The sequence below is a fragment of the Duganella sp. CY15W genome, assembly GCF_009857555.1.
Classification (GTDB): domain Bacteria; phylum Pseudomonadota; class Gammaproteobacteria; order Burkholderiales; family Burkholderiaceae_D; genus Rugamonas; species Rugamonas sacchari.
In genome coordinates, this window is record NZ_WWCQ01000001.1 from 112,886 (window position 1) to 167,545 (window position 54,660).

The 54,660-nt window shown below is 62.0% G+C and carries 61 protein-coding genes (2 of these 61 only partly in view); 38 read left to right on the forward strand and 23 right to left on the reverse strand.

The genetic code is table 11. The annotated features are described in order from the left end of the window. The 8 genes from GTP58_RS00530 to GTP58_RS00565 form a co-directional block, all read left to right on the forward strand. Positions 1–4 carry the final stretch of an amino acid ABC transporter substrate-binding protein gene (locus GTP58_RS00530; RefSeq protein ID WP_161075850.1) on the forward strand. 800 nt of this gene lie to the left of the window's left edge, so 4 of the gene's 804 nt are visible here — the last part of the coding sequence; its start codon lies beyond the left edge, outside the window; the stop codon is at positions 2–4. 3 nt (positions 5–7) lie between these two features. After that, on the forward strand, positions 8–388 hold the full coding sequence (locus GTP58_RS00535; protein WP_161075851.1) for a VOC family protein: 381 nt from the start codon (positions 8–10) through the stop codon (positions 386–388). Next, the gene (locus GTP58_RS00540; RefSeq protein WP_161075852.1) at positions 388–768 is read left to right on the forward strand and encodes a VOC family protein; all 381 of its coding nucleotides are present in this window, start codon (positions 388–390) and stop codon (positions 766–768) included. The genes GTP58_RS00535 and GTP58_RS00540 overlap by 1 nt, the downstream gene beginning before the upstream one ends. A gap of 31 nt (positions 769–799) precedes the next feature. Next, positions 800–1,765 (forward strand): L,D-transpeptidase, encoded by a 966-nt coding sequence (locus tag GTP58_RS00545; RefSeq protein ID WP_161075853.1) that lies wholly within the window; start codon positions 800–802, stop codon positions 1,763–1,765. 72 nt (positions 1,766–1,837) lie between these two features. Further along, positions 1,838–2,227, forward strand: a complete 390-nt coding sequence (locus tag GTP58_RS00550; protein ID WP_161075854.1) for a hypothetical protein — start codon at positions 1,838–1,840, stop codon at positions 2,225–2,227. After that, positions 2,224–2,532 carry a DUF4124 domain-containing protein gene (locus tag GTP58_RS00555; RefSeq protein ID WP_161075855.1) on the forward strand — a complete coding sequence of 103 codons (309 nt, stop codon included), beginning with the start codon at positions 2,224–2,226 and terminating at the stop codon, positions 2,530–2,532. The genes GTP58_RS00550 and GTP58_RS00555 overlap by 4 nt, the downstream gene beginning before the upstream one ends. A gap of 42 nt (positions 2,533–2,574) precedes the next feature. Beyond that, positions 2,575–3,267 (forward strand): aspartate/glutamate racemase family protein, encoded by a 693-nt coding sequence (locus GTP58_RS00560; protein ID WP_161075856.1) that lies wholly within the window; start codon positions 2,575–2,577, stop codon positions 3,265–3,267. Continuing rightward, complete coding sequence (locus GTP58_RS00565; protein WP_161075857.1) at positions 3,264–3,767, forward strand: hypothetical protein; 504 nt, start codon at positions 3,264–3,266, stop codon at positions 3,765–3,767. Before GTP58_RS00560 ends, GTP58_RS00565 begins: the two co-directional genes overlap by 4 nt. A 769-nt stretch (positions 3,768–4,536) precedes the next feature. Here the strand turns inward: GTP58_RS00565 and GTP58_RS31855 are convergent. Beyond that, positions 4,537–4,587, reverse strand: a complete 51-nt coding sequence (locus tag GTP58_RS31855) for a hypothetical protein (protein ID WP_373924720.1) — start codon at positions 4,585–4,587, stop codon at positions 4,537–4,539. A 65-nt stretch (positions 4,588–4,652) separates the two neighbouring features. Here GTP58_RS31855 and GTP58_RS00575 point away from each other — a divergent pair, with 65 nt between their 5' ends. Beyond that, positions 4,653–5,189 (forward strand): gamma carbonic anhydrase family protein, encoded by a 537-nt coding sequence (locus GTP58_RS00575; RefSeq protein ID WP_161075859.1) that lies wholly within the window; start codon positions 4,653–4,655, stop codon positions 5,187–5,189. Here the strand turns inward: GTP58_RS00575 and GTP58_RS00580 are convergent. Further along, a complete protein-coding gene (locus tag GTP58_RS00580; RefSeq protein ID WP_161075860.1) occupies positions 5,172–5,627 on the reverse strand; it encodes a hypothetical protein in 456 nt (151 codons plus the stop codon). The two genes, GTP58_RS00575 and GTP58_RS00580, sit on opposite strands and share 18 nt — an antisense overlap. A gap of 180 nt (positions 5,628–5,807) precedes the next feature. On the opposite strand from GTP58_RS00580, the gene GTP58_RS00585 reads away from it, so the two are divergent. After that, positions 5,808–8,072, forward strand: coding sequence for a TonB-dependent receptor domain-containing protein (locus GTP58_RS00585; RefSeq protein ID WP_229215388.1), 2,265 nt, complete (start codon positions 5,808–5,810; stop codon positions 8,070–8,072). A gap of 10 nt (positions 8,073–8,082) precedes the next feature. Then, the gene (locus GTP58_RS00590; protein WP_161075862.1) at positions 8,083–9,267 is read left to right on the forward strand and encodes a hemin-degrading factor; all 1,185 of its coding nucleotides are present in this window, start codon (positions 8,083–8,085) and stop codon (positions 9,265–9,267) included. 4 nt (positions 9,268–9,271) lie between these two features. Here the strand turns inward: GTP58_RS00590 and GTP58_RS00595 are convergent, their stop codons facing one another. After that, entirely contained in the window at positions 9,272–10,228 is a 957-nt protein-coding gene (locus GTP58_RS00595; protein WP_161075863.1) for a DUF535 family protein, read from the reverse strand. Continuing rightward, the gene (locus tag GTP58_RS00600; protein ID WP_161075864.1) at positions 10,209–10,994 is read right to left on the reverse strand and encodes a MipA/OmpV family protein; all 786 of its coding nucleotides are present in this window, start codon (positions 10,992–10,994) and stop codon (positions 10,209–10,211) included. Before GTP58_RS00600 ends, GTP58_RS00595 begins: the two co-directional genes overlap by 20 nt. 156 nt (positions 10,995–11,150) lie before the next feature. On the opposite strand from GTP58_RS00600, the gene GTP58_RS00605 reads away from it, so the two are divergent. Genes GTP58_RS00605 through GTP58_RS31860 form a run of 4 tightly spaced genes read left to right on the forward strand, consistent with a single transcriptional unit; the run spans position 11,151 to position 13,790 of the window. Continuing rightward, positions 11,151–11,846 carry a response regulator gene (locus GTP58_RS00605; protein WP_161075865.1) on the forward strand — a complete coding sequence of 232 codons (696 nt, stop codon included), beginning with the start codon at positions 11,151–11,153 and terminating at the stop codon, positions 11,844–11,846. Continuing rightward, positions 11,843–13,228: a HAMP domain-containing sensor histidine kinase gene (locus GTP58_RS00610; protein WP_161075866.1), complete on the forward strand. Its 1,386-nt coding sequence runs from the start codon at positions 11,843–11,845 to the stop codon at positions 13,226–13,228. The genes GTP58_RS00605 and GTP58_RS00610 overlap by 4 nt, the downstream gene beginning before the upstream one ends. A 38-nt stretch (positions 13,229–13,266) precedes the next feature. Further along, positions 13,267–13,488 carry a hypothetical protein gene (locus tag GTP58_RS00615; RefSeq protein WP_161075867.1) on the forward strand — a complete coding sequence of 74 codons (222 nt, stop codon included), beginning with the start codon at positions 13,267–13,269 and terminating at the stop codon, positions 13,486–13,488. Beyond that, positions 13,488–13,790 (forward strand): type II toxin-antitoxin system RelE/ParE family toxin, encoded by a 303-nt coding sequence (locus GTP58_RS31860; protein WP_161075868.1) that lies wholly within the window; start codon positions 13,488–13,490, stop codon positions 13,788–13,790. The genes GTP58_RS00615 and GTP58_RS31860 overlap by 1 nt, the downstream gene beginning before the upstream one ends. Positions 13,791–13,796: 6 nt before the next feature. On the opposite strand, the gene GTP58_RS00625 is transcribed toward GTP58_RS31860, so the two are convergent. Then, complete coding sequence (locus GTP58_RS00625; protein ID WP_161075869.1) at positions 13,797–14,987, reverse strand: glycerophosphodiester phosphodiesterase; 1,191 nt, start codon at positions 14,985–14,987, stop codon at positions 13,797–13,799. Further along, positions 14,987–17,374: a TonB-dependent receptor gene (locus GTP58_RS00630; RefSeq protein ID WP_161075870.1), complete on the reverse strand. Its 2,388-nt coding sequence runs from the start codon at positions 17,372–17,374 to the stop codon at positions 14,987–14,989. The genes GTP58_RS00625 and GTP58_RS00630 overlap by 1 nt, the downstream gene beginning before the upstream one ends. Before the next feature lie 113 nt (positions 17,375–17,487). On the opposite strand from GTP58_RS00630, the gene GTP58_RS00635 reads away from it, so the two are divergent. After that, complete coding sequence (locus tag GTP58_RS00635) at positions 17,488–17,802, forward strand: hypothetical protein (RefSeq protein ID WP_161075871.1); 315 nt, start codon at positions 17,488–17,490, stop codon at positions 17,800–17,802. Continuing rightward, complete coding sequence (locus GTP58_RS00640) at positions 17,802–18,767, forward strand: bile acid:sodium symporter family protein (protein WP_161077220.1); 966 nt, start codon at positions 17,802–17,804, stop codon at positions 18,765–18,767. The genes GTP58_RS00635 and GTP58_RS00640 overlap by 1 nt, the downstream gene beginning before the upstream one ends. Here GTP58_RS00640 and hslO read toward each other — a convergent pair. Together hslO and GTP58_RS00650 are read right to left on the reverse strand one after the other, a co-directional pair. Further along, positions 18,764–19,723: an Hsp33 family molecular chaperone HslO gene (hslO, locus tag GTP58_RS00645; protein WP_161075872.1), complete on the reverse strand. Its 960-nt coding sequence runs from the start codon at positions 19,721–19,723 to the stop codon at positions 18,764–18,766. The two genes, GTP58_RS00640 and hslO, sit on opposite strands and share 4 nt — an antisense overlap. Positions 19,724–19,726: 3 nt before the next feature. Beyond that, positions 19,727–20,251, reverse strand: coding sequence for a gamma carbonic anhydrase family protein (locus GTP58_RS00650; RefSeq protein ID WP_161075873.1), 525 nt, complete (start codon positions 20,249–20,251; stop codon positions 19,727–19,729). A gap of 136 nt (positions 20,252–20,387) precedes the next feature. Here GTP58_RS00650 and GTP58_RS00655 point away from each other — a divergent pair, with 136 nt between their 5' ends. The 9 genes from GTP58_RS00655 (at position 20,388) to bamC (ending at position 28,631) form a co-directional block, all read left to right on the forward strand. Next, on the forward strand, positions 20,388–21,275 hold the full coding sequence (locus GTP58_RS00655) for an alpha/beta fold hydrolase (RefSeq protein ID WP_161075874.1): 888 nt from the start codon (positions 20,388–20,390) through the stop codon (positions 21,273–21,275). Between the two features lie 116 nt (positions 21,276–21,391). Beyond that, positions 21,392–22,231 carry a 3',5'-nucleoside bisphosphate phosphatase gene (locus GTP58_RS00660; protein WP_161075875.1) on the forward strand — a complete coding sequence of 280 codons (840 nt, stop codon included), beginning with the start codon at positions 21,392–21,394 and terminating at the stop codon, positions 22,229–22,231. 117 nt (positions 22,232–22,348) lie between these two features. Beyond that, entirely contained in the window at positions 22,349–23,230 is an 882-nt protein-coding gene (gene htpX, locus GTP58_RS00665; RefSeq protein WP_161075876.1) for a protease HtpX, read from the forward strand. Positions 23,231–23,232: 2 nt separating this feature from the next. Then, on the forward strand, positions 23,233–23,856 hold the full coding sequence (locus tag GTP58_RS00670; protein ID WP_161075877.1) for an L-threonylcarbamoyladenylate synthase: 624 nt from the start codon (positions 23,233–23,235) through the stop codon (positions 23,854–23,856). Positions 23,857–23,939: 83 nt separating this feature from the next. Then, the gene (locus GTP58_RS00675) at positions 23,940–24,617 is read left to right on the forward strand and encodes a site-2 protease family protein (RefSeq protein ID WP_161075878.1); all 678 of its coding nucleotides are present in this window, start codon (positions 23,940–23,942) and stop codon (positions 24,615–24,617) included. Positions 24,618–24,619: 2 nt separating this feature from the next. Then, positions 24,620–25,822, forward strand: a complete 1,203-nt coding sequence (locus GTP58_RS00680) for a tryptophan--tRNA ligase (protein ID WP_161075879.1) — start codon at positions 24,620–24,622, stop codon at positions 25,820–25,822. Positions 25,823–25,841: 19 nt separating this feature from the next. Then, on the forward strand, positions 25,842–26,390 hold the full coding sequence (locus GTP58_RS00685) for a bifunctional 2-polyprenyl-6-hydroxyphenol methylase/3-demethylubiquinol 3-O-methyltransferase UbiG (RefSeq protein ID WP_161075880.1): 549 nt from the start codon (positions 25,842–25,844) through the stop codon (positions 26,388–26,390). Between the two features lie 84 nt (positions 26,391–26,474). Beyond that, the gene (gene dapA / locus GTP58_RS00690; protein ID WP_161075881.1) at positions 26,475–27,350 is read left to right on the forward strand and encodes a 4-hydroxy-tetrahydrodipicolinate synthase; all 876 of its coding nucleotides are present in this window, start codon (positions 26,475–26,477) and stop codon (positions 27,348–27,350) included. An 81-nt stretch (positions 27,351–27,431) separates the two neighbouring features. Then, on the forward strand, positions 27,432–28,631 hold the full coding sequence (gene bamC / locus GTP58_RS00695; RefSeq protein ID WP_167544245.1) for an outer membrane protein assembly factor BamC: 1,200 nt from the start codon (positions 27,432–27,434) through the stop codon (positions 28,629–28,631). Between the two features lie 168 nt (positions 28,632–28,799). Here bamC and GTP58_RS31190 read toward each other — a convergent pair whose 3' ends face one another. The 9 genes from GTP58_RS31190 to GTP58_RS00740 all read right to left on the reverse strand — a co-directional run bounded on the left by GTP58_RS31190 (position 28,800) and on the right by GTP58_RS00740 (position 36,391). Next, positions 28,800–29,039 (reverse strand): hypothetical protein, encoded by a 240-nt coding sequence (locus tag GTP58_RS31190; RefSeq protein WP_161075882.1) that lies wholly within the window; start codon positions 29,037–29,039, stop codon positions 28,800–28,802. A 277-nt stretch (positions 29,040–29,316) separates the two neighbouring features. After that, complete coding sequence (locus tag GTP58_RS00705; protein ID WP_161075883.1) at positions 29,317–29,802, reverse strand: hypothetical protein; 486 nt, start codon at positions 29,800–29,802, stop codon at positions 29,317–29,319. Positions 29,803–29,820: 18 nt separating this feature from the next. Further along, positions 29,821–30,942, reverse strand: coding sequence for a cupin domain-containing protein (locus GTP58_RS00710; RefSeq protein ID WP_161075884.1), 1,122 nt, complete (start codon positions 30,940–30,942; stop codon positions 29,821–29,823). A 28-nt stretch (positions 30,943–30,970) separates the two neighbouring features. Continuing rightward, positions 30,971–31,738: an ABC transporter permease gene (locus GTP58_RS00715; protein ID WP_161075885.1), complete on the reverse strand. Its 768-nt coding sequence runs from the start codon at positions 31,736–31,738 to the stop codon at positions 30,971–30,973. A gap of 3 nt (positions 31,739–31,741) precedes the next feature. Further along, a complete protein-coding gene (locus GTP58_RS00720) occupies positions 31,742–32,971 on the reverse strand; it encodes an ABC transporter substrate-binding protein (RefSeq protein ID WP_161075886.1) in 1,230 nt (409 codons plus the stop codon). Continuing rightward, a complete protein-coding gene (locus GTP58_RS00725; protein WP_161075887.1) occupies positions 32,968–33,762 on the reverse strand; it encodes an ABC transporter ATP-binding protein in 795 nt (264 codons plus the stop codon). Before GTP58_RS00725 ends, GTP58_RS00720 begins: the two co-directional genes overlap by 4 nt. Continuing rightward, on the reverse strand, positions 33,759–34,829 hold the full coding sequence (locus GTP58_RS00730; RefSeq protein ID WP_161075888.1) for an acyl-CoA dehydrogenase family protein: 1,071 nt from the start codon (positions 34,827–34,829) through the stop codon (positions 33,759–33,761). The genes GTP58_RS00725 and GTP58_RS00730 overlap by 4 nt, the downstream gene beginning before the upstream one ends. 2 nt (positions 34,830–34,831) lie before the next feature. Then, positions 34,832–35,386, reverse strand: coding sequence for a carboxymuconolactone decarboxylase family protein (locus GTP58_RS00735; protein WP_161075889.1), 555 nt, complete (start codon positions 35,384–35,386; stop codon positions 34,832–34,834). 93 nt (positions 35,387–35,479) lie between these two features. Further along, positions 35,480–36,391: an AraC family transcriptional regulator gene (locus GTP58_RS00740; protein WP_161075890.1), complete on the reverse strand. Its 912-nt coding sequence runs from the start codon at positions 36,389–36,391 to the stop codon at positions 35,480–35,482. A gap of 132 nt (positions 36,392–36,523) precedes the next feature. Between GTP58_RS00740 and GTP58_RS00745 the strand changes: the two genes are divergently transcribed. Further along, positions 36,524–37,069 (forward strand): peptidylprolyl isomerase, encoded by a 546-nt coding sequence (locus GTP58_RS00745; RefSeq protein WP_072781166.1) that lies wholly within the window; start codon positions 36,524–36,526, stop codon positions 37,067–37,069. Positions 37,070–37,072: 3 nt separating this feature from the next. Here GTP58_RS00745 and GTP58_RS00750 read toward each other — a convergent pair whose 3' ends face one another. From GTP58_RS00750 to GTP58_RS00770, 5 genes are all read right to left on the reverse strand, one after another. Beyond that, positions 37,073–38,017: a hypothetical protein gene (locus GTP58_RS00750; protein ID WP_161075891.1), complete on the reverse strand. Its 945-nt coding sequence runs from the start codon at positions 38,015–38,017 to the stop codon at positions 37,073–37,075. After that, the gene (gene mutS, locus GTP58_RS00755; RefSeq protein WP_161075892.1) at positions 38,014–40,692 is read right to left on the reverse strand and encodes a DNA mismatch repair protein MutS; all 2,679 of its coding nucleotides are present in this window, start codon (positions 40,690–40,692) and stop codon (positions 38,014–38,016) included. The genes GTP58_RS00750 and mutS overlap by 4 nt, the downstream gene beginning before the upstream one ends. Before the next feature lie 195 nt (positions 40,693–40,887). Then, positions 40,888–41,832, reverse strand: coding sequence for an alpha/beta fold hydrolase (locus GTP58_RS00760; protein WP_161075893.1), 945 nt, complete (start codon positions 41,830–41,832; stop codon positions 40,888–40,890). Positions 41,833–41,963: 131 nt separating this feature from the next. After that, the gene (locus GTP58_RS00765) at positions 41,964–42,713 is read right to left on the reverse strand and encodes an SDR family oxidoreductase (RefSeq protein ID WP_161075894.1); all 750 of its coding nucleotides are present in this window, start codon (positions 42,711–42,713) and stop codon (positions 41,964–41,966) included. 20 nt (positions 42,714–42,733) lie between these two features. Next, positions 42,734–43,081, reverse strand: coding sequence for a putative quinol monooxygenase (locus GTP58_RS00770; protein ID WP_161075895.1), 348 nt, complete (start codon positions 43,079–43,081; stop codon positions 42,734–42,736). 207 nt (positions 43,082–43,288) lie between these two features. On the opposite strand from GTP58_RS00770, the gene GTP58_RS00775 reads away from it, so the two are divergent. Further along, entirely contained in the window at positions 43,289–43,465 is a 177-nt protein-coding gene (locus GTP58_RS00775) for a hypothetical protein (RefSeq protein ID WP_161075896.1), read from the forward strand. A gap of 269 nt (positions 43,466–43,734) precedes the next feature. Next, complete coding sequence (locus GTP58_RS00780; RefSeq protein ID WP_161075897.1) at positions 43,735–44,529, forward strand: class I SAM-dependent methyltransferase; 795 nt, start codon at positions 43,735–43,737, stop codon at positions 44,527–44,529. Positions 44,530–44,533: 4 nt separating this feature from the next. Here GTP58_RS00780 and GTP58_RS00785 read toward each other — a convergent pair whose 3' ends face one another. Continuing rightward, a complete protein-coding gene (locus GTP58_RS00785) occupies positions 44,534–45,427 on the reverse strand; it encodes an ion transporter (RefSeq protein ID WP_161075898.1) in 894 nt (297 codons plus the stop codon). Positions 45,428–45,558: 131 nt separating this feature from the next. Between GTP58_RS00785 and GTP58_RS00790 the strand changes: the two genes are divergently transcribed. The 9 genes from GTP58_RS00790 to hutH form a co-directional block, all read left to right on the forward strand. Continuing rightward, on the forward strand, positions 45,559–46,083 hold the full coding sequence (locus GTP58_RS00790; RefSeq protein ID WP_161075899.1) for a lysozyme: 525 nt from the start codon (positions 45,559–45,561) through the stop codon (positions 46,081–46,083). 27 nt (positions 46,084–46,110) lie between these two features. After that, entirely contained in the window at positions 46,111–46,545 is a 435-nt protein-coding gene (locus tag GTP58_RS00795) for a hypothetical protein (protein ID WP_161075900.1), read from the forward strand. Positions 46,546–46,636: 91 nt separating this feature from the next. Further along, the gene (locus tag GTP58_RS00800) at positions 46,637–47,644 is read left to right on the forward strand and encodes a glycosyl hydrolase 53 family protein (RefSeq protein WP_161075901.1); all 1,008 of its coding nucleotides are present in this window, start codon (positions 46,637–46,639) and stop codon (positions 47,642–47,644) included. A gap of 98 nt (positions 47,645–47,742) precedes the next feature. Continuing rightward, positions 47,743–49,992, forward strand: coding sequence for a TonB-dependent receptor (locus GTP58_RS00805; protein WP_161075902.1), 2,250 nt, complete (start codon positions 47,743–47,745; stop codon positions 49,990–49,992). Further along, positions 49,992–50,918, forward strand: a complete 927-nt coding sequence (locus GTP58_RS00810; RefSeq protein ID WP_161075903.1) for a glycine betaine ABC transporter substrate-binding protein — start codon at positions 49,992–49,994, stop codon at positions 50,916–50,918. Before GTP58_RS00805 ends, GTP58_RS00810 begins: the two co-directional genes overlap by 1 nt. Beyond that, on the forward strand, positions 50,915–52,063 hold the full coding sequence (locus tag GTP58_RS00815) for an ABC transporter permease (protein WP_161075904.1): 1,149 nt from the start codon (positions 50,915–50,917) through the stop codon (positions 52,061–52,063). The genes GTP58_RS00810 and GTP58_RS00815 overlap by 4 nt, the downstream gene beginning before the upstream one ends. Further along, positions 52,060–53,055: an ABC transporter ATP-binding protein gene (locus tag GTP58_RS00820; protein ID WP_161075905.1), complete on the forward strand. Its 996-nt coding sequence runs from the start codon at positions 52,060–52,062 to the stop codon at positions 53,053–53,055. Before GTP58_RS00815 ends, GTP58_RS00820 begins: the two co-directional genes overlap by 4 nt. Beyond that, entirely contained in the window at positions 53,052–53,792 is a 741-nt protein-coding gene (locus GTP58_RS00825) for an ABC transporter permease (RefSeq protein WP_161075906.1), read from the forward strand. The genes GTP58_RS00820 and GTP58_RS00825 overlap by 4 nt, the downstream gene beginning before the upstream one ends. Beyond that, on the forward strand, positions 53,789–54,660 hold the 5' portion of the coding sequence (hutH, locus tag GTP58_RS00830) for a histidine ammonia-lyase (protein ID WP_161075907.1). The gene runs 667 nt beyond the window's last position; only the first 872 of its 1,539 coding nucleotides appear in the window; it begins with the start codon at positions 53,789–53,791; its stop codon lies beyond the right edge, outside the window. Before GTP58_RS00825 ends, hutH begins: the two co-directional genes overlap by 4 nt.

A 54,660-nucleotide genomic window follows, 5' to 3' on the forward strand; every position in this document is an offset into this window, starting at 1 on the left:
CTGAACCATGAAACACATCAGCGCCATCAGCCTGTTTGTTGAAGACCTGCCAGCGGCGAAGGCGTTTTATCTCGACGTGTTCGAGGTGCCGGTGGTCTACGAAGACGACAACTGCACGGTCGTCAAATTCGAGAACCTGCTCATCAACCTGCTGCAGATTGCCCATGCGCCGGAGATCATCGCGCCGGGTACGGTGGCGCCGCGTGACGCTGGCTCGCGCTTCCAGTTGAGCATCTGGGTGCCGGATGTGCAGGCAGTCTACGAACGCCTGACGCAGCGCGGCATTGCCATCAATGGCCCGCTGGACCGGCCATGGGGCCTGCGCACGATTAACTTTGTCGATCCGGCTGGCCACAGCTGGGAAGTCGGCCAACAACTGGAGTCCTGATGCTGCATCACATCTCTTTTGGCGTGCGTGACCTGGCGCTGTCCGGCGTCTTTTATGACGCCGTGCTGGGTGCGCTCGGCATGCGCCGCGTGTTTGAAGACGACACAGCGATTGGTTATGGCTACGAAGAAGACAAGGATCTGCTATGCCTGAAGCTGCGGCCTGACGCCACGCCGCCGGGGGCTGGCTTCCACATGGCGTTTGCCGCGCCAACCCGCGAGGCCGTGCAGGATTTCCATGCTGCCGGCCTGAGCACGGGCGGCGCCGATAATGGTGCGCCGGGCTTGCGTGAAGACTACGGCGACCATTACTACGCCGCCTTTCTGATCGATCCGGACGGTCATCGTATCGAAGCAGTCATCAACCGTCCGGTCAGCTAAAATAAGCTCCCTGGTTTTATCCGAGTCTGGTTTGAGAGCTTTATTCCTTGCCTTATCGCTGGCGGCGGGCAGCACGTACGCCGTGGAGCCGGCCCTGTCGGCAGCTGATACCTTGAGCGCGGTGCAGCGCGTGAAACCTGTCACGCCTCAGACGAGCGGCCCCAATGTCCTGCGCGCACAGGTGCTGCTGGACCGCGCGCACTTTTCCCCTGGCGAGATGGATGCAGCTTACGGCAGCAATATGCGCCAGGCCATACGCGGTTTCCAGAAGCTGCGCCAGTTGCCGGTAAGCGGGAACATCGATGCCGCCACGTGGACTGAACTTGAGCGCGACGATGCGCCCGTGCTGGCGGTCTATACGCTGACGGCGCAGGATATCGCCGGACCCTATGCGCCGGTGCCGCCGGATATGGCGGGCAAGGCCAAACTCGCCACGCTGGGCTATGCCAGCCTGGCCGAAGCCTTGGGCGAGCGCTTTCATTGCAGCCCGGAGCTGCTGCGCCGGCTCAATCCCGGCCGCACCATGAAGCGCGCAGGCGAGCAATTGCTGGTGCCGAATGTGGCCATCATCAAGCCGCTGCCGAAAGCCGCCTCGCTGCTGGTCGATGCGAAAGAGGGCACGCTGACCTTGCTGGATGCGGGCGGCATGCCGTTTGCCCAGTTCCCGGCCAGCACCGGCAGCCAGCACGACCCGCTGCCGCAAGGGCGCTGGCAGGTGCGCGGCGTCGCCACCAATCCCGAATACCGTTACAACCCCAAGCTGTTCTGGGACGCCAAGGCGGGCGACACCAAGGCCCGCATCGCCGCCGGTCCCAACAACCCGGTCGGCCTGGCGTGGATCGACCTCAGCATCGAGCACTACGGCATCCATGGCACGCCCGAGCCGGGCAAAATCGGCAAGACCCAGTCCCATGGCTGCGTACGCCTGACCAACTGGGATGTCATGCAGGTGGTGCGTGCGGTGAGCCGCGGCGCATCGGTTTTAATGCAAGCTTAGTGACATTTCAATAGATTTCCTTGTGGAAAAATTTCGTACAATGCGGCGAATATTTTTTACCAAGGAAGTATCGTGAAATCTACTGAGCAGGAGGCCAGCGCTGTCATCTCGACGCTGGATGAGCGTTCGCCGGAATACGGCTGGAATGTGGCCAAGGCGCAGAAGTGGCTGCTGCTGGCCGTACTGCTGGAACTGGCCAGCGTGGTGCCAGTGCTGGGATGGCCGTTTTATGTCGTTGGTGTCCTCATGTCCTACTGGGCTGTGTACAACATGGGGGATGCGCTGCAAGCCCATGAGGATGGTTTCGCCGTAAGTGGCGGCAGCAAGTGGCTGTTCTTCCTGTGGTTGCCCTACATCGGCTTCATCGCCCTGTTTGTACTCAACCACAAGGCCACCAAATTCCTCCGCGCGGCGGGATATTCGGTCGGTTTGTTTGGCGCGCGCCGCAAGCTAAACGCATGAAGCCAGCGCTACTCATCATATTGCTGCTGACCGCCACGGCGAGCCAGGCCCAGGTTTATAAATGGGTCGACGCCAAGGGCGTGGTGCACTACACCGATAACAAGTTTGAAGCGGGCGATGCGCCCATCACCACGCTCAAGCCGAACACGCCGCCCGCCAAACCGGTGCCTGAAGGCGTTACGTGGCAGGAGCGCGATGCGGAATTCAGCCGTCTGCAGCAGCACAAGCTGATGGCCCCTGCATACCGTCCTCGCCAGCTGCAAGCGTCCAACTGTCTGCCGGACGCGCGCACCGTTTGCCGCTAGAATGCGCCGATGGGCCTGATGGCCGCCAGTGAGGGAGCGGATGTGAAAACCATAGGATTGATAGGCGGCATGAGCTGGGAGTCCACCGTGCCTTACTACCGTGAGATCAACCAGACCATCAAGCGTGAGCTGGGTGGGCTGCATTCCGCGAAAGTGGTGCTGTACAGCGTCGACTTTCATGAGGTCGAGCGCCTGCAGCATGCCGGCGACTGGGACGCCGCTGGCGCCATGATGGCCGATGCGGCGCGCGCTTTGCAGGCGGCAGGTGCGGATTTCGTCGTGCTGTGCACGAACACCATGCACAAGGTGGCGCCAGCCATCGAAGCCGCCGTGCACATTCCACTGTTCCACATCGCCGATCCCACCGCGCAGGAAATCCAGCGTGCCGGCCTGAACAGGGTCGGCCTGCTGGGCACGCGTTTCACCATGGAACAGGCGTTCTATAAGGAGCGCTTGCGCGAGCAGCATGGCCTGGAAGTGGTGGTGCCGGAACAGGCCGACCGCGACATTGTCCACCGCATCATTTACGACGAACTGTGCCTGGGCCGCATTGTTGATGCCTCGCGTGATGAATACCGCCGCATCATCGCCAGCCTGGTTGCGCAGGGCGCGCAAGCCATCATCCTGGGCTGCACCGAAATCTCGTTGCTGGTCGCGCAGCACGATGCTGCCGTCCCGCTATTTGACACCACTTCCATCCACGCACGCAGTGCCGCTTTACAGGCCTTATTATGATCATCCCTTCCTTAATTGCCGCCGCCCTGACCTTTGCCGCGCCAGAGCAGATGGCGCAAGCCGGTCATGTCTACAAGCAGGCCTATCAGCAGAAGGCCAGCAACGGCCGCGCAATCTATGAATACACGGACAATAACGAAAGCGTGCAGAACTGGACTAGGCTGGTCACGCTGAACTACACGCCGCAATTGCGCGTCGACGCGCAGACGTGGGCGAACGCTACCATGAAAGCACTGCAAGCCAACCCGGCCAAGCCTGCTCATCAGCTTGATGTGAAAGGGGCAAACGCCTACGCGCAAATGGTGTTTGAACCGGATGCCGCCAATCCAGAGTACGAAGCCAATGTCCAAAAGAGTTTCCATGTGGCCGATTGCGGCACTGTCATTTTGCAGTACGCCGTCAAGTACCCTAAAGGCAGCGACCTGACGACGATTAAAGCCGAGAATGCCCGGATAGCTGTCCAGCTTGAACAAGACATGTGGCAGCCAGCCTGCCAATAACGGGCGGCAGCATGCGGGTGTGCCGCCTAAATTGTCATTCAGGCAGCTTATAATGATGGCTTCGCTTCTGCATCCGGCATGCCATGTTACGCTGCACCTTTCTTGTTTCTGCTTTGCTTGCTGCCGCCTGTGCCGAGGCGGCCTGCGTGCCGGTACGCATAGGCTATATGGATCAGGACCGTCCGCCTTACTGGCTGGGCAATGGCAACGAAGTGGCAGACCCGCCCGGCGCGGGCGTGGAGTATCTGCGCGCAGCAACCGCTGCTGTACTGCCGTGCCCGGTGCAATGGGTGCGTTTGCCGCTGGCGCGGATGCGCAGTGCGCTGCAAAGCGGCGAGATTGATTTCGCGCCACTGGGCGACCGCATGGACTATCCGCCCGAATACGCGCTGCCGCGCGACAAGAGCGGCGCGCCGGACCGCAGCCGTGCGCTGGCGACCAATGTCATCATGCTGGTGCGCAGCGCCGATCATCTGCCGGCCGATACCGATACGCCACGCTATTTCCAGGACCGCCTGATCGGCGTACCGACCGGTGCGCCCTATGCGCCATCGCTGCGCGCGGCGGGCTATAAAATTGACGAGGGCGGCCGCGACCTGGATCGCAATATCGGCAAGCTCAGACTCAAGCGTATCGATGGCGTGGCGCTCACGGTGGCCGCGCCCGGCGATATGGATTACGCTGTCGCCAGCCGCTACGGCAGCGAAGTGGTGCGCCTGCGCGTGCCGCTGGTGACGGCCCACATCTGGCTGGTGGCCAACCAGAATTACTATGTGGCGCACCGCGAGCAGGTCGAAGCCCTGTGGAACTGGATGGCCACGCACCAGGGCGAGTTGGGCGCGCTGCTCGGTAAATATTCCCGTAAATAACTGCATAGGAAAGTGTATGCCTGTTTCTTCCTACCTCAACACCACGCCGCAACTGGGCGAAGGCTTGTACCTGCATCCCTCGGCGCAGGTGATTGGCGATGTCACCGTCGGCACTGACTGCTCGATCTGGTGCAACACCGTGCTGCGTGGCGACGTTAACCGCATCGTCATCGGCAACTGCACCAATGTGCAGGACTTCGCCATGGGCCATGTCTCGCACAGGAATGCTGCCAAGCCGGATGGTTCGCCGCTCATCATTGGCGACTATGTGACCATCGGCCACCAGGCCATGCTGCACGGCTGTACCATCGGCAATGAGGTGCTGATCGGCATGGCGGCCATCATCATGGACGATGTGGTGGTGCAGGATCAGGTGATGGTGGGGGCGGGTAGCCTGGTACCGCCGGGCAAGGTGCTGGAGAGCGGCCACCTGTACGTGGGCCGTCCCGCCGCCAAGGTACGGGCGCTGACGCCGGAAGAAATCGCCTATCTGAAGTATTCGGCGGAACACTATGTCCGCGTCAAGAATAACTACCTACAGCCGGTAGGCTGACAGCCATTGCGTCGCCGCTGCGGCGGCGGCCTGGCAGTCCACCGCGGATGGCATGGGCAGGGCTACGGTAGCGCCCTGCAGGGCGCCGCGTCCGGTCTGCACGATCAGGCGCGGCGTGCCGGCGCCGGTTTCCGCCGTCACGCTGCGGAGCTCGGTCCATTTGTAGTGCGACACCTGGCCCTCCGGACCGGGCGCATGCACATAGCGCAAGCCATCTTCATCGGCGCAAAAATATTCCACATGCTGCACCAGCGGATGGGTATGCATCAGCCATGCAAACGCCAGCGCGGCGCAGGTGCTGACCGCCAGCGGCCACAGCGCCGGCAGCAGCAACGCCAGCAGCAGCCCGCCCAGCGAGCACAGGGCGGCCACATAGAACGCCAGCGTGCGCTGGCGGTCGCCGGTGGCGTAGGGCATGGTCAGGGACGTGGGTTCCATCCAAAGATTGTAGCGGATTGACCAATATTGATACCATTACCTCTTGTAAATGAGAATCATTATTGTTAAGATGCGCTTTTGCCAGCAATCGTCGTTTGTCCGAGAGCCAGCCGTTGAACTACTCTTTCTTGGATAACTATGGTCGCTACCCCTACGGGCGCACGGCACAAGGCCGCGCCTTTGTCTCTTCACGTCCAATCCGCGCTGCTGGTGATGCTGGGCGCAATTGCGCTGCCGGCCTTCGCTCAGGAAGCCAAAATCAGCAACGAGCTGTCGGAAATCCTGGTCCAGGCCAAGCGTGACGACGCCAGCACCAGCCGCAATGGCACCACCACCGTACTGAACAGCCGTCAGCTCGAGCGCAACAGCGCCATCGACCTGGCCAACATCGCGCGTTACTCGCCGCTGGTCAGCGTGCCAGCCGCAGCCAGTGGCGGCGCCAATATCTGGGACGGCTCGGGCAACACCGGCGTCAATGTACGCGGCGTCGAAGGCAACCGCGTCAGCATGGAACTGGACGGCATTTCGCTGCCGGACGCCGCCCCCAAACCGGACGGCACCACGCTGAACGGCTTCGGCATCGGCCGCGACTATTTTGACCCCGAGACGTTCCGCGAAGTGCGTATCGGTTCCGGCTCCAGCCCTGCCGGTGCGGGGACGCCAGGCCTGGGCGGCTCGGTGTCCTTCGTCACCAAAGCGCCGGAAGACTACCTGGACGGCAAGCGCAAGCTCTACGCCGACTACAAGTTCGGCTACACCTCGGACCACGCGATGCGGATGCATGCGGTGACCGCCGCCAGCGAACTGGGCGAGAACCTCAAAGGCTTGATCGTCGGCGTGCACCGCAGCGGCGAGAAAGCCAAAAGCCTGAGCAATGTGCCGCTGAATCCGGACGACTGGGATTCGGACGCCGTGCTGGCCAAGCTGAGCTGGACCATCGCCAAGGACCAGAAGCTGGGCTTCACCATCGACAGCTACAAGGCGCACCACGACCGCGTCTACAGCAACAAAACCGGCGTCTCCTATCCGGATGGCGCGGCCCAGAATTCCAACACCCAGCGTGACCGCTACAGCATCGAACACCAGTGGGCACCCACCGGCGTGGCGCTGTTCGACACGCTGGAAACCAAGTTCTACACGCAGAATTCCTCGGTGGTGGATCTGACCCACGCCAACTACGTCACCGGCGGCCAGCCCTATGTGCGCGACATCAGCACCGGCTACTACAACAGCAGCAAGGGTGTGGCGATGGACGCCAGCAAGCAGCTCAATCCGGGCAGCATGCTGAACTACGGCTTCACCTACGAGCAGCAGCAGAGCCGCCGCCCGTGGCGTGAAGACCGCACCGTGACCAAGACCGGCGCGCACCAGATCACCCAGAAGAACCGCATGGCGGACATGGACACCGACAAGTATGCGGCCTATGTGCGCGGCGAGTTCGGCTTCAACCTGGGCGGCTACCAGGCCACGCTGACGCCGGGCCTGCGCGCCGAGCAGCGCAAGCTGACGCCGCAGAACCTGCAGAACTACGTGATTGCCGTGCCGGCCGCCGCCAAGGAAATCAAGGCGGAAACCGATTCGTTCCTGACGCCGAGCCTGAACCTGTCGGTGGAACTGGCGCCCAACTTCAACGCCTATGCGCAGTACTCGCGCGGCACCCGCCTGCCAAGCGCGGCTGAACGCACCGGCACCTATGATTCGTTCAGCTACACCGCCGCCGGCAATGCCTACGCCGTGCTGGGCAATATGGGCCTGCAAAAGGAAACCAGCAACGCCTTCGAACTGGGCCTGAAAGGGGCGCCGACGCCGGGTGTGGAACTCAGCACGTCGGTGTTCCACACCAAGTACAGCAACTTCATCGAATATGTTGCGCAGCCGGCCGACCCGGTCAATTACCCGACCATCACCCAAGGCCTGTTCCGTCCCGAGAACGTGGGCCAGGCCAAGATCTACGGCCTGGAATTCGCCTCGCGCTTTGCGCTGGGCCAGTGGGTTCAGCCGCTCAAAGGCTATAGCATCAACCTGGCGGGCGGTGTCTCGAAAGGCACGGCCGACAATACCCAGACCGGCAAGCGCGCCGACCTGGCGTCGGTGCAGCCGTACAAGGCCAACGCCACCTTCGCCTATGACGATGAACGTGGCGGCGCGGCCTTCACCGCCAGCACCGTGCGCGGCAAACGCGCGGCGGGCGATGTCATCAGCGGCAGCACCACCACCATGTTCGCTGTACCGGGTTCCACCGTGTTCGATCTGACCGCGTACTGGAACATCAACCAACACGTCAGCCTGAGCGGCGGTGTGTATAACCTGAGCGACAAGAAGTACTGGGACTACGCCTCGTCGCGTAGCCTCGCCGCCGCCACCAGTGCCGCCTCGCTGGCGGACATTGAACGTCAAGCTCGCCCAGGCCGTAACTATGCCTTCAACCTCAAAGTGATTTACTAAGGAGCTAGCCATGAAACCCCACCATCGATTTGCCCTGGCGCTGACCGGCGCCTTGCTGATCTCCGCGCTGCCGGCGGGTGCAGCCAGTCTGGCGGAGCGCTACGACGCGCTGCGCACCGAGCAACCCAAGCTGGCGCTGCGCGACGCCGCTGCCAAGCTGAACGTGTCGGAAGCGGAACTGCTGGCATCCACCGGCATCGGCAAGACCGTGATCCGCCTGCAGGAAGGCGACAACGTGCCGCGCGAAATCATGCGCCGTGCGCTGGACCTGGGCAAGGTCATGGCGCTGACCCGCAACGAGAACGGCGTGATCGAACGCACCGGTGTGGCGATGCGCCTGAAACCGCAGGAAGAAATCACCGGCCTGGACGCGGACAAGGAAAAGGAGCGCGAAGCGCGCATGCGTAACATCGCCGGCGGCTACCTGGGCGGCGAGATCGACCTGCGCTTCACCTTCAAGAACTGGAAGTATGCGTTTGCGGTAGCCCAGCCAGGCAAGGACGGCGTCGTCTCGCGCAGCCTGCAATTCTTCGACCAGAGCGGCAATGCCGCGCACAAGCTGTACGTAAAGAGCGATGAAGGCGTGGCCGTGTTCGACAAGATCGTGGCCGACTTCCGCAACCCGGTGCAAAGCGCCGAGCTGAAAGTGGTGGCGGCGCCGGTCAAACCGGCGGAAAAGCCGGACAGCGCGATCGACGTCAAGGAATACCAGATGGCGTGGAATGAGCTCAACGATGTGCACCAGTTCAACCGCCTGGTGACGGAATTCGGCATGTCGCGCGAGCAGTCGCTGCGCCTGGGACCGCCGGACAAGGTCCAGCGCATCACGCCGCAAGCGGTGCGCCAGCTGCTGGAAGAGTCGGCCAAGCAGAAGCTCGACATCATGGCCTTCCTGGGCAATGACGCGACGATCCAGATCTACAGCGGCAAGGTCAGCAAGGTACAGGAAGCGGGCGGCTACTTCAACGTGCTGGACCCGGAGTTCAACCTGCACCTGCGCGACAAGGCCTTCCACAGCGGCTACGTCATCAAGCGCGCCGGTGTGACGTCGGTGGAGTTCTTCGACCACAACGGCGAACTGGTGGTGAGCTTCTTTGGCGTGCGCGAACGTAACAAGCCACAGCCGCAAAGCTGGAACGACATGACGGCAGCGCTGCCGAAAGCGGCAGACGCCAGCCGTCAAGCCAGCCGCTAAGTCCTCAGGCTCCTCTCTGCTGGCCGCCGACGGGATCGCACAAATCGTGGGTCCAGTCGGCGGCCAGTGTCATGATGGCGTGCAGGTGTTTCTGCCCTTGCAGACCGCTGCGCATGGTGTCGCAAAACGCCATGGCCATGGCATGACGCTGGCGGCCTTTGGCGGTAGCAGGCAAGTGGCCGTCACAAGGCAGCACGAAGTTGCCGTCGCTGCGGCGTTGGGCGCCAAGCTCACGCCATAAGGCATCGTAGTCCGCGTGCACCTTGCCTTGCCGGATGGCGCTATGCACGGGGCGATTGCCATTACCGACCAGCAGCATGCTGCGGCAGCCATGGTCGCGTCCCCATTGTTCCACCAGCTTGACCATCAGGCTCTTGGGCCGCAAACCGTCCAGGTCGCGCGTGGCTGCGCGTACCCGTGCCTGGCGGTCGCCATAGTTGGGGCCTTGTACGCAGGCCAGACCGACCTGCATCTGCATGCCGTCGCGCAGGAAGCAGAACGCGGCGGAGTACAGCAGGCCTTCGTTGTCCAGCAGTTGCAGCACCAGTTCGCCTTCACGTTCGAGTGCGCTGATGGCGCATAGCTGCATCACATAGGCGGTGCCGGACTTTCCCTTGACGCTGCCCAGGTGCAGCGGCCCTCTTGCGGCTCGCCGCACGATACTGCCCAGGCCTTGCGCGGCAACGAAACGGTAATGCGTCGCCAGCACATCGATGCGCTGCGCATGCGTCAGCGTGGTGCTGAAGTAGGGGCGGTAGATTTTGTGTACCAGCCTGGGCTGGGTGCGCAGCAGCTCCGTGAGCAGCGGCTGCGCCGACAGTTGCGTCAGCCACGCATGCGTGGCCGCGCGATGCCAGTGTGCGCGGGCGTAGAGTTTGACCCACTCGCGCAACCAGACCAGACCGCTGTAACCAGACAGTCCGGCGCTCAGTGCAATCGGCTCAATAGAGGTAACTGACATAGAAGCCGCCGGCGGGGCTGGTTTTGCGCTTGGTCAGCGGACTCTTGGAGGCGTCGCGCAGCAGGGTGTTGGCGCCGGCCAGCGCGGTCACACTCCACTTGTTGCTGAATTTGTGCTGCCAGGTCAGCATGAGGTTGGCTTCGTACAGGCCGGACTTGGGCGTGAAGGCCTTGAAATTGGAGGTGAGCGCCTGCTGGGCCGTGACACCGTGATAGGTTTGCGCGTATTTGCTGTCGGCAAAGCCGGCGCCGGCCGACAGCGACAGCGTGTCATTGCGGCCATCCAGCAACTGCGCGGTGATGCCGGTGTGGATGGTCTTGCCATTTTCGCGCTGCGACAGCGGAACGTCGGCGCTGACGTTGAATTCCAGGATAGGCAGCGGCTTGATGCCGATGCTGACGATGGCGCTGGCGTTGCCCTTGACGTCGCCCATGCCTTTCAGTTCTTCACTGCCATTGTTGCCGAACAGGGCTTTTTCATTCTTTTCCTTGCGTTCGCCGCGATAGCCCAGCGCCGTGCTATAGGTAAAAGGACCAGCCTGGTAACCGTAGCCGACACCGCGCAGCGAGCTGGCGAAAAATCCGCTGGCGTGGGTGTAGTCCAGCACGATCACGGGCGAGACCACATTGCGGTCGGAGCCGGCATAGCGCGGACCAGCGCCGATGCCGCCGCCGACGGCAAACTGGCCGTCCGGTTCGGCGGCGCAGGCGCTGGCGGCACTCAGCATGCAGACGGCGCCGAGCATCAGGGAAGTGTGCTTCTTCATAGTTCATCCATTTCAAGATAGAACCGGTGCCACATCGGCCCGGTTGACTGCGTGCAGTATTAACAACTGCCATGAAGACTCCCTGAGCTTTTGATGAAGAAAACATGAAGAGGGCGGCTTTAGCTGATCTTCAGATTGCCGTGCTTTAATAGCGCCATGAAAATTCTACTGATAGAAGACGACCTCGACCTGGGCAACGGCGTGCGGATCGCCTTGACCGAGCAGGGTATGGACGTGGTGTGGGTGCGGACGCTGGACGACGCCAGCCGTAGCCTGGACAGCGATGGCTGCGACCTGGTGCTGCTGGATCTGGGACTGCCGGACGGCGATGGCCTGCAACTGCTGGCCAAGCTGCGCCGCAACCGCGCGCAGGGCGACGCGGCGGTCGGGCTGCCGGTGCTGATCCTGAGCGCACGCGACTCCGTCAACGACCGCCTGAGCGGGCTCGATGGCGGCGCGGACGACTATCTGGTCAAGCCGTTTGTGCTGGCCGAGCTGCTGTCGCGCGTGCGGGCCCTGGCGCGGCGCAGCTATGGCTTCGATGGCGAGACCATCGAAATACGCGGCCTGAGCCTGCATGCGCCAACGCGGCGCGTCAGCGTCGGCGGCCGTGCCACCGATCTCACCGCCAGCGAATACGCGCTGCTGAAAATGCTGATGATGCGCGCCGACCGCGTACTGACGCGGCGCGTGCTGGAAGAGCAGACGCTGCCGGGCAGCCAGACCAACGCCTCCAATTCGCTGGACGTGCACATGGCCAATCTGCGGCGCAAGATCGGCGACGGCTATATCCGCACCGTGCGCGGCGTCGGTTATGTGATTGATCTGCACGTACCGGGCGGCGCGGCATGAATGCGTTAAAGCGCTGCTGGCGCGTGCTGGTCGAGCCGACGCTGGTGCGCCGCATGATGGTGGCCCAGGTGCTGCTGGTGCTGCTGATGTGGAGCGGCGTGATTGCCATCATCCTGCATCAGGGCAGCGATACCTCATCCTATCTGAACGCGCTAAAAACCGGCGAGACGGTGCTGGCCGTGGCGGATAACCTGGCGGACCGCCCCGAGCAGCAGCACGCGACACTGTCGCTCATCGACAGCGCCCTGCGCGAGCAGTTTGACGACAGTGGCTTGCCGGATCTTGGGCCGGTGCTGCTGGTCTGGGAAGGCGGGCGGCTGGTGTACGCGACACCGGGGGCGCCCACCAATTTGCAGCCCCATCCCGACCATGGCCTGGAAACCATGTATATCAAGGGCGAGCGGTTTCGCGGCCGGGCCTTTCGTGCGGCGAAGACCGGCACGGTGGTGATGTTTGCCGCGCCGGTGGCCTGGTTTAACTTATTCCTGACGATTAATTCACGGGGTTTTTTCCTGGCGCCGTTGCTGATCAGCTTGCCGCTACTGCCATTGCCGGCGTGGCTGTCGATCCGGCTGGCGATGCGGCCATGGCGGCAGGTGGCGCAGGAAGTCGCGGCGCGCGGGCCGGCGGACCTGACGCCGCTGACCTCCAAGACACCGCACCGCGAACTGGCGGCCATGGTGGACAGCATCAACGCCTTGCTGCAACGGGTCGGCCAGAGTGCGCAGCGCGAGCGCAGCTTCATTGCCGACGCCGCGCATGAATTGCGCACACCGCTGGCCGCGATGCGCGTGCATGCGGAAGCGCTGCAGGGGCAGACCGGCCATCCGGTGCAGCGCGAACTGTTAAAGGGCATCCTCAGCAGCGGCAACCGCGCCGGGCGCCTGGTCGGGCAATTACTGCAACTGATGCGCAGCGACGCCACCGACAGCGAGCCGCACGCCGACGTCGCACTGGACGCGCTGGTGCAGGACCGGCTGGCGATGCTGTCGATGCTGGCCTCGCGCAACAACGTCGAACTCGAGCTCACGGTGGCCGAGCCGGTGTGCATCATGGGACAGCGCGAAAGTCTGGTGTCACTGATCGACAACCTGGTCGAGAACGCCATCAAATACAGTCCGAAAGACGGCGTGGTACGCGTCAGCGTGACCGGCACTGCGGGCGCAGCGACATTATCGGTGGAAGACCAGGGACCTGGCATTGCGCCCGAACTGCGTGAACGCGTATTCGACCGCTTCTTCCGCGATCCCCAGCAAACCCAGAGCGGCAGCGGCCTGGGCCTGGCCATTGCCGCCGCTGTCGCCGCCAGCCACAACGGCCAGATCCACCTCGACGACGCCGAAGGCGGCGGCCTGCGCGCCACGGTTCGCTTGTCGAGCTAAGTTTTGACTTCCGCGCGATAAGGGACTACTATTTTTTCATGAAGATCACTAGTGGAAAAATCGTCGCCGGTCAGATTGTCGTTGAAGATATGCCCTTCGACGATGGCACTGCTGTGACCATATTTTCCCGTGATGAGACTGAGGCTTTTGATCTCACGCCCGAGCAGGAAGCAGAGCTGCTGCAAGCGCTGGAAGAAGCTGAACGCGGCGATACAGTAACGGCTCCTGATTTGCTCAGGAGCTTGCGTCCATCAGTCTGATGGGCGCCTATTCTGTTCAGGTTACACGTCATGCTGCTGCGCAGATACAACGCTTATCTGTGTGGTGGCAGCAGAACAGACAATCAGCCCCCGATGCTGTCGCGATTGAACTTGAGCGCGCTTTTGCACTACTTGCCGTGCGTCCGGAATTGGGCGCTGTGGCACGCAGCGCCAGGCTAGCCGGTGTACGCCGAATTCATCTGGTCAAAATCCATCATTATCTGTACTACCGCACCCGGGAGGGCGCGGTAGAGATTCTGGCCTTGTGGCATACCAGCAGAGCTGGCATGCCACCGCTGTGAAGCACTTCAGGCGAGGGCGGCGCGGCCCAGGGCAGGGTCGTCGGTGAAGAAGCCGTCGATGCCGGCGGCGATGTAGCGTTTGATTTCGGCGATGGAGCCCGCTTCGTTGCGGGCGGCGTCGCCTGCGCTGTTGCGGAAGTCGGCCGCCAGGAAGTGGTTCTCAGGACGGAAGGTCCACGGCTCGACGCGCAGGCCGGCTTGGTGGGCGTCTTGCACCAGCGACGACGGCTGGTCCAGCGTGCCGTCTTTTTTCAGCGGGATGATGCTGCGCGTTGGCGGTGCGACGACGTCAGCGTATTGGGCGATGTCGCGCAGGCCTGCTGGCGTGCACATCTGTGCAAACGTCAGTGTGCCGCCGGCGGCGACCACGTCCATCGGCCGCACGTTTTCACCGATCACCAGCTGCATCAGGCGCAGGTTGGCACGGCGGCCCAGCTTGCCGCGCAGGTATTTCAGGTTGGCGATTTCGAACGACTGGATTTCCACCGGGTTGCGGCGGGTGTAGTCGTGCGCGCCCAGGATGGACAGGAAGCGGTCTTCCAGCGGCAGGCCGACGCTGGCAAAGTAGGTCGAGTGCTTGAGCTCGGGCACGATGCCGATGATGCGGCCGCGCGCGGCCGATTCCGCCGCCACGAAGTCGATGATTTCTTCAAACGTCAGCACCTGGAACATGCCGTTGTACTGCGCGCTGCCAGGACGGTATTGCGGGATGCGCTCAATGGCGCGCAGGGTTTTCAGCTCGGCCAGCGTGAAGTCGTCCACGAACCAGCCTTCGTGCGTTTCGCCGTCGATGGTTTTGCGCGTCTTGCGGCTGGCAAATTCGGGATGACTGGCGATGTCGGTGGTTTCGCTCAGGAAGGCTTCGTGGCGCGCCACCAGCGCGCCATCCTTGGTGCTGACCAGGTCGGGTTCGATATAGTCGGCGCCATCGGCAATCGCTTTGGCGTAGGAGGCCAGTGTGTGCTCGGGACGCAGCGCGCTGGCGCCACGGTGACCGAACACCAGTGGACGGCCGTTGCCGGCGCCCACCGGCGCGACGCCCGGCAGGCCGGACAGGTCGGCGGGCGGCAGTGCTGGCGACAGGCCCGCTGCCAGCACCGACGATGCGGGCAGCAGCAGCGAGGCGCCGGCAGCCGCGGCTGCCGTCTGGATGAAGCCGCGGCGTGACAGCCGCGCAGGCAAGATCAGTTTGGTCATCAGAAGTCTGCCATCAAAGTCAGGAAGCCCTGGCGCGGTGCGATCGGGAAGGTGTTGTAGGTGCCGCTGGCAGCGCCTACCACCACGTTCAGGTCGCCCTTGCGGTCGGTCAGGTTGGTGATGTTCAGGCGGTAGCGTGCGTTCTTGAGCCAGCCACCGTTCAGGAACGGCAGTTTACCCGAAACGCTAAGGCTGGTCAGGAAGTAGCTCGATACTTCCAGGTCGTTGGTGTAAGTGGCGTAGCGCTTGCCGACGTAGTCGCCGATCAGCTGGAATTCGGTGTCGGCGACGTTGGCGGTGGCGACGAATTTGTCCATCCACTCCGGGCTGCCTGGCACTTTTTTGCCGGAGGTCAGCACGGTGTCCTTGCCGCTCACATAGTTGTCGTCGTACTTGGACTGGTTGTACGACAGCGCGTTGTACAGCGAGAAGTTGCGGCCGAAGTGCACGGTGCCGGACAGGTCGACGCCGTCGGTCTTGACGCTGCCGACGTTGGTCAGCACGGCCAGGTTGCCGCCGATAATCGACGAGATCACCGAGGTCGGGCTGATTTGCAGCAGGCGGTCTTTGAAGTCGACGTGGTAGACGTTGATCTGGCCGTCAATCGCGGTTACGCCGCCCAGGTCCAGCTTGTGGCTGGTGCGTACGCCGGCTTCGTAGGTGATCGAGGTTTCTGGTTTGGCGGTGCTCTTGAACAGGTCAAACGCGCCCTGGCTCGACAAGCTCCATGGCGACGCGCCGCCGCCACCGTAGGTGACGAACTGGCGCATGTTTTTCTGTACGTTGAAGAAGGCCTGGTCTTGCGCAGTGATGTCCCAGCGGCCGCCGATCTGCGGCAGGAACCATTTCTTGGTGATGATTTCACCGACCGGCAGCGCGGTCGAGTTGGCAATCGCGCCGTTCTTCGGCTGGACCGGGAACTGGCCATCGGCAAATTGCAGGCTGGATTTGAAGCCGGCCTGCAGCGCCAGGTCGGGACGCACGCGCCACTCATCCTGCAGGTGCAGCTGGGCGACCTTGTTGTCGATCTCGCTGCCGTACTGGGTGATCAGCGGATTGCCTGGACGGTCGTACGGCGAGCTTGGATTGTTGACGTCCAGCGCGTACCAGCGGCGGTAGGCCGACGAGCGGTTGTGCTCGAGCCACAGGCCGCCTTGCAGTTTATGATCGCCGATTTCGGTGGTCAGCGTCGACAGCCAGCCGTTGCGGTTGATCGCGTATTCGGTGGTGCGGGTGGCAAAGCCCGAGTTGCCGAATACCTGTTTCAGGTTCTGGCCCGGGAAGTAGACCGCGAACAGGGCCGGCAGGCCGGCCACGCCGATCGGACCGGCCACCACGCCGACGCCGTCATCGTTGTGGTAGTAGATCTGGTTGGACCAGGTGGTGTTTTCGCCGAGGTTCATGTCGAACTTGGCGTAGGTCAGGTAGTCGGTACGCTGGGCGTCGCTGTAGTAGTTGCGATAGTTGTTGCCGTCGGCCGCAGGCGTGCCGCCGGTCGCCGACAGGTAGGACAGCGCCTGCTGGAAGTTCGGGTACATGAACGGACGGGTGTACGGCTGGTATTTCTCGCTGGCCGAACGCACGGTGCTGTCTTCGTTCGGTTCGATCTTGTCCGAGTACGCGACGTACAGGGTCAGCTTGCCCAGGCTGCTGTTGTTGATGAACTTGGCGTTGATCTGGTCGCCGCCCTGGCGGCCGGCGAAGTCCCAGGCTTTCTGTTCGTGGTGCACGCCGGAGATGTAGGCGCTGTTGCCGTCGCCGAAGTTACCGGTATCAAAGCGGACAAAAGTACGCGAGGTCTTGTAGCTGCCCACGGTCTGCTGCACGGCCACGTTGCGGTTTGGCAGCGGGTTGCTGGAGAAGGTCTCGATGGTGCCGCCCAAGTTGCTGGTCGAAGCGGTCGACAGGTCGCCGGCGCCCGAGGACAGGATCACGCTGCCGACGTTTTCGCTGGTGATGGCGCGCTGTGGCGACAGGCCGTTGTAGTTGCCGTATTGCTGGTCGCCCAGTGGTACGCCGTCCATGGTGTAGCCCAGCTGCTGGCCGCTGAAGCCGTGGATGAACAGTGACAGGTTTTGCTCGTTATTGCCCCATGGGTCGGCGGTCTGGAAGCTCACGCCGGGCAGGGTTTGCAGCGCTTTGAGCGGGTTGATGCCCGGCAGGATCTTCTGCATTTCCAGCTTCCCCAGCTCTACAGAGGAACGGGTCTTGCGGGTGGCGACTTCAACGGTCGCGATGGGCGCCGCAGCCGCTGCCTCGATTTCCGGAGCGGTTTCAACGGCTGGGGCATCGGCCATGTCGGCGACGGCAGCAGCAACGTTGGCGGCCATGGCCAGCATGGGGAGGCTCAGCGCGGCGAAGCACACGGCGGATAATTTCTTGTTCATGTTTTGTCCAGATGGTGGGATGAATAACGCTGCGCATCATAGGTCTCAAGTGTTACCGGATCATGACGCGGACATGCGTTAAACTGCTGTCTGGAAATAAGGAGACCGCGACAATGCAGAGATTTTTATTGGCAGCCTTGCCACTGATGTTGGCAGCTTGCTCAACAATCGATCAGTCCACGCTGGGCCACTTCGTCAGTCAGACGGTGCAGCCCGGCATGCCGATGGAGCAGGCGCTGGTACGCATGCAGGCGGAGGGTTTCTATTGCAATACGGGTAGCGGCGGCGATGCCGTCATCAGCTGCACGCGCGCGTATGAGCGGCTGGTGCGCAAGGACTGTGTGGAACGGGTCGACCTGGTGCGCAGCGCCACGGCCGCGAAAACCCTGGGCGCGGTCGATGTGCTGGAAGTGAAGTGTCCGAAATGATGCAGCGTCCGCGTTTTTTGCCCGATAACTTCACGCTGGCCATGATCGTGACGGTGATCGCGGCCAGCTTCTTCCCTTGTCATGGCCAGGGCGCTGTGATTTTCAATGATGTGACGCATGTGGCGGTGTCGCTGCTGTTCTTCCTGCATGGCGCCAAGCTGTCGCGCGAGGCGGTGATTGCAGGCGTCACGCACTGGCGCCTGCACTTGCTGGTGCTGCTGTGCACGTTTGCCTTGTTCCCGCTGCTGGGCTTGCTGTTGAAGCCGGTACTGACGCCGCTGGTGACGCCGGACCTGTATCTCGGCATCCTGTTCCTGTGCATGCTGCCGTCAACGGTGCAGTCATCGATTGCGTTCACGGCGGCGGCGCGCGGCAATGTGCCGGCGGCGATCTGCAGTGCGTCGGCCTCCAACCTGCTGGGCATCTTTATCACGCCGGTGCTGGTCGGCCTGCTGACCTCGGCGCAGATGCAGGGCGGTTCGCCGATGGAGTCGGCCTTGCAGATTGCCTTGCAGCTGTTGCTGCCGTTTATTGCCGGCCAGGTGGCGCGGCGCTGGATCGGCGCCTGGGTGGAGCGGCACAAGCCGCTCACGCGCATGGTCGATCAGGGCTCGATTCTGCTGGTGGTGTACACGGCGTTTAGCGAAGCTGTGGGCGAAGGGCTGTGGCACCAGGTGTCATGGAGCACGCTGGCCGGCCTGATGCTGATTAACGTGCTGTTGCTGGCACTGGTGATGGGCGCGAGCGCGCAGCTGGCGCGGCGCCTGGGCTTCAATCGCGAGGACCGGATTGCGATTGTGTTTTGCGGTTCCAAGAAGAGCCTGGCCAGCGGCGTGCCGATGGCCAAGGTGTTGTTCGCGGGCGGCGCGCTGGGCGCCGTGGTGTTGCCGCTGATGCTGTTCCACCAGTTGCAGCTGATGGTCTGCGCCGTGCTGGCGCAGAGGTACGCAAAATCCGCTGATTAGTGCTTGGCTTCGCCGGCGGGCAGCAGCGTTTCGACCGGAGCGCTGCTGGCAAACAGCTGGGCGCAATCGACCTTGTCGTACTCGTAGTGCTTGCCGCAGAAGTCGCAGTTGACGCCTACGTGGCCCAGTTCGGCAATCACGCTGTCGATCTCTTCCTGGCCCAGCATCTTGAGCATATTGCCGACCTTCTCGCGCGTGCAGCTGCAATGGAATTGCGGATGCACGGGATCGAACACGCGGATGGTCTCTTCCCAGAACAGGCGCTGGATCAGCACGTCGATGCCGGTTTCCAGCAATTCCTGCTCTTTCACCGTCGAGCCCAGGATCACGGCGCGGTTCCAGGTTTCCAGCGCATCTTCTTCGCTGACTGGCGTGGCTTCCGCTTTGCCGCCGTGGTAGGGCAGCTTTTGCAGCAGCAGGCCGCGCGAGACGTTGTCGTCCGCCGCCAGCCACAGCTTGGTGTCCAGCTGTTCGGAGCGCAGCATATAGTTTTCAATGACGGTGCTGACATCGTCGCCGTCCAGCGGCACCACGCCCTGGTAGGGCTGCTGGCCCGGCACTTTTTCAGCCGGATCCAGCGTGATGATGAAGCGGCCTTTGCCTTGCGCGTTCAGCAGCGAGGTCAGCGTGGCGTCGTCGGCCACTTCCATGTCCGGATTCAGCTTGGCGGTGGCGCGCAGGCGCAGCTCGGCGTCGCACTCGACTACCAGCAGGCGCACCGGGCCGTCGCCGTGGATCTGCATGATGATGGAGCCGTTGAACTTCAGGTTGGCCGACAGCAGCGCGGCGGCAGCCACCATCTGGCCCAGCAGTTTTTTGACCGGGGCAGGGTAGTGGTGGCGTGACAGCACTTCACGCCAGGTGGCGGAAATGTCGATGAGTTCGCCGCGTACGGCTGCGTTCTCGAAGATGAATTTTTGCAGGGTGTCCTGGCCAGTGGTTGGGGTGGTGCTCATTGTTTATCCAATCTTTTTAAGTTGCGTCTTGAACAGTTGGCCGCGTTTGACATAGCTGTCGGCGCTGCCTTGCAGGGCGGCGACTTCCTCCGCCGTCAGCTGGCGCGCGACCTTGGCCGGTGCACCGATGATCAGCGAGTGGTCGGGGAAGGTCTTGCCTTCCGTGACCAGCGCGCCGGCGCCGACCAGGCAGCCATTGCCGATTTTGGCGCCATTCAGGATGACGGCCTGGATGCCGACCAGCGAACCGTCGCCAATGGTGCAGCCGTGCAGCATGGCCTGGTGGCCGATGGTCACATTGCGGCCCACGGTCAGCGGGTAGCCCACGTCCGTGTGCATCACCGTGCCTTCCTGCACGTTGCTGTTTTCACCAATGGTGATACGCTCGTTGTCGCCGCGCAGGGTGGCGCCGAACCACACCGAGGTGTGGTCGTGGAGGCTGACCTTGCCTATCACAGTGGCGGTGTCAGCAACAAAGGACGATGCGGCAATCTCGGGCGTGTGATCGCCCAGTTGATATATTGACATTGGAACCTGGTTGAGTGCGGTGGGATGGCGCTATTTTACGCTTGCGCAGCTATCGAACGGTCGTGCTATTATTTTGCTTTGCGGCTGGCAAGGTTACGATATGGCGCTGGCCCGCGTATTTTCAAGGCAGACAGAGATGACGACCCATACCCCTTCACGTTCCGAATTCCTGACCATCCGCGGCTTGCGCTGCCACGTCCGCCACTGGGGCAATGAGGGCGCCCCGAAGTTGTTCATGATGCATGGCTGGATGGATGTGGGCGCCTCTTTCCAGTTTGTGGTGGATGCCTTGCAGGGCGACTGGCATGTGATTGCGCCGGACTGGCGCGGTTTCGGCCTGTCGCAGCGCAGCGGGCTGGATACCTACTGGTTCCCGGACTACCTGGCCGACCTGGACGCGATCCTGCGCCACTATTCACCGGATCAGGCGGTTTATCTGCTGGGGCATAGCATGGGCGGCAACATCGTTGGCCTGTATGCGGGCGCGCGGCCTGAACGCATCCGCAAGCTCATCAACCTGGAAGGCGCCGGCCTGCGCGCGGCCAAGCCGGAACAGACGCCAGGCCGTTACGCCAAGTGGATGGACAGCCTGCTGGAGCAGCCGGACATGCGTACGTATCCCACGCAGGCGGCGGTGGCGGCGCGGCTGCAGAAAACCAATCCCCGCCTCAGCGATGACAAGGCCGCTTTCCTGGCGCAGCACTGGTCGGCGCAGAACGATGCGGGCGCGTGGGAAATCCTCGGCGATCCGGTCCATAAGCAGGCCGGCCCGCTGCCCTACCATGTCGATGATGTGATGGCCTGCTGGCAGGCGATCACGGCGCCGGTGCTGTGGGTGGAGGCCGACCAGACCAATATGTGGGACTGGATGGGCAGCAAACCCGCCGGCCGCGTCGAACTGGAACGCCGCCTGGGTCACCTGCGCGACGTCACCCAGGAAATGGTTCACGACGCCGGCCACATGCTGCACCACGACCAGCCGGAAGCGCTGGCGCAAATGATTGAGGAATTCCTGGCGCGCTAGGAATCGCTTGCCATGCTGCATCTGTTCCGCAACGCCAAGCTGCTGGCGCGCGGCGCCCGTCTGCGCGAGGCCGCGTTTGCCGCACCCTTGCATGGGATGGCCCAAGGCAGCGTACAATGACAGTTATGAAAGTTGATCTGCATTGTCATTCCAACGTCTCCGATGGCGTTCTTGCTCCTGCTGCTGTGGCGGAAACTGCCCGCAAAGCGGGTGTTGATGTCTGGGCGCTGACCGACCACGATGAGGTCAGCGGCATTCCCGCCGCCCGCGCGGCGGCCACCGCGCAAGGCATGCGCTTTGTGACGGGCGTGGAAATTTCGATTACCTGGGCCAAGGAAACTGTCCACATCGTCGGCCTGCAGATCGACGAGAACAACCCGGCGCTGGTGGACGGCCTGGCCTGCACCCGTTCCGGCCGCGACAACCGTGGCCGCGAAATCGCCAAGCAGCTGGAGCTGATCGGCATTACCGGCGCTTACGAGGGCGCGCTTAAATATGTCGGTAATCCCGACCTGATGTCGCGCACCCACTTTGCGCGTTATCTGGTGGAGATCGGCGCCTGTGCCAGCACGGCCGAGGTGTTCAAGAAATATCTGTCCGAAGGCAAGCCGGGCTATGTGCCGCATTGCTGGGCGACGCTGGAGCAGTCGGTCAAATGGATACGCGATGCGGGCGGTATCGCCGTGATCGCCCATCCGGGACGCTATCGCTTCACCCAGCTGGCGCAGGGCGAGCTGTTCAGCGAATTCAAGCAGCTGGGCGGCGCCGCAATCGAGGTGGTCACGGGCAGCCATACGCCGGACCAGTATCCGGTGTATGCGCAGTTGGCAAATCATTACGGCTTCCTGGCCTCGCGCGGTTCTGACTTCCATGCGCCGGGCGAATCCCGCGTCGATTTTGCGGCCCTGCCGCCGCTGCCTGCCAATGTGACACCGGTCTGGCACGACTGGTTCTAAGCTACCGGTAATTTTGCCCGTCGATTACCGTCGGCATGTAAGTAGCTGTATCTTGATTTTGCGTTAGCCCGGTCTTACCTTATGATTTCGGCAAATTGTCGTACCGGAGACCCTGATATGAAACGCATTTTCCTGTTTATCGCCACCAATCTCGCCGTGATGCTGGTGCTGTCCATCGTCCTGTCGCTGCTGGGCATCGGCCGTCCGGGCGCGGGCGGCACGCTGCAACTGGGCAGCCTGCTGGCGTTTTCGCTGGTGGTCGGTTTTACCGGCGCGATCTTCTCGCTGCTGATCAGCAAGCCCATGGCCAAGTGGTCGACGGGCGCGCGCGTGATCGACAACCCGTCGTCCTCGACCGAGCTGTGGCTGGTGAACACCGTCAAGACCCTGTCCGAGCGCGCCGGCATCGGCATGCCGGAAGTGGCGATCTACCAGGGCGAACCGAACGCATTTGCGACTGGCGCATTCAAGAACTCGGCGCTGGTGGCGGTCTCGACCGGCCTGCTGGAAAGCATGAACCGCGATGAGGTCGAAGCCGTGCTGGGCCATGAGGTGGCGCACATCGCCAACGGCGACATGGTGACCATGACCTTGATCCAGGGCGTGACCAATACCTTTGTGGTGTTCCTGGCGCGCGTGGTCGGCTTTTTTGTCGACAGCATGCTCAACAAGAATGAAGAGCGCCGTGGTCCGGGCATTGGCTACATGATTACCGTGTTTGTATGCGAAATCGTGTTCGGCCTGCTGGCGTCGCTGATCGTGGCCTGGTTCTCGCGCCAGCGCGAATTCCGTGCGGACGCCGGTTCGGCCAAGCTGCTGGGCAGCACGGTGCCGATGCAGCACGCGCTGGCACGCCTGAACGGTGTGGAGCCTGGCGCGCTGCCGCAGTCGTTTGCTGCGTCGGGCATCAGCGCTGGCCGTGGCGGCTGGGGTGCGCTGTTCTCGACCCACCCACCTTTTGAAGAGCGTATTGCGGCGCTGCGTAGCGTACAATCTTAAGCATGAGCCAATTCTTCCAGGTCCACCCCGTCAATCCGCAGCCCCGCCTGATGAAACAGGCGGCGCAGATCATCCATGGCGGCGGCATCGTCGCCGTGCCGACGGATTCCTGCTATGCGCTGGTGTGTCACCTGGACGATAAAGGCGCCGTCGAGCGTCTGCGCCGCATTCGCGGCATCGATGAAAAACACCACCTGACCCTGTTGTGCCGCGACTTGAGCGAGCTGGGTGTCTACGCCCGCGTCGACAACCGCCAGTTCCGCCTGCTGAAAGCGGCGACGCCGGGACCCTTCACCTTTATCCTCGAAGCGACCAAGTGCGTGCCGCGCCGGCTCAGCCATCCTTCGCGCAAGACCATCGGCCTGCGGGTGCCGGAAGATGCCATCATGCACGCGCTGCTGGAAGAGTTGCAGCAGCCTTTGCTGGGCACGACGCTGATTATGCCCGATGAAGACGAGCCGCTGAATGATGCGGACATCATCTGTGAGCGTCTCGGCAAGCAGCTGGAGCTGATTATCGACGGCGGCGCCTGCAGCATGGAACCCACCACCGTGATCGACCTGACCGGCGACGACGCCGAACTGGTGCGCCAGGGTCGTGGCGACGCCTCCATGTTCGGACTCTGACTCCCCCATTTTGATTCAGGCAAGCGGCCCGGCCTCCGACGGCGCCGCAAAGCAGGCAAGCAGCCTCTGGTAAAATCCCGTCCATGAACGAAACCGACAGTATTATCCAGACCATCACGGTCTATCTGATCCCTGTTCTTTTTGCAATTTCCCTGCACGAAGCCGCACACGGATATGTCGCCCGCTATTTCGGCGACCCCACCGCCGCCGAACTCGGCCGCCTCACCGCCAACCCGCTGAAACACATCGACCCGTTTGGGACCATTCTGCTGCCGCTGTTGCTCAGCCTGACACCGTTGCCGCCGATCGGTTATGCCAAACCGGTGCCGGTCGACTTTGGCCGCTTGCGCAATCCAAAGAAACAGATGGCCTTTGTGGCTGCCGCTGGCCCTGCCGCTAACTTTGCCATGGGCTTGGGCTGGATGATGGTGTGGGTGGTGCTCGTGCAAGGCATGGGCTTTGATTTGCACGATTTTTTTGTGCAGATGGCGCGTGCGGGCGTGCTCGTCAACTGCTCTATGTGCGTATTTAATTTGATTCCGCTGCCGCCACTGGATGGCGGCCGTATCGTAACCGGGCTGTTGCCAATGTCGCTGGCGCGGCCGTATGCCCGTATTGAACGCTATGGTGTTGCGGTCTTTATTGCGCTAATTCTTATGATTTATTTTGGTTTGCTTGATAGCTATATGATCCAGGGCCGGACATTGATGCAGCATATTTATGGCTATCTGCTTAAACCGCTTGTTTTCCTGTTGAGCTGAATATGTATCCCGATCGCGTAGTATCCGGCATGCGTCCGACCGGTTCCATGCACCTGGGCCACTACCATGGCGCCTTGAAAAACTGGATCAAGATGCAGACCGAGCTGCCATGCCTGTTCTTCGTGGCCGACTGGCATGCGCTGACCACGCACTACGACGATCCCACCGTCATCGAGCGCAGCACCTGGGATATGCTGGTCGACTGGCTGGCCGCCGGCATCGATCCCTCGCAGTCCACGCTGTTCATCCAGTCGCGCGTGCCGGAGCACGCCGAGCTGCACTTGCTGCTGTCCATGGCCACGCCGCTGGGCTGGCTGGAGCGCGTGCCGACCTACAAGGACCAGATCGAGAATCTGGCCAATAAAGACCTCGCAACCTACGGCTTCCTCGGCTATCCACTGCTGCAGGCCGCTGACGTGCTGATCTACCGCGCCAGCCAGGTGCCGGTGGGTGAAGACCAGGTGCCGCACATCGAGATGATGCGCGAGATTGCGCGCCGTTTTAATCACTTGTACGGCAAAGAAAAAGGTTTCGAGGAAAAGGCGCAGGATGCCGTGAAAAAGCTGGGCAGCAAACGTGCCAAGCTGTACAACGAGCTGCGCACCGAATACCAGCAGGACGGCAAGGATGAAGCGCTGGAGCAGGCCAAGGCCATGCTCGATGATGCGCAAAGCCTGTCGATGGGCGACCGCGAACGCCTGTTTGGCTACCTCGAAGGCAGCCGCAAGCTGATCCTGGTCGAACCGCAGTCCCGTCTGACCGAGGCCGCGCGCCTGCCTGGCCTGGATGGCCGCAAAATGTCCAAGAGCTACGGCAATTCGATTGCCCTGCGCGAGGACAAGGACTCGGTCACCAAAAAAATCAAGACCATGCCGACCGACCCGGCGCGCGTGCGCCGCAGCGATGCTGGTGATCCAGCCCGTTGCCCGGTGTGGCAGTTCCATCAGGTGTATAGCGACCAGTCGACCCGGGAATGGGTGGTCAATGGCTGCAAATCGGCCGGGATCGGCTGCATTGAATGCAAACAGCCGGTAATTGACGCCATCATCAAGGAACAGGAGCCCATGCACGAGCGTGCGCAGCCGTATCTGGACGATCCGTCGCTGGTACGCGCCATTGTGGCCGACGGCAACGATGCGGCCCGCCGCCTTGCGCTGGAAACCATGCGCGATGTCCGCGAGGCCATGGGCTTGGCTTATAGTTAAGTAAAACCGGGTAAAAATCATGAGCGATCAAATCTCTCCCTGGGTGCAGCGTTACGCACCGCTGGTTCCCGGCGGCGCGGTGCTGGACCTTGCTTGCGGCAGCGGCCGCCACTCGCGCCATATGGCCGCACTGGGCCATGAAGTGGTGGCGGTGGACCGCGATCCCGCCGCGCTGGCGGCTGCCTGCGGCCTCGGCATTACCACCTCGGCCATCGACCTGGAAGAGGAGGGCGCCGCCTGGCCTTTCGGTCCGCAGCGTTTTGCCGGCATCGTGGTCACAAACTACCTGCATCGTCCATTATTTGCCGGGATGGTGGGCAGTCTGGCGCCGAACGGCGTGTTGATCTACGAAACCTTCGCGGATGGCAATGCGCAGTTCGGCAAACCATCGAATCCGGCGTTCTTGCTGCAACCGGGCGAGCTGCTGGCGCTGGCCAGCGAGCATGGCTTGCGCGTGGTGGCGTTTGAAGATGGCGTGATTACCGAGCCAAAAGCTGCCATGGTGCAACGACTATGCGCCGTGAAGCCCGATTTTCCCCGAGAGGCGGCTCTATTACCGCCATTTTGAGCGTCGATTTGTGCCCCCGGATGCACCACGGGCGCAACCTATCGACTACAATCGTTGTTTTAATACTTTTTGCAGTGGTTTCCTATGATTAAGGGCAGCATCGTAGCAATCGTCACCCCGATGCACGCAGACGGCAGTCTGGACTTTGAGGGTTTGAATCAGCTGATCGACTGGCACATCGCCGAAGGTACGGACAGCATCGTCATTGCCGGCACCACCGGTGAATCCGCCACCGTCAGCGTGGAAGAGCACTGCGCCTTGATCAAGGCGACGGTTGCGCACGCCAAGGGCCGCATCCCGATCATCGCCGGCGCCGGCGCCAACTCGACCGCTGAAGCGATCAAGCTGACCCGCTTTGCCAAGGAAGCCGGTGCGGACGCCACCCTGCAAGTTGTCCCTTACTACAACCGTCCTACCCAGGAAGGCATGTACCAGCACTTCAAGGCCATCGCTGAAGCGGTCGACCTGCCAGTGATCCTGTACAACGTGCCCGGCCGTACCGTTGCCGACATGAGCAACGAGACCATCCTGCGCCTGGCGGAAATCCCGAACATCGTGGGCGTCAAAGATGCCACCGGCAACATCGGCCGTGGCTACGACCTGCTGCGCCTGGCGCCAAAATCGTTTGCCGTCTACTCGGGCGATGATCCGACCGCGATGGCGCTGATGCTGGGCGGCGGCGCCGGCAATATCTCGGTCACCGCCAACGTGGCGCCACGCATCATGGCCGACATGTGCCGCGCAGCGATTGCCGGCGAGCTTGCCAAGGCCATCGAGCTGAACAATAAAGTCTTCCCGCTGCACCAGAAACTGTTTGTTGAACCGAATCCGGTGCCGGTCAAGTGGGCGCTGGCGGCAATGGGCAAGATGCCAACCGGCATCCGCCTGCCACTGGTCCAGCTTGGCGACGCTTATCACGAGACCGTACGTTCGGCCCTGCGCGAAGCCGGTCTGCTGTAATATTCCGTAGCAACAAGCAACTAGCCCCGACTTGGGTCGGATCATATTTTGCTGCACCTCAGCTTCTTAAACAGTAACGACATGACTATTCGCAAGACAGCTTTTATTTCCTCGCAGCGCGCGCTGGTAGTTGGCGCCATGGTAGCCAGCGTGACCAGCCTGACCGGCTGCGGCATGATCAGCTCGGTGGTTGGCAACGACAAGGTCGATTACAAATCGGCCAAGAAGGCCAGCACCCTGGACGTGCCGCCGGATCTGACCCAGCTGCAGAAAGACAACCGCTACTCGCTGCCGGATTCGAGCAACGGTGTGGCAACCGCGTCCAGCTACAACGCCTCCAAGGCGGCCCAGTCGGGCGCCCTGAACCCAACCGCCGTCATCGTGCCAGGCCAGCCGGCTGCAGGCACGGTGGTGCCGCAAGCCCTGAACGATATCAAGGTCGAGCGTGATGGCAACCAGCGCTGGCTGATTATCAAGCAGACGCCAGAGCAACTGTGGCCGCAGCTGAAGCAGTTCTGGGAAGATTCGGGCTTCACGCTGTCGCAGGAACTGCCTTCGGCTGGCATCATGGAAACCGAGTGGAATGAAAACCGCGCCAAGATTCCGCAGGACTTCATCCGCAATACGCTGGGCAAGGTGTTTGACTCGATGTATTCGAGCGGCGAGCGCGACAAGTTCCGCACCCGTATCGAGCGCCGTGCCGACGGTTCCAGCGAAATCTACATCAGCCACCGCGGCGTGCAGGAAATCGCCACCGGCAGCGACAAGGAAACCACCAAGTGGATGCCGCGTCCTAACGATCCAGGCCTGGAAGCTGAGTTCCTGGCCCGCCTGCTGAACAAGCTGGGCAATGGCGGCGAGCAGCTGGCGCAAGCCAAGACCGCCGTGGACGGCGCCATCGTCCAGCCGCAGCATGCTTCGCTGACTGGCGCGGGTGCAGACCGCGCTGTCCAGGTGGATGAGGGCTTCGACCGCGCCTGGCGCCGTGTAGGCCTGGCGCTGGACCGCGCCGGCTTCACCGTGGAAGACCGCGACCGTACCCAGGGTATTTACTTCGTGCGTTATATCAATGATGCAGCGGAATCCAAAGGCTTCTTCAGCAAGCTGTTTAGCTGGGGCTCGTCGGATGAGGCGGATAAGGAAGCGCAACGCTACCGTATTTCGGTAAAAGCCGCAGAAGGCAATACCAGCGTGGTCAAGGTATTGAGCAATGCCGGCCAGCCGGAAAGCAGCCCGGTCGGCGAAAAGATCATTACCCTGTTGCACGAGCAATTGAAGTAATTGAATATAACTCGCCGCTAATCGCGGCGTTTTAAAAACCGCCAGCCTGAACGCGCTTTACATCGCGCTCAGTGCTGGCGGTTTTTTTATGCCCAAGTTTTAAGCAATATAAAACTCGGGACGAAAAAAAACCGACCCGCAGGCCGGTTTTTTTTTCTCAAGCTGATATTACTTCGAAGCAGCAGGAGCCGAAGCAGCTGGTGCTGGAGCAGCAGCAGCGTCCGAAGCTGCAGGAGCAGCAGCGGCTGGAGCAGCAGCGTCAGCAGCTGGAGCTGGTGCTGGAGCAGCAGCTGGAGCAGCAGCTTCTGGAGCAGCTACTGGAGCTGGAGCAGCAGGAGCTTCTTCTTTTTTCGAGCAAGCAGCCAGAGCAACAGCCAGCAGGGAGGCGATCAGCAGGGATTTTTTCATGGGTTTTCCTTAGTTAATTCAAAAATTAAACACAGTCTTGCGATTAATAATTACCGGTAATTATCGCTCATTAGGTCGTCTTCGAAGGCCTTTCGTACCTTTAAAAGGTGCCTACTAGACAACGGAAACTTCCTAGCCGAATATTATAGCGATTTTTAGTGCATCGCAATAGGACAACGAGCCAAACCCATAACTATTTTGCGATATCGCAACATTTCGTTTTCGATCTAGCTTGCTACTTTGTCCCATCAACTACCGTGCTGCCCGCATTTTACTCCTAACTGGCTGATAATCCAGTTGAGTTTGCATACAATCCGGGCTGGGATTCTATCCAAATTGTAAGAAAACGTTCCAGGCTCGTCTGGACATCTTGCGGACCATTAAAAACCGCTTCGCCACGGAAATGATCGGCGTGAAAACGGCGCACGATGTCGCGCTGATCGGCGATGCAGAAGGAGTCCGTCAGCTGGCGCAATTGCTGGCTGGTACGGCGTACTTCGATCAAATGGCCGTAATCCTTGAGCAGGCGCAGGAAGCGGGGCGCATCGCGTTCCATCTGGCGGCCATCATGCGCCACCAGCTGCAAGCGGCCGCCGCCTTGCAGGAAGCGGCGCAGCTGGCCGTCGGTGGCGCTGCTGCCCATTTCCCAGATGCTGTAGTCCGGGTCGAACATTTGCAGCGTCTGCTGCGCGCGCGACAGGCAACTGGCCAGGTGCTGCTGAAATTCCGCCCGCGTGGTGAAGGGAATAACCAGTCTGTCCACATTGCCTCCCAAATGAAATTAGCCGAGTTCGACCCAGCCGTCCTGGTACCAGGTGTACAGCGCTTCCAGCACGTCGTCCGAGGCGGCCGCGAATGTCTCGGCTTCGAGGCGGCGGTTGTTGGCCAGCAGTTCCAGCGTGGCCTTGTCGGCCTTGCCGACGCCGAACGATTCGCCGTTGATGAAGACGTGCTTGCCACGGTACAGCATTTGCGTCTTGGCCGATAGCGACAGGCCTTTTTTCATCACGGCTTCGCCGAATTTGCCCACGGTGAGCGGCTTGGCCGGGCCGGTGAAGAACACATTGTGCTTGGGCTCGGACATATACTCGCCAAAAAAGATGGTGATGTCTTCTTCGGTGAAGCGTACCTTGTTCAGTTCCTCGGTCAGCGCGGTCAGCATCTGGCGCGGAATCTCGGCCGGCTTGCTGGTCGGCTCCAGTTCCGGATCGGCATAGCGGCCCGGCAGGTCGATGGAATCAGCCATGAACTGCAGGAAGTTCTCGCCGAGTTCCTGATACGACGGCGAGCGGAAGCCGATCGAATAGGTCTGGCAATCGCCGATGGCGACGCCGTCGTGCGCGTAGTGCGGCGGCAGGTACAGCATGTCGCCCGGGTTCAGCACGAATTCTTCTTCCGGCTGGAAGTTGGCCAGAATCTTGAGTGGCAAGCCGTCGATCAGCGACAGGTCTTTCTGGGCGCCGATGCGCCAGTGGCGCTGGCCCTGCGCCTGCAGCAGGAAGACGTCATAGGAATCGAAGTGCGGACCGACGCCGCCGCCATCGGTGGCAAAGCTGACCATCAGGTCGTCCAGGCGCGCGTCCGGCAGGAAGCGGAACTGGCGCAGCAGCGCATCCGCCTTGGCGTCGAACAGATTGACGCCCTGCACCAGCATGGTCCACTCACGTTTGTCGCGCGCCGGCAGGCTTTCCAGCGGGCCGTGCTGCATCGACCACTCGCCATCGAAACCGGTCACCAGGCGCGATTCCGCGTGGTTGGTGGCGGCCAGCTGGGCCAGCGCGTCAAAATTGAGCAGCGGCTTGAAACCGGGGACGGCGTTGCGGATCAGGAGTGGCTTTTTATGCCAGTAGTCGCGCAGGAACTGCGCTGGCGTGATGTCGCCGAGGAGAGGTAATTTTTTCATACGCCATTATAACCTCCACCCCGGCCGGCTAATGGGTGTGCAGCCAGCGCCCATGGGCGGCGCGTGCCAGCCAGTCCAGCGCAAAGCCCAGTATCCCGATCAGCACAATCGCTGCCATCAACTCGTTGTAGGCCAGCCGGTCGCGCGCGTCGAGGATGAAATATCCCAGGCCGGCCGATACGCCCAGCATCTCGGCCGGCACCAGCACGATCCAGATGATGCCGATGGCCAGCCGCACGCCGGTCAGGATATCGGCCGTAATGCCCGGCAGGACCACCTTGAGTACCGTCTCCGTGCGTGTGGCCGACAGGCTGCGTGCCAGCAGCAGCCAGTTCGGATCGAGCCGCGCCACGCCGGTGGCGGTGTTGAGCAGGATCGGCCAGACGGCGGCAAACGCCAGCAGGAAGTACACCGGGGCGTCGCCGACGCCCAGCGTCATTACCGCCAGCGGCATCCAGGACAGCGGCGACACCATGCGCAGCAGCTGAAACAGCGGCATGGCGGCCGCCGCGAAACGGCGCGAGCTGCCGACCAGCACACCGAGCGGAATGCCGGTCAGCGCTGCAGCCGCCAGGCCGTAGGCGACGCGGCGCAGACTGAGGCCGATATCGCGCCAGATGTCCGGACCTTCCACCATGTGCAGCAGGGCGCGCGCGGCTTCCAGTGGCGCGAACGCGGCGGCAATCGGCGTATCCTTTTCCAGCGCGGTGACGCCGGCTTGCCACAGCAGCAGCGCAGCCGCAAAGCCCAGCAACGGCAGGCCGTAACGCGCGGACCAGTGAACAGGTGCGGTCATGCGTCAGATCGCCAGCGTTTCGCTGCGCATCAGATTGGCCGACAGGCCAAACGCGGCCGGACCGCCGACAGCGGCAATCGCCTTGCGCACGAAGCGGTCGTCCACCAGGTCTTTGGCGACAAAGGCTGGGTCCAGCTTGTGCAGGAAGCTGGTGTCGCCTTCCACGCGCACCTGCTGCAAGGCGCGCACCATCTGCTCCGTGTACGAAGGGAAGGGGAAGGGCTGGAAGTCGATGCGGCGCTGGTTCCAGTCCTTGTGCACGATGACGCCGCTCTTTTCATATTCGGCGTAGTCGGTCACCGTCAATACTTTCGACAGCACTTGCAGCGCGTGCGGCGTGTAGCGGTGGCTGTCGCTGCTGGACAGCAGGCGTGCGGTGTCGATCTGGTTGGAGCGCGTCCACAGCTGCGCCTTGACGATGGCGTTGGTCACGCGCTGCGCCCATTCCGGGCGGGTGCTGATGTCGCGCTCCGACAGGAAGGTGACGCAGCAGGCATGGTTCTTCCACGCGTCGCCCGAGAAGCGCAGGATTTTGCCGACGCCATTGGTTTCCGCCAGCGCGTTGAACGGCTCGGCCACGATAAAGCCGGCGATCGATTTGCTGGCCAGCGCCGACACCATCTCGGCCGGCGCCAGCACCACCAGGTTGACCTCTTTCGGCCCGATGGCTGTCTCGCGGCCTTTGCTGACCACCGTCAGGCCATTCCTGGTCAGGATCTGCTGCAGTAGCACGTTGTGGATCGAGTACCAGAACGGAATCGCCACGCTGCGGCCGCCCAGGTCTGTCACCTTGTTGATGTCCTTGGCGACGGTCAGCGCGGAACCGTTGATGTGGTTCCAGGCCACCACCTTGGCCGGGAATTTGGCGCCGTAGCGCACCGACATGGTGGCTGGCGACAGCAGGTGGATCACGTTGACCTGGCCGGAAACAAAGGCCTCGATGATCTGCGCCCAGCTGCGGAACAGGCGTGGCGCCTCGGCTTGCAGGCCTTCCGCCTCAAACAGCTTGCGGCCATGGGCCACCAGCAGCGGCGTGGCATCGGTAATTGGCAGGTAGCCGATCTTGACTGGCTGGTCGTCGCCTTTCGGGCCTTGCTGGGCCATGGCGTCGCCGGCGAACAGCAGCGGGGCTGCGATGCTGGCCGTGCTCAAGGCGGACACGCGCAGGAAGTCGCGGCGGCTCATGCCGCAGTCGCAATCGGAAGCGGCGCAGATGTGGACTTTATCGTTCATATGGTGCTTTCTACAGGAGTGGATGCGGCGCTGCGCACGCCTTGCAGGGCGCTCAGGATGTCATTGCGTAGCTGGCTGACGGCAGCGCTATCGGCCAGGCGTGGACGTGGCAGCTCGACCTGCCATTCCCTGATGATGCCGCCGGGACTGCCGCCCATCAGCAGGATGCGGTCCGCTACCAGGATGGCTTCATCGATATCGTGCGTGACCAGCAGCGCCGCCGTGTGCCAGCGATGGACCACATCGACCAGCAAAGTTTGCATGCCGGCGCGGGTGATGGCGTCCAGCGCGGAAAAGGGTTCATCGGCGAACAGCAGTTCCGGCTGGCGTGCCAGCGCGCGCGCCAGTGCGGCGCGCTGCGCCATGCCGCCCGACAGTGCGGACGGGTAATGCTTTTCGCTGCCTGCCAGGCCAACGGCGTCAATCGCCTGCTGTACGCGTTGGGCGTGCTCACTGCGGGAGATCCTGGGCTGATGGCTGAAATCCAGTCCAAAGCCGACATTGGCGGTGACGTTCAGCCATGGCAGCAGGCTGGCTTGCTGGAACACCAGCGCACTGCGCGGATTCGGCTCTGTCAACGGCGCGCCAAGAAACTGTACCGTGCCCGCGCTCGGCGGCTGAAGGCCGGCCAGCACGCGCAGCAAGGTGGACTTGCCGCAGCCGCTGCCGCCTAGCAGGGCGACGATTTCCCTGGGCCGCACGCCCAGGGAGACGTCCGTGAAAACGGCGGCGCCGCCAGCGTAGGCGTAAGCCAGGCTGTCGGCATGCAGCGCCCAGCCTGCGCCGCTCATTGCGTGGCGGCGGCGTGTTTGGCCAGCGCCGCCTGGAGTTGCGTGATGCTCGGTGTGATCACCGGGATGAACGCCGACTCGCGCCAGCGGCGTGCAAAGCCATCTTCTTCCTGCATCAGGTAAGCGTGACCACCCTTGGCCTGCAGCTCCAGGCTGACAGCTTGCTGCACCAGGTCTGCCATGGCGATGCGCAGTTTGAACATGGCCGGGGCGGCGGTGACGAAACGTCCGTCCGCTACGCCGTCCAGCAGTTGCTGCGTCAGCGCCGCCAGTGCATGCTGGGCGCTGGCGATGTTGTCGCTGAGCTGACCGCGTCCGCTGGCCGCCACCTGGGCTGCCTTGTCCAGTGCGGCCGAGGCCAGGCCGATCGACATTCCACATTGCATGCCGAGGAATGCAGGGCGCACGCGCGCCAGCCATTCCGGGGCTTGCGGTGCGATGATGTCCTGGGGGCTGGCCCGCACCGCGTCCAGTTGCACCGCCGCGGTGTTACTGCCGCGCAGGGCGATGAGTTGCAGGTTGTCGCTGCGCTGTACGCCGGCCGCCTCGCTGCTGAACATGGCCACGAGCGGCGCTTCGCCATTCACTGGCGCGACGGCCGCCGCGGCGACGAAATGCGGTGGGCGCAGATTGGTAATCCAGGCGAGCTTGCCGTTCAATGTCCAGCCGTCTTGCGCCGGCGTGGCGTGCACCGACAGCGGCTCCATCCCCGACAGGAATTTCATCGCGTTGGACAAGCCGGTGGCGCCCGCCAGCGTACCGTCCAGCAGTGCCGGCAGCAGGCGCTCGCGCAGCGCCGTGTTGGGACTTTGCAGCAGATACTCGATAAAGCTGCGCTGGCCCCAGTACACAAACGCCGCCGTCACCGAATGACGCGCGATGTCGGCAATGCTCAAGATGGCGTCACGCACATCGCCATATTCGCCAGCAGCGCCGCCGGAAGCGAGCGGCACGCCGCTGCGGAAACAGCCATGCGCGGCCAGCGCCGGCAATACCTCATTTGCCAGCGCTTCCGATTGATCGAGCGCTTCCGCGTGCCTGGCCAGCCAGTCGTACAGGGCGGCCATGCTTACACGGCTCCGGGCAGGTAAGGTTGCAGCTGTGGATTGACCGGCGTGCCCGCCAGGCTGTTGGCGAAGTTGCACAGCGTGGCCAGGCTGATGCCCAGCACCACTTCCAGCGCCTGCTGCTGGTGGTAGCCGGCCGCCAGGAAGGCTTGCAGGTCGGCGTCATCGACGGCGCCGCGGCGGGCGATGACGGCGCTGGCAAATGCCGCGACCGCGTCCAGCTTGGCGTCGCCGGTGGCCTCGCCTTCATGCAGCGCGCGCACGGCTTCGGCGGACTGGCCGGCTTTCTTGAGCCAGATGGCGGTGTGGCCGGCCACGCAAAAATCGCAGCCGTGAATGCGTGCGGCGGTGATCTGCACCACTTCGCGTTCCGCCAGCGACAGGCTGGCGCGCGCGTTGATGCCGGAGACGGTCATATAAGTCTCCAGCGCCACTGGCGCGTTGGCCAGGACGCCGATCAGATTGGGCAGGTAGCCGTTGTTGGCAATCGCCTTCTCAACGAAGGGGCGGCTGTCTTCGGGCGCGGTCTCCAGGGTTTGCAGCGGCAGACGGGACATGTTGGGCTTTCATAAACAGTGACAGCATATTATCAGTGTCCCGCTGTTTCGCCACCATATCCAAAAGTCGCGGTTTTGTGTTCAAACGTCTTTTTATGCGGCGCGCAGCTGGCGGCGATAGGCGCCGGGCTGCTCGCCGACGATGCGCTTGAAGGCGCGTGTGAACGCCGCATGCGACTGGTAGCCGACGTGGCTGGCCGCCTGCTCCACCGAGTCGCCCGCGTTCAGGCGCTGCGCCGCCAGCCGCATGCGCAGCCGCAGTAGGAACTGCGCTGGCGGCACGCCGCCAATATCGGTGAAGTGTTTGCAGAAGGCCGCGCGCGACATATGGGCGGCCGATGCCATGCGGGCGATCGACCAGTCCTCGCCGGGGCTGGCCAGCATCTGGTCCAGCAGCGACATGAATTCCGCGCGCTGGGCCAGTGCCAGCAGTCCGGCGCTCAGCGTTTCGCGCTGGCTGGCATGGCGGATCAGGTAAAAGAACAGCAGCTCCACCAGCCGCGCGATGAGCGGCGTCGGGCGTTCCGGCCCACCGCCGCCTTCCGCCAGGATCATGTCGAACAGCGCGGCCGTATGCCCCAGCGCCGCATCGCCATTGCGGCACACCAGCACTGCGGGGAAGGAGTTGATGACCAGGGGACTCAGCGCGCCGCTGAAGCTGAAGATGCCGCACGCGAGGCCGATGCTGTCTGGCGCTGGCGGCACGCCGAGCGCGCGCATGGTCTGCGGCTGCGCCGGTGCATGCGGATCGCTCGATGGACTCAGAAAGTGGGGCAGGTCGCTCATCAGGAACACGCCATCGCGCGCCCGCAGATGCAGCGGCGGCTGGTCTTCCCTATGCAGCCAGCATTCTCCTTCCAGCACCAGATGGAAGCTGGCCTGGGCCTGGCCGCTGGTCGATGCCCGCCATGGGCCGCAGTAGCGGCCGACATGGAGCGCGGCGGCGTCCAGCTCTATGCTGCTGAGCAGCCATTGGGCGAGTTTGTCGGAGGTGGCGGCTTGCATGCCATGATTGTAGAACGGCTGGCGCACGGCTGCCAGAACGGATTCGGCATATCCTTATGCGGCTGGCGCAGGAGCGGCCGGTTTGCGATCCAAGGTATAATCCGGGGCTATATTAACGAAAGGATGTGCAACATGAAGATTGCCAAGAATACAGTCGTGACTGTGAATTACAAACTGTCCGATGCCCAGGACAATCTGATCGAAGACGGCAGTCAACCGATGGTCTATCTGCACGGTGGCTACGAGAACACCCTGCCAAAAATCGAAGAAGAACTGGATGGCAAAGAAGTCGGCTACGCGTCGATTATCCAGATCGAACCGGAAGACGCATTCGGCGACTACGACGCCTCGCTGGTGAAGGTGGAAGAGCGCAAACGCCTGCCAGAGCCGCTGGAAGTCGGCATGCAGTTCGAAGGCATGCCGGACGGCGACGCTGGCGAAGAAGAAGCCATGATCTTCACCGTCACCGATATCGCTGACGACAAGGTGGTCCTGGACGGTAACCACCCGCTGGCCGGCATGGCGCTGCGTTTCTCGCTGAACGTGGTCGATGTGCGTGAAGCCACCGACGAAGAAATCGCCCACGGCCACGTGCACGGCGCTCACGGTCATCACCACGATGACGAAGATGATGAAGGCGACGAAGGCGATCACGTCGCCATCCACCCGATTCACTAAGCTTTACTGCGCTTCGGCGTTGCTGCCCTTGACAGAAAACAGGGCAGCGGCGCCGGGCGTTACCTGGACTTCGGCCCAATCGGCGGCCATGTTCAGATGCCCCACATTGCCACGCCATTGAATGGCAGGCTCGCCACCAGCGCCTTTCTGGGCGTCGATCAGCAACACCTTCCCTTTGTATTTTTCCGCCAGTGTGCGGATCTGCTTGCGCATTTCGGCAAAGCCATCCTGTTTGTTCTGAAAACTCGGCAGCAGCGAAAAGCCTTCTTCTGCCGTCACGCCGGGATCGCCGTCCGAGAACAGCACCAGGCCCTGCATCTTTTGCCGCTCGGCCAGCGTGAACAGGCGGTGCAGCCAGGCGCGGTTGGCAACCAGGCGGTCTTCAAACTCGCTGTTGCGGCCCGCTTCCGGAAGATAGTGGTTGTTGTTGGCGGGGAGGTTGATGGTGGCGAACAGCACCTTGCTGTATTCCCAGTGCGCGTTTTCCGCATAGCTGCGGAACTTGGCCGTGGACGACAATCGCGTGACCGTCAGGTGGTGCGCGCCCAGCGATTCGCCATCGACGTAGAACAGCTCACGCAGGCGGTTCAGGCGTTCAATCGCATTCGAGCGGCCGGCGGAATTGATACACGCGCTCCAGTCGCTGCCGGCCAGCGAGACGATCATTGGCTGCAGAGATTCATTCAGCACCGCATGGCGCTGTGCATACAGCTTGTCGCTGCAAGGCTCGTTGCGGGCCTTGATGCCGGTGGCGACCACAAACGCGGTATCGCTTTGCGCCGCCTCGGCAATCGCGCGTTTGAGCGCCGCCTCGTCACGGCCATGCTGCAAAGGATGGCCGATGACGCTGAACTGGAATCCGCGCGCGGCCTGCGGTGCGGCATGCGCTGTCGTCGCGGCCGTAGCGGCGAGGGCGATGCACAGCAGGCGGCGCGCGCGCGGGATCATGCTTGCGCCGATTCCGTCAGGCGCTTGATCTGATACAGGCGGTCCAGCGCTTCGCGCGGCGTCAACGCGTCCGGGTCGAGATCGTCGAGGGCGTCCAGCAGCTCGCGCATGGCCGGGTTTACGGCAGGTGCGGCGGGTTCGATTTCTTCGTCGTTGGCGTCGGCGATTGGCGCGACAAACAGGTCCAGCTGCGGCTTGGCGTCCAGCGCCTGCGCTTCCAGGCGCGCCAGGTGCTTGCGCGCGGCCTTGATGACCGGCTGCGGCACGCCGGCCAGTTGCGCCACTTGCAGACCGTAGCTTTGCGATGCCGGGCCGTCCTGTACTGCGTGCAGGAAGACGATGGTGTCCTTGTGCTCCACTGCCGACAGGTGCACATTGCTGGCGGTCGGGTGGCTTTCCGGCAGCTGCGTCAGCTCGAAGTAGTGGGTGGCGAACAGCGAGAAGCTGCGGCTGGTTTCGATCAGGTGGCGTGCAATCGCCCACGCCAGCGCCAGGCCGTCGAAGGTCGAGGTGCCACGGCCGATTTCATCCATCAGTACCAGCGAGTGTTCGGTGGCGCCATTCAGGATGGCAGCCGCTTCGGTCATCTCCACCATGAAGGTCGAGCGGCCGCCGGCCAGGTCGTCGGTGGCGCCGATACGGGTGAAGATGCGGTCGATCGGGCCAATCACGGCACTCTGCGCAGGAACATAGCTGCCCATGTAGGCCAGCAGCGTAATCAGCGCCACCTGGCGCATGAAGGTCGATTTACCGCCCATGTTAGGACCGGTAATCAGCAGCAGGCGGCGCTCATCGACAAAGCGGCAATCATTGGCGATGAAGCGCTCGATCTGGTTTTCCACCACCGGATGGCGGCCTTCCTTGATGTTGATGCAAGGCGTCTCCACCAACTGCGGCGCGCACCAGTTGTGGCGCAGCGCGTGGTCAGTGAGGGCGGTCAGCGTGTCCAGCTGCGCCAGCGCCTTGGCGATGGTTTGCAGCGTACCGATAAACGGCGCCAGGTCGCCCAGCAGCTGGTCATACAGCATCTTCTCGCGCGCCAGTGCGCGGTCCTGTGCCGACAGGGCCTTGTCTTCAAAAGCCTTCAGCTCCGGCGTGATGTAGCGTTCGCAGTTCTTCAGCGTCTGGCGGCGGCGGTAATCGTCCGGCACCTTGGTGGCCTGGCCATTGGTAACTTCGATGTAGAAGCCGTGGACCTTGTTGTACTCGACGCGCAGATTGGTGATGCCGGTACGCGCGCGTTCGCGCGTCTCCAGGTCGACAAGATACTGGCCGGCGTTTTCCGACAGGCCGCGCAGTTCATCCAGCTCGGCGTCGAAGCCGCGCGCAATGACGCCGCCGTCACGTACCATCACTGCCGGTTCCGGCATCACGGCGCGCTGCAGCAGATCGAGGCAGGCTTCTGGCGTCGACAGGTCGGCGTGGATGGCCGCCAGCAGGCCATTGGCGTCGCTCAGCGTGCGCTGCATGCAGTGGCGCAGTGACGGCAGCTGCGTCAGGCCGTCACGCAGGCTGGCCAGATCGCGCGGGCGGGCCGACAGCAGGGCGATACGGGTGGTGATGCGTTCGATATCCGGCACTTGCGCCAGCGTATGCGACAGCGAACCCGTGGCATCCGCCTGCGCCAGCGCGGCGATGGCTTCATGGCGTGAGCGGGCGACGTTCTGGTCGCGGCGCGCGTGGTGCAGCCAGTGACGCAGCAGGCGCGAACCCATCGCCGTGCGGCAGTGGTCCAGCAGCGAGAACAGCGTCGGCGATTCCTGGCCGCGGATGGTCTCGGTCAGTTCCAGGTTGCGGCGCGTGGCGGCGTCCAGGCCGATGAATTCATTTTCCGTTTCCGTGGTCAGCGTACGCACGTGCTGCAGGCCGCGGCCTTGCGTCGACTGCGCGTAACGCAGCAGCGCGCCCGCTGCGCCGAACGCTGCGCCCAGGCCATCAGCGCCAAAGCCGGTCAGCGTCGAAACGGACAGCTGCTCCAGCAGCGCCTTGTGGCCGCTGACCACATCGAAGTGCCACTCCGGCACGCGGTTGACGTGGCAGGCCGTGTATTCCTCGAACAGTTCACCGTTATCGCCGCGCAGGATCTCGGCTGGCGAGATGCGTTCCAGCTCCTGTTGAATGCGGGCGCTGACCGTGTGGCTGTCGCCCGAGAACTCCATCAGGCGCAGCGCGCCGCTGGCCAGCGACAGCCATGCCAGACCAGCCGTCGCCACCTTGCGCTGGCTGATGATGCACAGCGAGAGCAGTGGGCGTTCAGCTTTTTCCGGCAGCAGGTCGGCATCGGTCAGCGTACCTGGCGTGACCACGCGCATCACCTTGCGTTCAACCGGACCTTTGCTGGTGGCCGGATCGCCGATCTGTTCGCAGATGGCGCAGGATTCGCCGATCTTGACCAGCTTGGCCAGATAGCCTTCCAGCGAATGGAAAGGCACGCCGCACATCTTGATCGGCTGACCACCCGACGAGCCGCGCGCCGTCAGCGTAATGCCGAGGATACGCGCCGCCTTCTCCGCGTCCTCGTGGAACAGCTCATAGAAATCGCCCATGCGGTAGAACACCAGCATATCCGGATGCTGGCTCTTGATGCCCATATACTGCTGCATCATTGGGGTCAATTTTTCGGTCGGGCTGTTCTTGACGGCTGCGGCGTTGATTTCGTTCGGGACGGTGGTCATTGGTTCTTCAAATGATGGTGCGAGATAACCCATCATTTTACCGCTTTCAGCGCCACCGCTGGTGAATTCGCCGTGCGCTGCAGCCAGAGAGGGCACTGGGCTAAGCCAAACCACGTAAATCAGTGAGTTGCAGCGAGTATTTGAGGTAGTGCTGGAACGATATGGTTGCGGCACATCGTTCCAGCAAATATCTGCCTAGTTAATAAACGCCACCAACGCCGGTACCACTTGTTCAGGCGCTTCGTCGATCAGCCAGTGGCCGGAGCCTTTGATGATGACGCTCTGTACATTGCTTGCATACAGTTGGGCTTGCGTGCCGAGGAAGGCGCCTGCTGATTTTTCGCCGGCGATGGTGAGCACTGGCATAGTCAGCTTGGTTTTGCTCATCGGGCCGAAATCGGCGGCGTCCTGTTCAAAGTTGCTGAAGTAGGCGAAGCCGGCGCGCATGCCGCCTGGTTGTGCATAGGCGTTGGTGTACAGCTTGCGGTCCGCTTCTTTGATGGACTTGCCGCCGTTGGCCGAGAAGTCATTCCAGAAGTGTTCGAAGTAGATGCGCTCACGGCCTTTGACCAGTGCCAGTGGCGTCTCGCCGTAGAAGTGGAAGTGCCACACGGCGCCCGGAGGGAAGGCATTGCGCCAGTCGCCGACGCCGGGAACGAAGGCGTCCATGACCACCAGGCGGCTGGTGTCAGCCGGGAACTGAGCGGCGTAGCCGTAGGCCACCATCATGCCGATGTCGTGGCCGACCACGGCTGCTGGTTCGCTGCTGATGGTCTTCACCAGTTCGTGGATGTCGATCGCCAGGTTTTTCTTTTCATAGCCTTGCTCCGCTTTCTCGGAGCCACCCGCACCGCGCAGGTCCGGTACGATGACGGTGTGGTTTTTGACCAGTTCGCGCATCGCGGGGATCCACATATGGCCGGTTTGGCCGTAGCCGTGCAGCAGTACCACTGGCGTACCTTGGCCGCCCACCTTGTAGTGCAGGCGCACGCCGTTGACCTGTGCGTACTTGTCGGTGAAGCCGTCGACTTTGACATCAATCGGCGCAGCCGCATGGGCGCCGAGGGCGGACAGCGACAGGGCGGACGCCGCGATCAGACGCAGACCAAGGCGGCGGGTAGAGCTAAAAGCATTAAACATATTCTTCTCCAGAGAGTGAGATCATTGATATCAGGCGGAAGGCATGAAACCTCAGGCTAATTCTTCGTGGGTGTCGTTTCCAATACCCTAAAGAGTTATCCTCGGCGGTTTTCCTGCCTTCCGGCCAGGAATTACAGCTGGCTCATGCCGCCGTCGATAATCAGTTCGGTGCCGACCACGAAGGCTGCTTCAGGCGACGACAGGTAGAGCACGGCGCCAGCAACTTCATCCGGCGTGCCGAAGCGTTTCAGCGGGATCTGTTGCTGTATCCCGGCGGCCATCGCACTCAGTTGCGCTTCCGGCAGGCCCAGCCGGCCATACAGCGGGGTGGCGACCGGGCCAGGGCTGACCACGTTCACGCGCACACCAACGCCCACCAGCTCCGAGGACAAGGTTTTGGCGAGCGAGATCAATGCCGCTTTGCTGGCTGCGTACACGGAAGACGTTGGCATGCCGATGTGGGCGTTGATGGAGCCGTTCAGGACCACGGCCGCGCCCCGGTTGAACAACGGCGTCAGCGCCTGGATGATGAAGTAAGCGCCTTTCACGTTGACGTCAAACGTGTTGTCCCACAGGGCCTGGTCGACGTCGCTGAACGGGGCGAATTTCGCAACGCCTGCGTTGATGAACAGTGCGTCGATGTGGATGCCTTGTGCTTTCAGTTCGGCGGCCAGCTGTTTGGCGTCGCTGATATTGCCCTGGTCGTATTGCAGTGCGATCGCATCGCTGCCCAGTTGTTCGCGGGCTTCTTCCAGTGTTGCCAGGTCGCGGCCGGTGATGATGACGCGGGCGCCTTCGTTGGCAAACTGGGTTGCGGTAGCCAGGCCGATGCCGCTGTTGCCACCGGTGACGAGGACGGTTTTGTTTTCAAAGCGTTTCATGTTGATGCTCCAGAGTGAAGTTAGTTTTGCGTGCGGCTTGGATAGGCGCGCAGTTCGGTCAGGAAGGTGATGGTGCGTTCGCCGGCCAGCAGCTCAGGCAGCGCCGCTTCGTAGGCCTGGCGATAAGGCTTGTTCAGGTGCTCGGCCAGGAAGGTTTCGCGGCTGCAGGCCCAGGTTTCGTACAGGACAATTGTGTCCGGTTCGGCCTGGTCTTCATGTACCCAGGTGTTGATGAAGTCCGGCTCTTTCGCCATGTTGTCGACCACGTCGAACAGCATGGTGCGCATTTGTTCGCGTTTCTCCGGGCGCGCCGGTAGGCGTACGACGAAGGCGACGGTTTCACTGGCAGGGTGGGTCAAGGTAGTCATTGCTGGCTCTCAGATGAGTTGGTGTGAGATCACTATATTCATTCCTTGGTTGTGAATCGATGGTCTATATATGTATAGTTAATTCATATTTTGTGAATCAAATAAACAGCCGTTTACGATAAAAATACTGCGGCGAGGCAGATCTTTATAAAACCTTTAGACGCTCCACGCTAAGCTCCTGGCAGGCTAACGATGAGGAGGGCCGCCATGTATGACGAGACTTTCGATCCAAGACGCAGCGACGACGGATGTGAAGAATCCATTGCTACGCAAAGGCTGTTACGGGCGCAGCGCAAATCCTTGCGGGCTGGATACCTGGTATTTGCCGTGATCGCGCTGAGCGCCGGTATGCAATTGCTGATCGAAGGTCTTTACGGCCGATGAGTTTCGCGCAGCCGGCCAACGTCAGCCTGTAGCGCGTGTTAGAATTTTCGTTCTTCCACTTCGCCGGAGCATGACGACATGAACAAGTAATGCGCTGATGCTTTGCATCTATCTGACTATCGCTGCCCAATGCGACCTGTCAGCCGCATACTGACGTTCATCTTCAGCATCGCTTCCGCGCCTGCATCAGCAGGCCACGCCAGCGCTTTGTGCCATTCTGCGGCGGCAGTATCGCGGGCAGTTTTCCCCTCGTTTTTAAGGAAAACCTTATGCCGCATACTGATCAAATTGATGTGTATAACCACAACCGTACTTCCTGGGATCGTCAGGCTGCGCAGAACTGCGAATGGTCGCAGCCTGTCACTGCGGAGGAAATCGCTGCTGCCCGCAATGGCAGCTGGCAGGTCCGGCTGACGCCAGGTGCATTGCCGGCCGGCTGGCTGGATAATGTGCGCGGCCTGCGCATCTTGTGCCTGGCTTCGGGCGGAGGCCAGCAGGCGCCTGTGCTGGCGGCAGCCGGTGCGGACGTCACCGTGTTCGATGCCTCCGACCTGCAGCTACAGCAAGACCGTATGGTGGCGCAGCGCGATGGCCTGGCGCTCAAGGTCGTACAGGGCGACATGCGCGATCTGTCGGCCTTCGCCGATGACGCATTCGATGTGGTGTTTCATCCAATCTCTAACCTGTACGTGCCGGATGTGCGTCCGGTCTGGCGCGAGTGCTTCCGTGTATTGCGTCGTGGCGGCAGGTTGCTGAGCAGTTTTTACAATCCAGTGGTGTTTGTAGGCGACCGCGATCCCGCCTATGCGGAGCAGGGACTGATACGTCCGCGTTTTTCAATCCCTTATTCCGATGTCGACGATCTGGAGGCGGAGGCGTTGGCTGCCAGGCAGCAGCGCGGCGAAGCGCTGGTGTTCGGCCATAGCCTGGGCGATCAGATCAACGGTCAACTGGCGGCGGGCTTTGTGCTGACGGGGTTTTACGAAGACCATCAGCCACGCCCGCGCTTTGTGATCGACCGCTATCTGCCGACCTTCCTGGCGACGCGCGCGATGAAGCCATAACACCTCAATCGTGCTGCTCCAGCGCCGCGCCGCAGCCCCTGCAGAAGCGGGCGTCTGCATCATGGCCTGTGGCGAGGCAGTTGGGGCAGGCACGCGACGAGGGCCGTGGCTGGCCTCGTTGGTAGGTGATTTCCGAGCTGATGATGCCGGTCGGGACGGCCAGAATGCCCCAGCCGAGCAGCATCATGAAGGAGGCGATGGTGCGGCCTGTGTCAGTTTTGGGGACCAGGTCGCCAAAGCCGACGGTAGTCATGGTCGAGATGGCCCAGTAGACGGCGGTGGGAATGCTGGTGTAGCCGTTCTCCGGGCCTTCGACCACATACATCACGGTACCCAGCAAGAACACAATCAGGAACACGACCGACAGGAAGATGAAGATCTTGCGGCGGCTGGCCATGAGCGCCTCGCCCAGCATGCTGTATTCCTGGATGTAGAGCGTCAGTTTCAGAATCCGGAAGATGCGCAGCAGGCGCAGGATGCGCAGGCCCAGCACCACATGCGCGCCGGGGAAGAATAGCGACACATAGTTCGGCAATATTGACAGCAGGTCGATCACGCCGAAGAAGCTGCGCGCATAGACGGCCGGACGCTTCACGCAGACGCAGCGCGCAACATACTCGATGGTGAATAGCACGGTGAAGAACCATTCCGCCGCCTCCAGCCAGTCGCCGTGCTGCGCCGCGAACGGCCGCACGCTGGCCATCACCACCACCAGTACGCTGAGCAGAATGGCACCGATCAGCGCCAGATCGAAAGCGCGGCCTGTGGGCGTGTCCGATTCAAAGATGACCGCATACAGCGACGCCCGCCAGCCACCATCGGGCTTGCCGAGGCGCTGATGTGGATCCGATGACCGCGCGGCAGGCGCAGGGGTTTGATGTTTGTTCTCGTTAGTCATAGTGCCCCATCTTACCGGCAAATTCAGCCATCTAGCGCCGCCGTCGTTCCGTTGCTGGAGTGTTGAGCGAAATCACTATTATTTGCCGTCTTGCGGCATAGAGTGGGGCGTCATGCTTACCGGAGATAGTCATGTCGCAAAATTCTTTCAAGACGCAAGCAGATAACTCGGAAATGAAGATGAGTGCCTCCGCCAAAACGCGTATGCGGCAACGAGAGAGCGCGCAATATCGCTACTATGATGACGGTGGTCGAGGCCTAGGGAACTGTACTTGGGGAATTGGTACGCTCGCCCACCGTGGGCCATGCACTGCAGAAGAATTGGCGCGGCCAGTCAGCGCTACGCAGGTAGAAATAACGTTTTCTGCAAAGCTCGCAGAGGCGGAACGAACTGTACGTAAAAGAGTGAGCAAACAAGTGCTCACACAGGACCAGTTTGATGCCCTGGTCAGTTTTACATTCAATGCAGGTCCTCGCGGCGCCGAAAGTGCCTTGGCATATGCAGATAAAGGAGATTTCAAGGCCACTGCGCGGGCTATATCCCGAACGATTTATATGACAGTTCAGACCCGAAAAGGGGCGAGGCGTGTGGTTGCGCGTGGACTAATTCCGCGCAGGGCTGAGGAAAGCGGGCCGTTTCGTTTTCCTGACCAGTAGAACTATCACAACGATAAGGCGGTAAGTATGAAGCTATTAAAATTTGCTGTTCCTGCTTTGCTCTTTGTTATCCTGAATCTGCAGAGCACGAGTGGCGCGAATCCTCCTGTGGTTAACTCGGATATCTACGGGCGTTGGCGTATCTCTAAAGTCCTTGGCGCTTCGGATATTGCTGCAATGTCCGATAAAGAGGCCCAGGGTTTCGTCGGGAAGACAGTGACGATCACTAAGAACGTTTTCGTATTCAACGGCGAGACTTGCGATGCGCCTTCTTACGAGCGATCGCAGGACGACCTGGTCAAATCATTCAGGGAGTTGGGGAACATGCGTGTTGCGGCTCTGGGTTTGCCCGATCCCGTGACCTCTATTGATGCTCGCTGCACGCACCTGTTTCTCAAAAAATCAGGTGTCATCGTCGTTCACTGGAATGGCTTTTATTTTGATGCGATAAAGCGGCGATGATCGGCGTGTGCCAGTCTCGCATATCGAATTTGCATGAATCATCTCAATCTTCTTATGCCTGCGATGTTCGGCCTTACGCTAGCATGGGCGTATGAAAAAAATTCTGATCTTGATGTTGATGGCGGCATCCTTCGCTGCCCATGCTGACTCCTTCGTCAAAGGCGCCGATGTCGGCTGGCTGCCGCAGATGGAGGCCACTGGCTACAAATTCCGCAATGCCCAGGGCAAGGAGGAGGACTGCCTGCAGATCCTGAAGGATCTTGGTATCAATACCATCCGTCTGCGCACGTGGGTGAATCCGTCTGACGACAGGGCCAGCGGTCACAATAGCAAGGACGAAACCGTGGCCATGGCGGTGCGTGCGCAGAAGATGGGCATGCGCGTCATGCTCAACTTCCATTACAGCGACAGCTGGGCCGACCCGCAGCAGCAGCGCAAGCCTGCGGCGTGGGTCAATCATGACTTCCCGCAGTTGCTGAAGGATGTCTACAGCTACACCTACGATGTCATGCAAGCCATGAAGCAGGCCGGCGTGGCGCCCGAGTGGGTACAGGTAGGCAATGAGACGCGCACTGGCATGATCTACCCGGAAGGCCACACGGACAACTGGCCGCAACTGGCGCAGTTGATTAACCAGGGCTATGACGCCATCAAGGCTGTCAGCCCGGCCTCCAAGGTGGTGCTGCATCTGGACCGCGGCCATGACAACAAGTGGTTCCGCACCTGGTTCGATAATGCGAAAGCGTATGGCGCCAAGTACGATGTGATTGGCCTGTCCTACTATCCGTACTGGCTGGACGGCCGCCCGGACTACACTTTGTCGATCAACGACCTGGCCGCCAACATGAACGACATGGCGGCGCGTTACGGCAAGGAGGTCATGGTGGTGGAGGTGGGCGGCGAGGACAGTCAGCCACAAAATACCTATGACATGCTGGTGGCCGTGCAGCAGAAGGTGAGGGCGGTGCCGGACCACAAAGGGCTGGGCGTGATTTACTGGGAACCGCAGGGTGCGCGCAGCTGGAGCCACTACGAATTGAGCGCCTGGGGCGCCGATGGCCGTCCAACCAAGGCCATGGAAGCCTTCCGCACCCGATAGCGGAAGAAATTATTATAAGGAAGATCGTTTATTTTCGTTTTCAGCAGATCAAGGCTTGTCTATACTTTTTCGCAAAGTAAAACAACCAAGGACTGCTGATGAGTAAAGCTTTGATGGCCGTGGTGTCGGCCGGTGCGTTCGCCGCCGTGCATGCGCAGGATGTTTCCGACAAAATTGAGAAGGTCGAAGTGACCGCAACCCGCACCGGCGCGGTCGATGTGCAGCAGGTGCCTGCCGCGATCACGGTGCTGAAACCGGAGAGCTTGACCAAGTATGGCCAGGGTAATCTGACGGATATCGCCAACCTGGTGCCGGCCATGTCGGTGCAGGAGCAGGGGCCTGGCGTCAACAACATCACCATGCGCGGCCTGGTAGTACGCGGCATTGTGCCGTCCGAAGTGCAGGACGCATCGCTGGTGGCGGTGTATATCGATGAAATGCCGGTGACGCTGAAGTCGTCCAACCCGGATCTCAAAGTGCTGGACCTGGAGCGCGTGGAAGTGCTGCAAGGTCCGCAAGGTACGCTGTTCGGTGCCGGCGCCATGGCGGGCACGGTGCGCCAGATTACGCAAAAGCCTGAGTTCAATGACTTCTTTGGTTCGGTGGAAGCAGTCGGTTCGCGCACCTCCAAATTTGGCGGCACCAATCACAATCTGCGCGCCACGGTCAACGTACCGGTCAAGGATGATGTGCTGGCACTGCGTTTGACAGGCTATACTGGAAACGATTCCGGCTATGTGCGCAACGAGCAGACCGGTGGTACCACGAATGCCGTGTCGACCAATCAGGCCCGCGTGGCCGCACGCCTGCGCGCGACGCCGGATCTGCTGATCGATGCCAGCATCATCGCCTCCAACATCAAGGGCGGCATCAATGACGCTTATTCCGGCCTGGCGCCATACACCACCACTTCGCTGACGCCGCAGACCAGCAACGACAATCTGCAGCTGTACAACCTGACGCTGAATTACGATGCGGGTGTGGCGCAGCTGGTGTCGTCCAGCTCTTATCTGCACCGCGATACGCTGTACGTCAACTCCGGCCAGTACAAGGCCACGGCCTTCATCTTTGGCGGCCAGTCGCCGCTGATCGGATCGTCGTACGTGATCGGCAACGCGCTCAAGGATTTCGCGCAGGAGTTCCGGCTGCAGTCGAAACCGGGCGGCCCGCTCAAGTGGACCGCAGGCGCCTTTTACACGCAAGGCAAGCGCGATCTGCGCCAGGATCAGCCTACGCCAGGCTTTGATGCACGTTTCGCCACCGCCCACAACTTCCCCGGCTATAACTCGCAGCAGAACGATAATGCGTTCACGCCCGACGACTACTTCTCCGGCACGCAGAACATCAAGTCGCGTGAAGCGGCAGTGTTTGCGGAAGCGACTTACACCGTGTGGGATAAGCTGGACCTGACGGCTGGCCTGCGTCTGTTCCGCGGCACGCAGGACTTCGACCTGAAGTTCACTGGCCTGTTCGGCAATCTGGTCAACTCCACGCCAGCCGCACCGCATAGCGCGCAGCCGGAAGTGAGCACCAGCAGCGAAACGTCCAAGGGCGCCAATCCGCGCTTCGCCGCAGCGTACCGCCTGGATGAAGACCACACGCTGTACACGTCGGTGGGCAAGGGCTTCCGCTATGGCGGTAACAATCAGCCGGTGCCGTTCAACTTCTGCGGCGTGAATGCGCCGTCGACCTTTTCGCCAGACAGCCTGTGGAACTTTGAAGCCGGTTCGAAGAACACGCTGTTCGATCGCCGCGTGACCTTCAATGCCAGTGCTTACCTGATCAAGTGGAAGGACGTGCAGGTCTTCGACAAGCTGCCGTGCACCTACTACTTCACGCAGAACGCCGGCAAGATCCGTAGCGAAGGTGTGGAACTGGAGAGCTTCTTCAAGGTGTCCCGCCAGGCCTCGGTTGGCCTGAGCGCGACCTTCAACCATGCTTACGCCACTGAGACGGTAGTCACCGGCATCCCGGCGCAGAACATCCCGGCCGATGCACGCGTGCCATATGCACCGAAGTTCGCTGCTACCGCGACTGCCAACTACACGATCCCGCTGGCAGGCAAGGAAGAGATTGCGCTGTCGGCGAACTATGCGCACCGTGGCGAGGCGTACACCAACTTCGCCTCGTCGCAGGGCAGCTATTCGCGTATCCCGTCGTCGAATACCTTGAATGCGACGGCGGTCTACAAAACCGGGCCATATGAATTCGGCCTGTTTGGTACCAACCTGACCAATGGCGCCAAGATCAGCGACGTGACCACCAACACCATCGCGATCCAGCCGGGCGACAATCTGTACATGATTCGTCCGCGCACGGTGGGCTTGCGCGTCAAGGCGCGCTTCTGATGTACCAGTGGCTGACAACACGGCTTGCAGCATCGGTGCTGCTGTTGTCGGCCCCTGCATGGGCTGCCAGCGGAGACGCCATCGTGATCGGCTCCAAGATCGATACGGAGGGCGCGCTGCTGTGCCCTCTGGTGGGATTGACGTTGAAAGCCCATGGCATCAAGGTGATTGAAAAATGCGGCACCGGCGCCACGCAGGTGGTGCGCAAGGCTTTGCTGGCGGGAGAGATTGATGTTTATCCCGAATACACCGGCAATGCGCCTTACCTGATCAAGAACGTCCGTTTTGCTCCGGGTACGTTCCGCGATGCCGCCAGTGGCTACGCGGCCGGCGCGGCAGCGGACCTGGCGCAGAACGGCATTGTGTGGCTCAAGCCTGCACCCGCCAACGTGACCTACGGTTTTGCAATGCCGGCCAAGCTGGCGGCTGCGCAGGGCATCACGTCGCTGACGCAGCTGGCTGCGTACATCAATGCTGGCAAGCCGTTCAAGGTGGTCGTCAGCCAGGAATTTGTTGACCGTGCCGATGGATTGAAGGCGTTTGAGCATGCTTACGGTTTCAAACTGGCGCCGTCGCAGCTGATCATTCTGCCGGGTGGGAATACGGCGCAGACCGAGTCCGCTGCCGCACGCGGCACCAGCGGCGCCAATGCGGCCATGGCCTACAGCACCGATGGCCAGCTGGCGGCGATGGGACTGGTGGGGCTGAATGACACCGGCGCCGCTGCCGATATCTACCAGCCTTTGCTCACCATCCGCAGCGAGGCCTTGAAAAAATATCCGGCCATTCCGGCCATCATCGAGCCTGTTTTCGCCACGCTGGATACTGCCACGCTATCGCGCCTCAACGCCCGCATTGTGGTTGGCGGCGAGCCTGGCACCAAGGTGGCGGAGAAATACCTGCGTGAGAAAGGATTCCTGAAATGAGCGCAGCACTTCCTTTACCCCTATCCCGCAAGGCAGGCCTGAACTGGCCGCTGGCGGCAGCGCGTCCGAACGCCATTGCACTGACTGCGGTGATCATCGGTTTGCTGTCCTTGCAGTGGCCATTTGTCGTGCTGCATCCAAACCGCGTAGCGCCGGATGGCGATGAGCTGACCGTCTTTGGCCTGGGCGGCATGTGGGCGGCGCTGATTGTGAGTGGCTGGCTGCTGCAAGCTTTAGCCGTCTGGCTTGCGCGTGGGCGTGCGCGCGCACCGGCATTGGCGCTATCGCTGACCTGGGCAGCATCGGCTAGCTATGTAGCGTTGACGTGGGGCGCTGTGGCGCTGCCGGGCGATCAGGAATGGGCGCGTGTCGCCATTGCTGGTGGGGCATGGGGCACATTGGCGGCGGTGTACATCGGCGCCTTTGCCCTGTACGCGGAAGCGCCACGCTGGCTGGCGTTGCCCGTGCTGGCATTGGCAGCGTTGGCATGGACCGCGCCATACCAGCATCTGGGCGTGGTGATGGAGTACCAGATGGCGGCAGACGTCTTCCATGATGAGCTGCTGCAGCATTTGCTGCTGGTAGCGGTTTCGCTGCCACCGGCGATGTTGCTGGGCGCCGCCATCGGTTTGCTGGCTGCGCGCAAAAGGGCGCTGGAGAGCGTGCTGCTGGGCGCTGCCGGTCTGCTGCAAACCATTCCGTCGATTGCCTTGTTTGGACTGCTGTTGCCGATCATGGGCTTGGGCGCAAAGCCGGCCATATTGGCAATGGTGCTATATGGTCTGTGGCCTGTGGTCGTCAACACGCACACGGGCCTGGGCGCCGTGCCGCCCGCCATGCTGGATGCAGCGCGCGGTGTCGGCATGAGTGCATGGCAGATGTTCTGGCGGGTGGAGTTGCCGCTGGCTGCGCCATTTTTTGTGGAAGGCGTACGCGGCGCGATGCTGATGCTCATAGGCCTGGCGACGGTAGCGGTACTCATCAACGCTGGAGGCCTGGGCTATTTTCTGCTGCGCGGCACGGAGCAGGCGGTGCCGGATCTGGTGCTGCTTGGGTCTTTGCCGGTTGTGGCGTTGGCCTTTGCTGCCGATGCTGTCATGCGTTTGCTGGCATGGCGCCTGGCGCCGAAAGGGAGAGCGGCATGATCAGCCTGCGTAACATCGAAAAACACTATGACGGCGTGCAAGCGCTCAAACACGTCAATCTGGATATCGCCGATGGCGAACTGGTGGTGCTGATTGGGCCGTCCGGCTGCGGCAAATCGACGCTGCTGCGCACGGTGAACCGCATGACGGAACCGAGTGCAGGGCAGATCATCATAGACGGCCGCAATGCGCTGGAAAGCGATCCTGTACTGCTGCGCCGCTCCATCGGCTATGTGATTCAGAACGTGGGGCTGTTCCCGCACATGACGGTACGCGAGAACGTGGCCGTGGTGCCGCAGCTGCTGGGATGGGACAAAGCCAAACGCCTGCGCCGCGCCGATGAAATGCTGGAGCTGGTGCGCCTGGATCCGGAACGTTTTGGCAGCCGCTATCCTGGCCAGCTGTCCGGCGGACAGCAGCAGCGCGTGGGTATCGCACGCGCGCTGGCGGCTGATCCCGCAGTGCTGCTCATGGACGAACCTTTCAGCGCGGTCGATCCGATCACGCGCGAGCAGTTGCAGGAAGAGCTGCTGCGCATTCAGCGCGATGTGCGCAAAACCATCCTCTTCGTCACCCACGATATCGATGAAGCGATACGCCTTGGCGATAAGATCTGCCTGATGCGCGACGGCGCGGTGGTGCAATACGCCGACCCGGATACCATGTTGCGGCAGCCAGCCGATGCGTTTGTGGCGCAGTTCTTTGGCCAGGAACCTGCACTGCGGCGCCTGGCGCGGCATAGCGTGGCCGACTTTGTGCGCACCGACGCGGCCAGCCTCGCCGCTGCTGCCAAAGCGTTGAACGAGGGAGCCGCAAGCGTCACGCTCACCACTGGCGCGCGCACGGCGCTGAGCAAACTGTTGGATGGCCAACCCTTGCTGCCGGTCGTGGACCAAGCGGGAGCCGTGGCAGGCCTGGTGGCATTGGCGGATCTGACGCTGGCGCAGGTGCCCGCTGCCGCGCCGCACGTCAATCGTGCGCTGGCAGCATGACACGCTCGCGCATCGAAGCGGCGCTGGCGCTGCTATGCTGGCCGGCGTTGTGGCTGGTCTATCGTCAGGAAGACTGGTGGCGCGCGATACTGGCGCCATTGGCTGGACCAGACCAGCCGGTGCTGTATGAACGCATCCAGCTGATCGACGCTGCACAAAACCATGTGCTGATTGTGTTGACGGCCATGGCCTTTGTCGTTGTGCTGGGTGTCCCGCTGGCGATACTGGCCACGCGTACCGCTGGCAAACCCTTGCTGCCGCTGATCGCCAATACCGCCACCATCGGCCAGACGCTGCCGCCCATTGCCGTGCTGTTTCTCGTCACGCCGGTCGTCGGTTTCGGACCGCAGGCCATGATGTTCGCGCTGTTCACCTATGGCCTGATGCCGACCGTGCAAGCCACGCTGACCGGCTGGCGCGAGATCGACGCCGACGTACGCCGTGCCGCCGAAGGCATGGGCATGGGACCATGGCGTCAATTGCTGACGGTGGAGCTGCCATTGGCGCTGCCTGGCATGCTGGCCGGCATCCGCACCAGTTTGATCTTGTCGGTAGCGACAGCGTCGCTGGCGCCGATCACGGGCGGCGTTAGCCTGGGTACGCCCATCGTTTCGGGCCTGGCGGTGGACAATGCTTCGCAGGTGATGGAAGGTGCGCTGGCCGTGGCGTTGCTGGCGCTGTGCAGCGACTATTCCATGCGTGTGCTGCAGCGCCGCCTCACCCCGTGGCGGGCATGATTACGCTTGATGATCGCCCGCTCGACTGGCGAGAAGTGGCACAGGTTGCACGCGGCGCAAAGCTGGCGCTGGGCGATGCTGCGCTACAGCGTCTGCATGACGCGCGGCGCATTGTCGACCGCATTGTTGATGATGGCACCCGCGCCTATGGCATCAATACCGGCCTTGGCGCACTGTGCGAACAGATACTGGCGCCGCAGGCACTTGCCGCGCTATCGCTCAATACCTTGAAGAGCCACGCTTGCGGTGTTGGTGCTCCGCTGGACGATGAACTGGTGCGCGCCATCATGTGCGCGCAGGTGGCCAATTACAGCCATGGCAAATCCGGCATCACCCCAGCTTTGGTGGAAGGCCTGACGGCGCTGCTGAACCAGAACCTGATACCCGTCGTGCCAGCGCGCGGTTCGGTGGGTTATCTGACGCATATGGCGCATATCGGCCTGCCGTTGACCGGCTTGTGGCAGCTGCGCTCCGGCGGCATCGTGCAGGACGCACGTCAGGCACTGATGGATGCAGGACTGGCGCCGCTGTCGCTGGCGGCCAAGGATGGCCTCAGCCTCGTCAACGGCACGCCCTGCATGACTGGTCTGCTGTGCGTTGCGCTGGCGCGTGCCGAGCGTTTGCAGAAGTGGGCCGACATCGTTGCTGCCATGAGTTTCGAGGCCTTGCGTGGGCAGCTGGCGGCGTTCGATAGCGATGCGCTCGCACTCAAGCCACACGCTGGCGCGCAGGCCGTTGGTCGCAACTTGCGCGCACTGCTGGACGGCAGCGCGCTGCTGCAAGCCTCGCAAGGCTTGCGCTTGCAGGATGCATTGAGCCTGCGCGCGATTCCGCAAGTGCATGGCGCCACCCGCGACCAGCTTGCGCA

Bases quoted from the DNA above. Each gene is read 5' to 3' on its own strand.
- GTP58_RS00535 (WP_161075851.1), top strand. From the start codon at position 8: ATGAAACACATCAGCGCCATCAGCCTGTTTGTTGAAGACCTGCCAGCG.
- GTP58_RS00540 (WP_161075852.1), top strand. From the start codon at position 388: ATGCTGCATCACATCTCTTTTGGCGTGCGTGACCTGGCGCTGTCCGGC.
- GTP58_RS00555 (WP_161075855.1), top strand. From the start codon at position 2,224: ATGAAGCCAGCGCTACTCATCATATTGCTGCTGACCGCCACGGCGAGC.
- GTP58_RS00565 (WP_161075857.1), top strand. From the start codon at position 3,264: ATGATCATCCCTTCCTTAATTGCCGCCGCCCTGACCTTTGCCGCGCCA.
- GTP58_RS00575 (WP_161075859.1), top strand. From the start codon at position 4,653: ATGCCTGTTTCTTCCTACCTCAACACCACGCCGCAACTGGGCGAAGGC.
- GTP58_RS00580 (WP_161075860.1), bottom strand. From the start codon at position 5,627: ATGGAACCCACGTCCCTGACCATGCCCTACGCCACCGGCGACCGCCAG.
- GTP58_RS00590 (WP_161075862.1), top strand. From the start codon at position 8,083: ATGAAACCCCACCATCGATTTGCCCTGGCGCTGACCGGCGCCTTGCTG.
- GTP58_RS00595 (WP_161075863.1), bottom strand. From the start codon at position 10,228: ATGTCAGTTACCTCTATTGAGCCGATTGCACTGAGCGCCGGACTGTCT.
- GTP58_RS00600 (WP_161075864.1), bottom strand. From the start codon at position 10,994: ATGAAGAAGCACACTTCCCTGATGCTCGGCGCCGTCTGCATGCTGAGT.
- GTP58_RS00605 (WP_161075865.1), top strand. From the start codon at position 11,151: ATGAAAATTCTACTGATAGAAGACGACCTCGACCTGGGCAACGGCGTG.
- GTP58_RS00610 (WP_161075866.1), top strand. From the start codon at position 11,843: ATGAATGCGTTAAAGCGCTGCTGGCGCGTGCTGGTCGAGCCGACGCTG.
- GTP58_RS00615 (WP_161075867.1), top strand. From the start codon at position 13,267: ATGAAGATCACTAGTGGAAAAATCGTCGCCGGTCAGATTGTCGTTGAA.
- GTP58_RS31860 (WP_161075868.1), top strand. From the start codon at position 13,488: ATGGGCGCCTATTCTGTTCAGGTTACACGTCATGCTGCTGCGCAGATA.
- GTP58_RS00625 (WP_161075869.1), bottom strand. From the start codon at position 14,987: ATGACCAAACTGATCTTGCCTGCGCGGCTGTCACGCCGCGGCTTCATC.
- GTP58_RS00630 (WP_161075870.1), bottom strand. From the start codon at position 17,374: ATGAACAAGAAATTATCCGCCGTGTGCTTCGCCGCGCTGAGCCTCCCC.
- GTP58_RS00635 (WP_161075871.1), top strand. From the start codon at position 17,488: ATGCAGAGATTTTTATTGGCAGCCTTGCCACTGATGTTGGCAGCTTGC.
- GTP58_RS00640 (WP_161077220.1), top strand. From the start codon at position 17,802: ATGCAGCGTCCGCGTTTTTTGCCCGATAACTTCACGCTGGCCATGATC.
- hslO (WP_161075872.1), bottom strand. From the start codon at position 19,723: ATGAGCACCACCCCAACCACTGGCCAGGACACCCTGCAAAAATTCATC.
- GTP58_RS00650 (WP_161075873.1), bottom strand. From the start codon at position 20,251: ATGTCAATATATCAACTGGGCGATCACACGCCCGAGATTGCCGCATCG.
- GTP58_RS00655 (WP_161075874.1), top strand. From the start codon at position 20,388: ATGACGACCCATACCCCTTCACGTTCCGAATTCCTGACCATCCGCGGC.
- GTP58_RS00660 (WP_161075875.1), top strand. From the start codon at position 21,392: ATGACAGTTATGAAAGTTGATCTGCATTGTCATTCCAACGTCTCCGAT.
- htpX (WP_161075876.1), top strand. From the start codon at position 22,349: ATGAAACGCATTTTCCTGTTTATCGCCACCAATCTCGCCGTGATGCTG.
- GTP58_RS00670 (WP_161075877.1), top strand. From the start codon at position 23,233: ATGAGCCAATTCTTCCAGGTCCACCCCGTCAATCCGCAGCCCCGCCTG.
- GTP58_RS00675 (WP_161075878.1), top strand. From the start codon at position 23,940: ATGAACGAAACCGACAGTATTATCCAGACCATCACGGTCTATCTGATC.
- GTP58_RS00680 (WP_161075879.1), top strand. From the start codon at position 24,620: ATGTATCCCGATCGCGTAGTATCCGGCATGCGTCCGACCGGTTCCATG.
- GTP58_RS00685 (WP_161075880.1), top strand. From the start codon at position 25,842: ATGAGCGATCAAATCTCTCCCTGGGTGCAGCGTTACGCACCGCTGGTT.
- dapA (WP_161075881.1), top strand. From the start codon at position 26,475: ATGATTAAGGGCAGCATCGTAGCAATCGTCACCCCGATGCACGCAGAC.
- bamC (WP_167544245.1), top strand. From the start codon at position 27,432: ATGACTATTCGCAAGACAGCTTTTATTTCCTCGCAGCGCGCGCTGGTA.
- GTP58_RS31190 (WP_161075882.1), bottom strand. From the start codon at position 29,039: ATGAAAAAATCCCTGCTGATCGCCTCCCTGCTGGCTGTTGCTCTGGCT.
- GTP58_RS00710 (WP_161075884.1), bottom strand. From the start codon at position 30,942: ATGAAAAAATTACCTCTCCTCGGCGACATCACGCCAGCGCAGTTCCTG.
- GTP58_RS00715 (WP_161075885.1), bottom strand. From the start codon at position 31,738: ATGACCGCACCTGTTCACTGGTCCGCGCGTTACGGCCTGCCGTTGCTG.
- GTP58_RS00720 (WP_161075886.1), bottom strand. From the start codon at position 32,971: ATGAACGATAAAGTCCACATCTGCGCCGCTTCCGATTGCGACTGCGGC.
- GTP58_RS00725 (WP_161075887.1), bottom strand. From the start codon at position 33,762: ATGAGCGGCGCAGGCTGGGCGCTGCATGCCGACAGCCTGGCTTACGCC.
- GTP58_RS00730 (WP_161075888.1), bottom strand. From the start codon at position 34,829: ATGGCCGCCCTGTACGACTGGCTGGCCAGGCACGCGGAAGCGCTCGAT.
- GTP58_RS00735 (WP_161075889.1), bottom strand. From the start codon at position 35,386: ATGTCCCGTCTGCCGCTGCAAACCCTGGAGACCGCGCCCGAAGACAGC.
- GTP58_RS00740 (WP_161075890.1), bottom strand. From the start codon at position 36,391: ATGCAAGCCGCCACCTCCGACAAACTCGCCCAATGGCTGCTCAGCAGC.
- GTP58_RS00745 (WP_072781166.1), top strand. From the start codon at position 36,524: ATGAAGATTGCCAAGAATACAGTCGTGACTGTGAATTACAAACTGTCC.
- GTP58_RS00750 (WP_161075891.1), bottom strand. From the start codon at position 38,017: ATGATCCCGCGCGCGCGCCGCCTGCTGTGCATCGCCCTCGCCGCTACG.
- mutS (WP_161075892.1), bottom strand. From the start codon at position 40,692: ATGACCACCGTCCCGAACGAAATCAACGCCGCAGCCGTCAAGAACAGC.
- GTP58_RS00760 (WP_161075893.1), bottom strand. From the start codon at position 41,832: ATGTTTAATGCTTTTAGCTCTACCCGCCGCCTTGGTCTGCGTCTGATC.
- GTP58_RS00765 (WP_161075894.1), bottom strand. From the start codon at position 42,713: ATGAAACGCTTTGAAAACAAAACCGTCCTCGTCACCGGTGGCAACAGC.
- GTP58_RS00770 (WP_161075895.1), bottom strand. From the start codon at position 43,081: ATGACTACCTTGACCCACCCTGCCAGTGAAACCGTCGCCTTCGTCGTA.
- GTP58_RS00775 (WP_161075896.1), top strand. From the start codon at position 43,289: ATGTATGACGAGACTTTCGATCCAAGACGCAGCGACGACGGATGTGAA.
- GTP58_RS00780 (WP_161075897.1), top strand. From the start codon at position 43,735: ATGCCGCATACTGATCAAATTGATGTGTATAACCACAACCGTACTTCC.
- GTP58_RS00785 (WP_161075898.1), bottom strand. From the start codon at position 45,427: ATGACTAACGAGAACAAACATCAAACCCCTGCGCCTGCCGCGCGGTCA.
- GTP58_RS00790 (WP_161075899.1), top strand. From the start codon at position 45,559: ATGTCGCAAAATTCTTTCAAGACGCAAGCAGATAACTCGGAAATGAAG.
- GTP58_RS00795 (WP_161075900.1), top strand. From the start codon at position 46,111: ATGAAGCTATTAAAATTTGCTGTTCCTGCTTTGCTCTTTGTTATCCTG.
- GTP58_RS00800 (WP_161075901.1), top strand. From the start codon at position 46,637: ATGAAAAAAATTCTGATCTTGATGTTGATGGCGGCATCCTTCGCTGCC.
- GTP58_RS00805 (WP_161075902.1), top strand. From the start codon at position 47,743: ATGAGTAAAGCTTTGATGGCCGTGGTGTCGGCCGGTGCGTTCGCCGCC.
- GTP58_RS00810 (WP_161075903.1), top strand. From the start codon at position 49,992: ATGTACCAGTGGCTGACAACACGGCTTGCAGCATCGGTGCTGCTGTTG.
- GTP58_RS00815 (WP_161075904.1), top strand. From the start codon at position 50,915: ATGAGCGCAGCACTTCCTTTACCCCTATCCCGCAAGGCAGGCCTGAAC.
- GTP58_RS00820 (WP_161075905.1), top strand. From the start codon at position 52,060: ATGATCAGCCTGCGTAACATCGAAAAACACTATGACGGCGTGCAAGCG.
- GTP58_RS00825 (WP_161075906.1), top strand. From the start codon at position 53,052: ATGACACGCTCGCGCATCGAAGCGGCGCTGGCGCTGCTATGCTGGCCG.